Origin of the sequence: Candidatus Hecatella orcuttiae, from assembly GCF_002009985.1 — an archaeon.
Lineage (GTDB): Archaea > Thermoproteota > Bathyarchaeia > Hecatellales > Hecatellaceae > Hecatella > Hecatella orcuttiae.
The window spans coordinates 330255-387925 of the sequence record NZ_MTLX02000005.1; the positions used below are offsets into that span (position 1 = coordinate 330255).

Sequence of the window (57671 nt, forward strand, 5' to 3'; positions counted from 1 at the left end):
TGGGTTGAAGCAGAGCAGGAAAGGCTTTGAGTTCTTGGAGCATGCCAGCGACATCTACGTAGCCGCCTACGGGGAAACCTTGGAGGAGGCTTTTGAAAACGCTGCCAAGGCCATGTTCGAAGCTATGACAGAGTTGCAGCTTGTAGAGCCTAAAATGGAGGTTGAAGTCTCCGCGGAGGGAGGAGACCCGCAGGAGCTTCTCTACAACTGGCTGGAAGCCTTGCTGGTTAAATACGAGGTAGAAGGTTTGCTCTTCTCCCGGTTTAAAGTAGACAAGATAGTCGAGAGAGAAGACGCTCTGAGGCTGAGGGCTTCTGCCTTCGGTGAACCTCTAGACCTCGGGAGGCATCCCTCTAAAGTGGAGATTAAAGCTGTAACCTACCATATGATGGAGGTCAAAAAGGAAGACGGCTGGGTGGAGCTCAGGGTTCTTTTCGACATATAAACAATTAAGCTTAAGTTACTCCGGTGAGTCCTTATGGTAGAGCTGTTAACAGCCTGGACGCTGACGGCGTGAGAAAGCAGACGGATTGATTCAGAGGCTTTTGGGAGGAGTGAAAATGGCGGAGATTCCAATCCGCAAGATCGGAGAGTACGTTTGGGAAATACCCAAGTATAGGCCTGAAATGAGAGTTTCCGGAATCGTTTACGCAGACAGCTTCCTCTTAGAAAAAATGAAAACCGACAGAACTCTTCTCCAATGCGCCAATGTGGCTACGTTGCCTGGGATTTACAAGTACGCCATAACCATGCCCGACGGCCATGAAGGCTACGGCTTCCCCATAGGAGGGGTGGCGGCCGCTGACTACGAGGAAGGTGTCATCAGCCCCGGAGGCGTCGGATACGACATCAACTGCGGAGTACGTCTTCTGAAGACCAACTTGACGGAGAAAGAGCTGAGGCCTAAACTTCCCCAGCTTCTTGAACTGATCTTCAGGAAAGTTCCCTCAGGCTTGGGAAGCAAGGGCAAAATCAGACTTTCAACCCATGAGCTTGATGAAGTTGCCAGAGAAGGCATCGAGTGGGCTGTGGAAAAAGGCTACGGATGGGAGGACGACCTGAAACGCTGCGAAGAAAGCGGACGCATGCCAGGGGCAGACCCCTCTAAGGTCTCCAACACCGCCAAAAGTCGCGGAGCCCCAGAACTGGGGACGCTGGGCAGCGGAAACCACTTCCTCGAAATTCAGCGCATCGACAGGGTTTTCAACCCTGAGGCTGCGAAGACTTTAGGCCTCCAAGATGAAGGCTGGGTCACCGTCATGATCCACACGGGCTCCAGGGGCTTCGGTCACCAAGTGTGCTCCGACTACCTCCGCATCATGGACAGGGCTGTCCGAAAATACGGCATCCAGCTGCCGGATCGGGAGCTAGCTTGCACCCCTGGGCAGAGCCCTGAGGCTGAAGACTACTTCAAGGCTATGGCCTCCGCGGTGAACTACGCCTTCACCAACCGCCAATGCATAACTCACTGGGTTCGCCAAGCTTTTGAGGAGGCTTTCGGCCGGTCTGCGGAGGAGTTAGGCTTAGAAGTCATCTACGATGTAGCCCACAACATCTGCAAGAAAGAGGAACACATGGTGGAGGAAGGAAAGGTGCGGACTGTGTGGGTTCATAGGAAAGGCGCCACCCGGGCTTTTCCACCAGACCACCCGGCTCTACCCGCCGGATATAGGGCGATGGGTCAGCCTGTCCTCATCGCGGGGACTATGGGAACCAGTTCCTGGCTGCTTCTGGGAACCAAGAAGGCTATGGAGCTGAGCTTCGGCTCCACTGCCCACGGAGCCGGGAGGTTCATGAGCAGGTCTGCGGCTACCCGAAAGTTTGGAGGCCCGCAGGTGAAGGAAGCCTTGGAAAGGCGAAGCATCCTCATCCGAGCGGCCAGCATGAGGGTGATAGCGGAGGAGGCTCCTGAAGCCTACAAGGACGTGGACAGGGTGGCTGAAGTTTCCCATCAGCTGGGAATAGCCACTAAGGTTGTGAGGCTGACGCCCTTAGGCGTCGTGAAGGGCTGAGGCTTCCAACCCGCGCTACCGTTTCTTTTCCTCAACTAAGACATTTTTCACTTAAATGACGGAGAAGGAGGAAGAATGCCGAAAGGCGGGTGCAAACCGTTCTCCCTCCTCATTTTGACAGTCCTTTCCACTGCTTTTTTGGCGAATATGCCAAACTTCGGGGAGTTGAATGGGGCTCCGCCCTTAACCGACGTGGAATATCGACAGAAGGTGGAGGAGTTGTTGAAGGCGGTTCTGGGGGGAATCGAAGAAGTGAGAGGTCTATCTCCACCTGAGGAAGTTAGTTTGAGAATCATCAGCGCAGAATGGGCTCGGGAAAACTGGGGCCGAAGATACGTGGAGGCAAACCTTGAGAAGATAAAAGTGGAGGAAAACATATACAAGGCGCTGTTTCTCCTCCCCGAAGACGCCGGCCTAGCTGAGGTTCTCGTCGAATGGTCAGGAGACTACGCTGCCGGAGTCATAGAAAACGACATTTTCGTGGTGAGGGAGAACTTCGACCCTAAGGGAGCTTGGGCTGAGAGAACCCTCGCCCACGAAGTCACCCACATAATACAGGGTGAACACTTTGAAATTCTCGAAAAAGAGAAACACGACGAGAAGCAGGCCTGGGCTGCTCTCATCGAAGGAGATGCTGAACTCACTGCTGGAAAGTATATGGAAAGAATCGAAAGCTTGCCAGCGTCTGAAACCGCTGTTTTGCTTCCCGCGGGCTTCCTAGCCTCCGCCTCAGCATCCAACTCCGGAGATCTTCCCTTCATGAGGATATTGCGCTTTCCCTACGACTACGGCGAAGATTTCGTGGAAACCTTGTTCGAGAGGGGAGGCTGGGAGTTGGTGAACAAAGCCTACAGCAGTCCACCTGTCACCACTGAGCAGGTGATGCATCCGGAGAAATATTTTTCAAAGGAACCTCCCGTTGAAGTTGATGGTTCCTCTCCTCCCCTGCCTCCGGAGTGGAAGCAGAAAAGAAGCGACAGGTTTGGAGAGCACTTCATCCTGGTGGTGTTGGGTACGTGGATCCCCTTGGAGGACGCTGCGGAGGCGGCTGAGGGGTGGGGAGGAGACCGTTTCACCTACTATGAGAAAGGAGAACGCTACCTCTTCGTGTGGGAGATTTCATGGGATTCGGAGGAAGACGCTGCGGAGTTCCATGACGCTTGGAGTCGGATGATGAAAACATTGGACTCCGAGGAAATCCGAGAAGACCTCTGGGCTGTACAGCAACGCTACTTTCAACTTACGACGGAGGGCTCTACAACCCTCATCCTAAGCTCCGATGACCTGTCCGCCCTGGAGCCTTCGAAATCCTCTGGCATCCTTTCGGTTTGGCTTGTAGTGGGGGTGACGTTCATTCTAGCAACGGCCCTCGCTTGGTGGGTGAAGAGAAAAAGTAAAGCGAGAGTAAGTCAAGCTTTTCCGCTCACTTAAAATGGAAACAGGCTTTTCTTGCATTTTTCCTAAGCCGAGAGCCATAAGACTACCTTGCTCGTTTTCGCCGATAACGTTGGGGAACGCCCTTGAAAGAAAACAGATTTATTGGGGAAGGAGCATTTCTCTGATAGTTTAAGGTGAGATTTATGGTTGAGGCGCTGGTGTTTTTAGCTCCAGGATTCGAGGAAATAGAAGCTTCAACGATCATCGATGTCCTCCGAAGAAGCAACGTGAAGGTAACTGTGGCAGGTTTGAAGCCGGAGGTAATCGAAGGCGCACATGGTATGAAAGTCGTCCCCGACAGCTCCATCGACGAGGTGTCTGTGAAAGACTTCGACGCGGTCATATGCCCCGGAGGAGCTCCAGGATACGAAAACTTGAGGAAAACCCCCAAAGTCCTTTCGATGGTTAAGGATGCCTTCCAATCCCGTAAGCTCGTCGCAGCCATCTGCGCAGGCCCCACCGTCCTCTCCGATGCAGGGGTCCTCAAAGGCAGGAAGTGCACGGTTTACCCTGGCTTGGAAGGGGAGCTTAAAAAAGGCGGAGGTAAACCTGTGCGGAGGGACCTAGTCGTCGTCGACGGGAACATCGTAACAAGCAAGGGCCCGGCTACAGCGCTTCCCTTCGCCTTAAAGCTGGCGGAGAAACTGGTGGGAAAAGAGACGGCTAAAAGGGTTAGGAAGGAAACGCTGGCGAACCTAGCTCTCAAGTAGCAGGTCCCACCCTTCCCAAGGAGGCATCCTACCGTGGAGGTGAAGGTAGGCAAGGCTAAGCTTCGCCTTCTCCGCGGAGACATAACCGAGCAGGAAACCGACGCCATTGTGAACGCGGCGAACCCCAGCCTCATGGGAGGCGGCGGAGTAGACGGAGCCATCCACCGGAAGGGCGGACCGAAGATACTGGAAGAATGCAAGAAAATTAGAGCCTCCCAGTGGCCTGAAGGCCTCCCCACAGGAAAGGCAGTCATCACCTCCGGAGGGAACCTTAAAGCTCGGTACGTCATCCACACCGTGGGGCCAATATGGCGTGGGGGAAACAGCGGGGAACCTCGCCTTTTGGCGGAGGCTTACCGCAACTCCTTGGCACTGGCAGTTTCCCGAGGTTTGAAAACGGTGGCTTTCCCCTCCATCAGCACAGGAGCCTACGGTTACCCCATTAAGGAAGCCAGCCGGGTTGCTTTGAAGACGGTTAAAGATTTTCTGGAAAAAGAAGATAAACTGGACGAGGTGGTTTTCACCCTCTTCAGCCAGAGCGACTTGACAATCTACGAGGAGGCCGCCAAGGAACTTTTCCGCGTCTAAGCCGGCTTAAGGAAAACAAATGGTTAAGGGTGTAATGGAGGAAATCCGGTTATGGCGGCCTTCAAGGTTGCTGTGGTCAGAGGAGAGCGCTCTATATCCACGGTGCTGAAGGCCCTTAAACTCTTGGGAGGAGTTCAGGAGATCTCCGGCAGGCCTGTTCTGATCAAAGTAAACTTCATCGCTGTAAAGACATGGGACACAGGCACAACCACTGATCCCCTTGTGGTGGAGGCCTTGATCAAGACTTTCCAGCAGACAGATGAGCAGGTTTATGTGGTGGAATCTGACGCTACAATCACAAACGCAGCGAAGGCCGCCAAAGTAACAGGGGTACTTAACCTCTGCGAGAAATACGGTGTTCCTTTTCTCAACCTCAGAAAACTCAAAGAGAAAGTCACTCTGCCGGTAGACTCGCCTGAGGTGCTCCCTCAGATAAAAGTTCCCAAGCTGGTGGCTGAAAGCCACATCGTCAATGCTGCTAAGCTGAAAACCCACTCTGAGACGGGGGTAACCCTCGGCTTGAAGAACATGTTCGGCTTGCTTCCGGACAAGCTTAAGTTCAAATACCACCTCAAAGGCATCGAAAAGGTGGTTGTAGACGTTAACACCGTCCTAAAGCCAGCGCTCACCGTAATAGACGGCTTCGTAGGCCTGAAGGACGGGGGCCCTGTCAAAGGGAAGCCTGTTAAGATGGATTTGATCATCGCCAGTAAAAACGTAACCGCCGCTGATGCCACAGCAGCCCGCATCATGGGCTTCGAGCCTGAGAGGATATACCACATTCGCCGCGCCGCGGAGAAAGGCCTCGGCAGCCTAACCGCCATTGAGGTGGTAGGTGAGCCCTTGGCTGAATTGGCTCAAGACTTTCAGAGGCTGTGAAAGATGAAACTCAGAGAAATAAAGTTTTTATCTTTTCTCAACTAAATATAGCTGGGATCATTGTTGGAAAAAACCATCATTGAAGCTGCGGAAAAATCTGGCCTCCGACGGGGAACGGTAACCTTGAAGCGGGGCTTCGCCCACATGCAAAAGGGCGGCGTTATCATGGACGTCACCAACGTGGAGCAGGCTCAAGTGGCGGAAGAGACTGGGGCTGTGGCGGTTATGGTTTTGGATAAGCTCCCGGCTGACGTTCGGAAGGCAGGAGGAGTCGCTCGAATGTGCGATGTGAAAACCATTGAGGAAGTTATGGACCACGTTACCATTCCCGTCATGGCCAAATGCCGGATAGGCCACTACATGGAGGCTGAAATCCTCGAAGCCATAGGCGTCGACATGATCGACGAAAGCGAGGTTTTAACCCCGGCTGATGAGCACCACCACATTGACAAGTGGCCGTTCACTGTGCCCTTCGTCAACGGAGCCAGAGACCTAGGGGAAGCCCTCCGAAGGATAGCGGAAGGCGCTTCCATGATCAGAACCAAAGGGGAGGCTGGAACGGGAAACGTGGCTGAAGCGGTGAGACACGTAAAGGCAGTGATGGGACGGATAAGGGAGATCCAGAAGGCAGGAGACGAACAGCTTCTCGATGTAGCTCGAGCCTACCAAGTTCCCTTTGACCTCGTCAAAGAAACCGCTTCGCTGGGCAGGTTGCCTGTGGTGAACTTTGCAGCCGGAGGCATAGCCACCCCCGCAGATGCAGCTTTGATGATGGCTCTGGGATGCGACGGGGTTTTCGTGGGTTCCGGCATCTTCAAGTCTGAGGACCCTTTGGAGAGGGCTAGGTCCATCGTTCTAGCTACAACCTTCTGGGAAGACCCTGAAGTAGTCGCTGAAGCTTCCAGGATGGTGGTGGAGAGAAAATCCATGCCGGGCTTGGACATCAAGGCCTTGAAGCCCGAAGAGTTGATGCAGACGAGAGGGCGCTAAGATGGCTTCCGTCCCTGAGCTGAAGATAGGAGTCATAGGGCTTCAGGGCGCTGTCGCGGAGCATGTGGAAGCTCTCAACTCCACCTTGAAAGAAATGAAGCTCAAAGGAGCGGCCTACCCCATAAAACGCCAAGCCCAGATAGAAGACGTCCACGGCTTGGTGATCCCCGGAGGGGAAAGCACAACCATCGGAAGACTCCTCCAGCAGAGAGGTATGGCGGAAAAAATCGTCAAAGCAGCGGAGAAAGGAACTCCCATCCTCGGCACCTGCGCCGGACTCATCCTTATGGCTAAAGAGGTCTACGACGCCAAAGTCAGCCTTCTCCCTCAACCCCTCTTGGGGTTGATGGATATGAAGGTGGTGAGGAATGCCTTCGGGCGGCAGAGGGAATCTTTCGAGGACCTTGTTGACATTCCGCTGCTGGGAAGAGACCCTTATCCCGGTGTCTTCATCAGGTCCCCGCTGGTGGAGAGAGTTTGGGGGGAAAATGAAGCCATAGGAAGGTGGAGGGAAAAGATCGTGGCTGTTCAGCAGGGAAACCTCCTAGCCACAGCCTTCCATCCCGAGCTTTCCCGCGACCGAAGGTTTCTTCAATATTTTGTTAAGCACATTCTAGATGCACTTTAGTCGCTGTTGAAGCTTCATGGCTTGGCTTAAGTTTTTAAATATTAAAACCACCATTAGCTTAACAGTGTCTATGGGTGGTTTCAGTGGGGATCATCTACATTCTAGTTGTAACTGAAATCGGGAAAGAAGGCGACGTAAGCGCCGCTTTGGAGAAGATCAAAGGAGTAACCGAGGCTAAAACCGTCTACGGAGAATTTGACGTGGTGGTGAGGTTGGAGACGTCGACGTTGAAAGAGTTAGACGAAATCGTAACGGCTCTCCGGAAGGTCCCCGGAATAATCCGCACCGTAACCCTGATTTCATCCTAATCTAAATCCAGAAACTTCCTCGCAGCGCCCAACAGCTTCTTCAAGCTTTCAAAGTTTTTCTCAGGGATTTTTTCGAGAAGAACACTTAGGGGAACCTGCTCGCCTCGTTTAGTCTCCACCAGCCTCCAGCCCACCGTCTCCGATAGTTTCCTCCTGGTTATCGGGTATCTGATTTTTTCCACCAGCTTTTCGAAGGCTTCCAAGCCGAAGCAGTCCATGAGGGGAGGAAACTGCCCTGTCTTCAGAAAAGCCTGAAAGCGGTGAGCGTCCACGTACATGGAGAGGTTGTTGAACAAAACGTAGACGGGGGCTGTTTTAGCTGTTTTCTCAACAGCTTCAGCTAGCTTTCTCAACTCCTCGTTGGAGTACTGGTAGTAGTAGAGTCGCTCCCCCAAGCCGTGAAGGCGGAAGTAGGCCTTGTCCGCGATGTAAAAAGGGGGGTGGCCCAGAAGAGGGTCAACGCAGTGAACCAATTGTAGCTTCTCGAAGAGGGCTGCAAGCCCAGCTTGGAGTTCGGGGTTAAACCATTCTCCGCCTCGGGTTTCCCATACCAAGTTAAGACCGTCTCTTTTAGCCTTCCTGAAGAAGATTTCAGCTTTTTTCAAGTTTTCCGGAGTAGGACGGAAAGAGCCGGGAGTTTGGATGAGGAGAACACGGCTGCCTAGGATCCGGCAGGTTTCCACCATGCGCTGGAAGGCTTCAGCGCTTTCAGGTTTCCATTCTAGGCGGTGGGTGTGGCTTAGGTCTCTGTGGGCCTTCACCGTGAACTCGAAGCCTGAGGGGGCCTCCCTTCTCCACTTGGAGAGCAGGGTGGGGCTGTGGTAACGGTAGAAGGTAGAGTTGATTTCCACCAAGCTTAGGGCTTCATAATACCTGGGTTTGGAGACGGGAAACCCGCAGCATCCTACCTTGACAGGCATTCCCTTCCCCCATAGAAAAATGCTCGGATTAGTCTTAAATGCAACTTCCCTTTCAAGTTTAATAGGAGAAGATTTTCTTGAAGGGGCCGAAGCCGCCTGTGGCCGTGAGGGTTAAGAGTCTAGACGACTTCACGAGGCTTGCTCTAGCCTTAACCGACTCCCCGCCTTTGCTGTGGCAGTTCAAGTACGAGAAAAAATACATCCTGAGCGCCTTCACCGTGTACATGTCTTGGAAGGGGGATATTCCCCTTCTGGCCTATATCCCTCTGAGGAAGAAACCCAGCTCCTTCCTTGCCTACCGGAGCAATGGGGAAGGGGAAGAATGCCTCTTCACCGACAACATCGAAGACACTCGGTACGTTTACGCTCCCATAATCAAACTGCGGGAGGCCCCCCAGTTTTTTAAGGCCTCCCTCCAAGGAAAGTTCCCTCATCCTCCCCAGCCCTTGGGTGTCGAGCTGGACAGTCTTTACTCTCTCATGCGCCTTCTCTATCTTGTCTCCTCCAAGGAGTACATGGCTTTCCCCATCTGGCATTTTCGACGGCATGGAAGACGCATTCTAGGAGTATGCATTCCTTTCGAGCATTATTATGAAAGCAACGCTCTACCCGTCTTCTTCTACATCCGGGTGGGAAGAGCATCCCATGAGCCCTTCCTCCGCTACCTGACATCCCGAAGCGGAGGGGAATCCATCAGCTACAGCCGAAGCACAGGGGACCCCAAATTTTTCTACGCCAAAATCATAGACGTGGAGGACATGCCCCTCTTTCCCGGGTGATCCGCTGTTGTTCCGAGACCAGATTCAAACCTCCGCCAAGAGGAAACAGTCCAACATCGTTTTAGCCCTCGACCTCACCGGTCTAAGCCCTGAAAGGTTGCTGGCGGAAAGCTTGAACTTAGTGAAGAGGCTTTCCAGCCTCATCTGCGCTGTGAAAGTCAACAGGCATCTGACACTTCCCCTAGGCCTCCGGGGAGGAGTTGAGAAGATTGTGCAGCAGGCTCACAGGTTCGACCTCCCCGCTATCATGGACTGCAAGCTCAACGACATAGGCTCCACCAACCGGGTGATAGCTGAAAACTTTTTCCAAATAGGCTTCGACGCCCTCACGGTAAGCCCCCACACGGGATGGGAAAAAGGACTGGAGCCCGTTTTCACCCTAGCCCGGGAGATGGGGAAAGGGATCATAACTCTCGTCTACATGAGCCACCCCGGAGCTGAAGAGGTCTTCGGCTTAAAAACGCAAGACCCTGAAACAGGCGAAATGCAGCCTGCCTACAAGCTTTTCGCCAAGTGGTCCCGGAGGTGGAAGGCAGACGGAGCTGTCGTAGGAGCCACTAGGCCTAAGATAATCTCAGAAGTCGACGGCCTCTTAGGGAAAGAGGTTCCCATATACTCTCCGGGAGTAGGATTTCAAGGCGGCATGGTTGAGGAGGCCATGAAAAGTGGAACCCGGTACCTGATAGTGGGGAGGACTATCTTCACGGCAAAGGAGCCGGAGGCCGTTGCAGAGCAGATTCGTGGCACTGTGCTAAAAGTGGCTCCTCAACTCTTCTAGCCGCTGGCGGAAGCCCCTTTTCCAAGGTTTAGCGTGCCTGTTTTTGCCAAAGCTCGTTTTTCAGCAGGTCTCTCACAGCAGCTCTCATTACTGCGCTACGGCTGGAGTACATGCCGGCTTTGATGAGTTCATCCATCCCCTCAACCAAGGCCTCGGGGAGTTTGACGGTGAGAAGCTTCATGGTGGCGGACAAGGGACAACGCCGTTGGTAGATAACGCGTGGAAAATTATAAAGATTTTGCTAGCCCAGCCGAAAGGACGGCGGGAAGAGTTTACGGAGATTATTTAAGGGGAGAGTGTTCCTATTCTTCTGGACTTGAGGAGCGTTAAACCGGTTGAAGTTTGCCGTGGTGGGTCTAGGCCAGGCTGGGGGGAGAATCGCGGACCTCTTTGTTCATTATGACCTCCTGCATGAGAAAGCTCATGGAAGGAACATCCCCGTTTGCTTGGCCATCAACACTTCGCAGTCGGACTTAAGAGGATTGAAGGCTATCCCTCCTAGGGACAGAATTCTCATAGGTCAGAGTTATTCCAAAGCCCATGGAGCAGGAGCTAACATCGACGCGGGGGCGGAAATAGCCAAAAAAGAGCTGAGTTACATCAAGAAAGCCTTAGGAGAAAGAGGAGCCTTTAACACCGAGAACATCGACGCCTTCTTTCTGATAGCTGGACTTGGGGGCGGAACCGGGTCAGGGGGCACCCCCATCTTGGCTAAGGAATTAAAGATGTACAACATGCCTGTGATCGCTTTAGGCATCCTGCCCAGCAATGATGAAGGGGGCTTGATGGCCATAAACGCCTCCCGGAGTCTGATGTCGCTGCATGAAACAGTGGACGCTTTAATTCTATTTGACAACAACAGGTGGAAGACTCCGGGACTGCCCATTCATGAAAGCTACTCTCACATGAACCATATGATCGTCAGAATATTCCCGCTGGTTCTGGGGGCGGGAGAAGTTAAAACTCCGGCGATGGTAGGCAGCAAAGTAGTGGACGCCTCCGACATCCTGAACTCATTGAAAGGTTTCACTGTCTTCGGATATTCTGAGGCCTCGGCGCGAAGGGGTTTCTTGGCGTTCAAAAAGAAAGGCAAATTCGATCAGCTTAATCCGAAAGACAAATGCCGCTCCGTTTTGCAGGACGCCGTCACTCGACTGTCCACAGACTGTGTTCTAGGCAGCGCTGAAAAAGCCCTTCTGATGCTCGCAGGTCCTCCCAGCGAGCTGAGTAAGGACGGGTTTGATGAGGCTGTCCGCTGGTATGAAGCCAATTTGAAAGGAGCGGAGGTCAGAGGCGGCGACTTCCCTCTGCCTAAGTCAGATAAGGTCATGGGGATAGTCTTCCTCTCCGGGATTTATGACATCCCTAGAATAAGAGAACTCATGGATGCAGGGATCAGACACCGGAAGACCCTTGATGAAAAGAAAAGAGTTCACCCTCTCCTTCATTATAAGCTGAAATACGGAGAACATTTGAGGACGGTTGAGTTTCAGCCCTCCATCGCTGAGGAAACACCGATTTCAGGCTGTCCCACGTGTGGAAGCGGTGATTTGATGGTGCTCAAATCTTGGGAGGTGAAACCCAAAACCAAGAAAGGCCCAGCCATGCGGGTGACCATTTATTCATGCGAAAGCGGCCACAGGTTCAGAAAAACCACAAAAACTGAGGCGTAAACCCTTTTTTACTAGAGCCTGAAAACTGAAGGTCAAGGGGTTGGGTCCGCTGGAAAGCTGTGCGGAGATAACCTTATGCAGTAGAGGTGTTATATCAGAGTTTAACATATTATTGATGAGGGAGCCGAGATGGGCGGCGGCAAGAAGAAAGGATTATCCGCTATGGAGAAAGCCCAAAGGCTCAAGGAAGAAAAGGAAAAAGCTGGGAGGAAGAAAGGCAAGCCTGCCCCCTCCAAAAAGGTTTCCATAACCTATGGATTCCCTGAGGTAGACGACGAAACCCTGACCTCCGAGCTGGGGAAAATGAAAGCGGTGACACCTGCGGCTTTAGCCTCAGCCTTCAATATTAAGGTGAGTATGGCTGAGGACTACTTGGAAAGCCTCCAAAAAAGAGGCCTCGTCAGCCTTGTGAGAGGCTGCGAGCGTCTAAAAATCTACAAGCCCACTGCTGCCAGCTAAGTTAGTCTCCCAGCCTTTCCACTCGGATTATCTGGCCTTCCTTGGCAGACCTGAAAAGCTCCAAGTTTTCGGTGACTTTTCCCACCACGTTCACGGGGCTGTAGGGTTGAGATTCACCGTAGAAGATGCAGAGGGCGCTTCCCACAGGCCAGTAGGCTATGGCCCCTGTTTCCACCGTCTTCTTTTCCTTCTCCAGCCCCACTTTGATGGGAGTGGTGAAGTAGACCTCTTCCTTCCATACGGCCAGCTTACCCTCTAAAGGGAGCGCCTTGAGGATGGCTGCCACCGTCTGGGGGGCTAGAAACCTAGCCAGTTCTCCTCTGCTTTCCCCTAGGCCTTTGACGGTTATCTTTATCGGGATTCTACCCGTGTTCTCCAAGCGGTTTCACCTTCAACCAGCCAGTCTATGGCAGTTTACAGATTTAAAATTAACCTACCGGTCAGTGGTTTATGGCCTCGAAATTAACCAGTCATAGTTCTCGTGGAGTTTTATATGCCATAACATCTATTCTCCCTTCTATTTTCTTAAATTGGCTTGCTTTATGAATTTAAACACCTAGCCCGAGGTACCGAAGATGATCGACTCTACTGGAGAGGAGTAGCGCCACCAACACCCTCTAGGCGGTGGAATCTTGAGGAAAAATTTAAATATTTCATCCTAATTTCAAACCTCTCGCAAATAGAATAATATCACGGGAAGCGTTAAGGAGGATTGAAAAAATGGCAGCTCAAGCAATTCCAGCTGTAACTGAATCCGGTCAACCTGTACTGATCTTGAAAGAGGGAACAACCCAGACGAAGGGAAGGGAAGCCCAGAGGAACAACATCACCGCCGCCAAGGTTGTGGCTGAAATCATTAGGACATGCCTCGGCCCCCGGGGCATGGATAAAATGCTCATCTCCAGCTTCGGCGACGCCACCATAACCAACGACGGAGCCACCATTCTGAAGGAGATGGACATTCAACATCCAGCCGCCAAGATGATGGTGGAGACGGCTAAGGCCACCGACCAAGAGGTTGGCGACGGAACCACCAGCGTCGTGGTGCTGGCTGGGGCTTTGCTGGAGAAGGCGGAAGCTCTCATCGATAAAAACGTTCACCCCACCCTCATCGTCGACGGCTACAGCAAGGCTGAAGAGAAAGCCTTGGAATTCGGCCGGAAGATAGCCATACCAGTGGACCCAAAGGATAAGGGGATGTTGAAGAAGGTGGCGATAACCTCCATGGCCAGTAAGCTGGTTTCAGAGAATCGGGATTACCTCGCAGACTTGGCTGTGGAAGCCATTCTGCAAGTCGCCCAGAAAACTGACGAAGGATACAAAGTGGACATCGGAGACGTGAAGGTGGAGAAGAAGGCGGGAGCCTCCATCACCGACACCCAGCTTATTCGAGGGGTAGCTGTGGATAAGGAAGTGGTTCACAGCGGTATGCCTAGGAGGGTGGAAAAGGCGAAAATAGCCCTCTTGGAAAGCCCCTTGGAGATCGAGAAGACAGAGTTTGACGCCAAGATCAACATAGAGACTCCGGAGCAGATGAAGAGCTTCATGGACGAGGAGACCAGAATTTTCAAGGAGATGGTGGATAAGATTGCTGCCACTGGGGCCAACGTGGTCTTCTGCCAGAAAGGCATCGACGACATGGCTCAGCATTTCTTGGCCAAACGGAGTATCCTAGCCATCAGGAGGGTTAAGCAGTCTGACATGGAGAAGCTTTCCAAAGCCACGGGTGGAAGAATCGTCACCAGCGTAGACGCCTTAACGTCGGCAGACTTAGGCTCCGCTGAGCTAGTGGAGGAGAGGAAGCTGGGAGAAGACAAGTGGACCTTCGTGGAAGGCTGCAAGAACCCCAAGTCCCTCACCATCCTAGTGAGAGGCGGAACTGAGAGAGTTACCGACGAGGCTGAGAGGTCTATCCACGACGCTCTTTCTGTGGTGAGAGACGTAGTGGAGAACCCCAAGATCGTCGTGGGAGGAGGCGCCTTTGAAGCAGAGGTTTCCACCCAGCTGAGAAACTGGGCTCAAACTCTCACAGGCAGGGAGCAGCTGGCTGCTTTAGATTTCGCCGACGCGCTTGAAAGTATCCCGCTGACTTTGGCTGAGAACGCAGGCGCAGACCCCTTGGACATCCAAGTGGAGCTCAGGTCGAGGCATGAGAAAGGTGAAAAATGGTACGGCGTCGACGTCTTCGCAGGGAAGGTGGCAGACTTGGAGAAGCAAGAGGTGTTGGAGCCTTTGAGGGTGAAGGAGCAGATAATAACTTCAGCCCACGAAGCTGCAGCCATGATCCTCCGTATCGACGATGTTATTGCCGCTTCTAAGATGAAGGAGTCAACCCCGCCTAAAGGCGGAGGCGCCGGAGGGGAAGAAAGCTCCGAATTTGATTAAGGTTTCCAAGATGGAGGTGTAAAAAGATGGCAAGCGCAGGAAGTGTTCCGGTACTGATCCTGAAAGAAGGAACCGGGAGAACCCGGGGTAGAAACGCTCAGAGAAACAACATCATGGCAGCGAGAATCATCGGAGAAGTTCTAAAGAGCACCCTCGGGCCCAGAGGCATGGATAAGATGTTGGTGGACAGTCTCGGCGACGTGACGGTAACCAACGACGGAGCCACCGTCCTCAAGGAAATCGACGTCCAACATCCAGCCGCCAAGATGATGGTGGAGGCGGCTAAGACCCAAGATACCATCGCCGGCGACGGAACCACCACCGTAGTGGTTCTGGCAAGCGAACTGCTCAAAAAGGCTGAAGAGCTGCTGGACCAGAACATTCATCCAACCGTGGTGGTCGGAGGCTACAGGAAAGCGGCCGCTCAGGCCTTGGAGGAGTTGGGCGGCATCGCCAAAGGCGTGGACATCAAAGATAAAGAAGCCTTGAAGAAGGTGGCGTCCACTGCCATCCGAAGCAAGTCAGTGGCCTTGTCTAAGGAGCTGGTGACTAACCTAGCCATCGAGGCAGTGGATCTCATCGCCGAACGTCGAGGAGACAAGTGGGTTGCCGATGTTGAGCAAATCCAGATAACCAAAAAGCACGGTGGAAGCTTCACTGACACCCGGCTTATCAAAGGGATCATCGTGGATAAGGAAGTGGTTCACAGCGGTATGCCTAGGAGGGTGGAAAAGGCGAAAATAGCCCTCTTGGAAAGCCCCTTGGAGATCGAGAAGACAGAGTTTGACGCCAAGATCAACATAGAGACTCCGGAGCAGATGAAGAGCTTCATGGACGAGGAGACCAGAATTTTCAAGGAGATGGTGGATAAGATTGCTGCCACTGGGGCCAACGTGGTCTTCTGCCAGAAAGGCATCGACGAGATCGCCCAGCATTTCCTAGCCAAACAGGGCATCCTAGCTGTGAGGAGGGTTAAAAAGTCTGACATGGAGAAGCTTTCAAGAGCCACAGGAGCCCGCATCGTCACCAACTTTGACGACCTGAAAAAGGAAGACTTGGGTACAGCTGAACTGGTGGAAGAGAGGAAGTTCGGAGACGACAAGATGGTCTTCGTGGAAGGCTGCAAGAACCCCAAGTCGGTAGGCGTCCTGATCCGCGGAGGCCTAGAGCGATTCGTCGACGAGGCTGAAAGAGCCGTTCACGACGCTCTTTCCGTGGTGGCCGATGTTTACGAGAACCCCAGGATCGTGGCGGGCGGAGGCTCTCTGGAGATGGAGTTGGCTAAACGTCTCAGGAGCTACGCAAGCAAAGTTGGCGGCCGGGAGCAGTTGGCTGTGGAAGCCTTCGCTGACTCCTTAGAGGCTATCCCCCGAACTCTGGCTGAAAACGCGGGAATGGACCCAATAGACATCCTAGTGGACCTAAGAGCCCAACACGACAAGCCTGAGGGCCTCTCCGTGGGAGTAGATGTGTTCTCTGGGAAAGCAGCTGACATGGAGAAGCTAAACGTCCTCGAGCCGGCGAAGGTTAAGGAGCAAGCCATCAAGAGCGCCGTGGAAGCAGCCTGCATGATCCTCCGCATCGACGACGTCATCGCAGCGGCTAAGACGAAGCCTCCTGAAACGAAAGGCGGCGGTCCAGGCGGTGGACCAGGAGGACTGGGAGGCGGCGGAATGCCTCCGATGTGACAAGGTAAGTCGCTGCTCTAAGTTCCCTTCACTTTCTTCATTTTTTATGAATATTCTAACCGGTTTTTTCCCTGTGAAGGTTTATAATTTCCAGCCGTCTTAGATAAGGAAGTCTTTTAGCCGGGGTCACTGCCGGGGTTCCGAGGCTGTGGGAAGACAGCCGTCGGGCCGAAGGCTGAGTGGACTAACCTGAAGGAGGGTAAGGGTTCAAAAGCGCGGGCCTTGAGTTGAACCGCTGGCAAAAGATAGCCCGTGAGCCTCCTGAGGCTCGCAAGGGTTCAAATCCCTTCCCCGGCGCCATTTCTTATGTGCAGCGCCCATTTTTCTTCCCCGCGGCGGGAGAGGCAATGCCTAAAATAGGCAGGGAGGAGAAATTAACCAAGCTAGGCTGAGGTGAGTTTGGGGTGGCGAGGGTCGACTGCTCAAACGTTGAGGTGAACTTGAAGAACTGCACATGCACCTACGAGCCTTGCGGTAGGAAGGGAGTTTGCTGCCAGTGTCTCCTCTATCATCGAGAAAAGGGCGAGTTACCGGGCTGTTTCTTTCCTCCTGAGGTTGAAAAAATCTACGACAGGTCGATTCAAAGATTCCTATCCATCCACAAGTGAGGGCTTCACACTTAGGACTTAACGAGTCAATGCTGAGGAGGTTTCGCGGCGTGGAGGAAAGGATTTATCTACTCCCACCACCTCTTCTGTTTTGAGCTTGGCTAGCCGCGAAGAAAACAGTGAGGGTGTGAAAGGTGGAAAGCCGAAAGCGTCTATGCCCGGACTACGGAAAACAGCGATGTCCCCTCTACAAGACGGATGGCATGATATACGACATGTGCATCATCTGCCGGTAGGGACTGGCTGAGCTGCGGCGAGACAGAGCCTATTTTAGGCTTAATTCAGCCTTTTTTGGCCTCCCGGTCAACTGGATTTTAATGCCACGGTTTCAACCCTGATGGTGTTGGTGGTGCCCACTCTGCTTTTGGGATCTCCGGAAACTAGGATAATGCGGCTAAGCCTTTTCGCATCACCCTTTTTCGCCAAGATTCTTTTAGCCTCCCGGAGGATGAGGTCGCTGTTCATGGGTTCCTCCGCTAAATAGGGTTCTACCCCCCAAGATAGGAGGAGCCTCCGCTGTAGCGAAGGGTCTGCGGTGAAGACTAACAAAGGGTTGGGCGGTCTGTAGCGGGATATTCTGTAGGCGGTTGAGCCGGACCGGGTGGGGACCACGATGGCCGCAGCCTCCAAGCCTATTGCCAGCCGGCATGCGGTGTAGCTGATCACATCTTCCGGTGTCCGTTTGGCCGAGGATTCGCGTTGGGCTAGGATCTCCCTGTAGGGAAGTTTTTTCTCCACGGTCTCAGCCACCCGGGCCATGACCTTAACAGCCTCCACCGGATAGTTTCCCACAGCGGTTTCCTCCGAAAGCATCAAAGCGTCGGTGCCATCGAAAACAGCGTTGGCTATATCGCTTACTTCCGCCCTTGTAGGCCGAGGATTCTGCACCATGGACATGAGCATTTGGGTTGCCGTTATAACCGGTCTACCGTGGAGGTTGCAGTCTCGGATCAACTGCTTCTGCAAGATGGGTATGTTTTCCACATCCATCTCCACCCCCAAGTCGCCGCGCGCAATCATGATGCCGTCAGATTCCCTAATGATCCTGCGGATATCTCTGAAGGCGGAGGCTCGCTCGATCTTGGCGATAACCCCTGCTTTACTCTTCCTCCGTTTGATAAGCTCTTTCGCGGCGATGATGTCCTTGGAGCTTTGAATAAATGAAAAGGCAACAAAATCCACTTCTTTTTCAAGCCCAAATTCCAGATGCTCCGCATCTTTCTCCGTAATAGGCGGCATCTTCACCATGAAACCGGGAATGTTCATCCCCTTACCTGAGTGCAAAGTCCCGCCTGTTGCAACTTTGCACGCTACATTTTTTTCGTCGGTGTCCACCACCTCCAACCTGATGGTTCCGTCAGCTAGGTAGATTTTATCTCCCTTCTTCACCTCCTGAGGGAGAGAGCTGTAATTCACGGAGACCCTATGGGAGTCCCCTTCAACCATCTCGGTGGTTAAGGTGAACGTTGCCCCCTCCGTCAACCGGACGGAGCCTTCCTTGAAACGCCCAATCCTCAGCCTCGGGCCCGGTAGGTCTTGGATTATTCCTATGGGCGTATGTAACTCGTGGGATATCCCCCTGATCAGCTCAATAACTCTTCCATGCTCCCGGTGGGTTCCGTGGGAGAAGTTTAGGCGGGCCAGCTTCATTCCTGCCTTAACAAGCTGCTTCAAAACCTTGTAGGAGGAGCTAGCCGGACCGATGGTGCACACGATCTTCGTCCGCACCCTTCAGCCCCCTTCAGAGGACACCCGCACAGCTACGATGAGGTCGTTTACATTCGTCCCCGTAGGCCCCGTCATAATGGTATCTCCGAGTTTATCCAGAAAGCTGTGAGAATCATTGTTTTGCAGGTAAAAGTCCGCATCCAATCCAGCCTCCCTCGCCTGGCTTAGGGTGTAGCCGTCAACGATTCCTCCAGCAGCCTCAGTGTAGCCGTCAACGCCGTCGGTGTCCACGGCTGCGATGGCCAGACCCTTGACTCCTTCTATAAGTCTGCAAGCCGAAAGTACCAGCTCTTGGTTTCTCCCGCCTTTGCCCTCGCCTTTAACCTTCACGGTAGTTTCTCCTCCCAAAATTATTGACCTGTCTTTTGCCTCCGGCTTAGGCTTCAAATACTTTGCCATGGCAGCTATCACCCTGCCAGCTTCCCGTGCCTCGCCTTCGAGGAAAACGGTTAGAACCGAAGCTTCCACTCCTCTGGAGTTCAGGTATTCCGAAGCAGACCGGCATGCCAACTCATTGTTTCCGAGGATGAAATTGTGAACTTTCCGGAAGACCTCTTCACTTGGTTTGGGCGATTCAGGGATCAGGCCTCCGACCCCTTCTTCAAGAGTCTTGCGGACGGCTTCTGGGGCATTGTCCCAAAGCCTATACTTTTTTAACACGGCAACGGCGTCCCTGAAGGTGGTGGGATCAGGGGCGGTGGGCCCTGAGGCTATGGTTTCAAGGGAATCGCCCACCACGTCGGAGATGATGAGCCCCACGGTTTCAGCCGGATAGATCCTCCCAGCCAGCCGGCCTCCCTTCACCTGGGAGAGATGTTTTCTCACGGTGTTAATCTCATGGATGGTGGCTCCGGATTTGAGGAGAGCTCGGGTGATGTCCTGTTTCTCTTCAAGGCTTACTCCTCCCGTGGGCGAAGCCATGAGCGCAGATCCCCCTCCGGAAATCAAGCAGAAGGCCAAGTCCCTTTCACCGAGCCTGTCCGCGAGCTCCAACATTTTAGACACAGCGTTCGGCGCCTCAACCGTGGGAATGGGATGCCCGGCTTTCACCAGCCAGATGGGGCCTGTGCGGAACGCTCGCTCCTGATATTTTGGTGCCACGATAATTCCCTCGGTGAGCCTATCGCCTAAAACCTCATACAACGCTTCAGCCATGGCAGCTGAAGCCTTACCGCCGCCGAACACGTAGATCCCTTCAACCTCTTTCAAGTCGACGGAAAGATGGTCTATCCTGAGGAAGTCTCCTTCCAATTTCAGACGACCTCTGAGCAGATGTTGAGGGTTTACGGAAGCTAAAGCTGCCTCCATGGCTTCCAAAGCTAAACGGCGGGCTTCCGATTCCACTTTTTCCCTTTCAATGAGCTGTTTTTTGTTTCGTATGAAATCTGTCAATACGCCTCACCCGATAACTTTCTCCGCAGCCATGCGGCCTTTGAAAGGCTCAGACGGACTGCCTTCAAACTGGTGGTGTGCGTGGAAATCTTTTCACCAGCGACGTTTGAAGGCTTCCAATTTCCCTCCATGAGTCCACCATTGAAGGGGAAGATAGAGGGTTGACTCCCTAGCGTAAACGTCTATCTGGGTTGTGCCACAGGAAGGACAGCGGTGCAGGTAGCCTCTGAAAGTTTTTTGACATAGCCCGCAGTAGGTGAGAGGGAAATCGTAGGCGAAAAAGCTGAGGCCGAAGCTCTCGCAGAGGTTAACCGTTTGTTTAAGAAGCTTCTGAGGGGATCTTTCCTCTTCTAAGGTGACGGCGGTGAAATGGCCGCCTTTTAACAGCGGATGAAATCTCCCCTCAATCCTCAGCCTTTCATCTTGGGGGAGAGCTGATTCTTCTGGAAGGAGAGGAACATAGGTGTAGTAGGGGTGTTCTTTTCCACCTTGAACATTAACCATTTCCCAGCCGTACTTTTTCCCATCCAACTCTGCTAGGCGTGAGGAAGCTTCACTGCCTACGATCTGCGAAACAGCTAACCTTATCCCTTTTTCTTCGGAGATGGCGGCTGCGAGGTTGGCTATGTTTTCCACCAGCCGAACGGCGAAATGTTGAGGCATAAGCTCCTCGTAGATGTCGTAGCCTACATGAACCCTCACAGCTTCGTTGAGACCTACTATGCCAATGGTCTTCACTGAATTATTCAGCCTGTAATAGGCTTCGCCGCTTTCCACATGGGTTAGACTGGGCAGCAGTCCTTGCTTCATCCGGTCCTCTATTTCCTTTCCTTTTATCTCCAAAGCCTTAACTGCTGTTTTAACTGCTTTTTCCAAGTAGCTGAAAAACTTGGAGTCGTTTCCCTTAGCCTCATAAGCTATCCGGGGTAGGTTTAAGGCTACCGTGTTCAGGCATCCCGTCCGAAGCGTATCTACCTCCCAGTCGCCTGTCCACTCTCCTCCAATCCTCTCCCCGCTGGCCAGATAGCTGGAGTTTTCTTCTGGCTCCTTGGTTAAATTGGCTATGTAAATGGCGCCGTATTTGGCGGCTAGCTCATGGGCCTTAACCAAAATTTCCTCGCATTTTTTGCTGAAACTTCCAGCCCTGAGCTTTAACACCAGCCGAGGATTGAAGAGAGGTTTTCTTGAACTCAAATCCAAGGCTGCCTCCAGCAGGAGGCTCGCAAGAGTCTGAGCTTCTTCTTCGAAGCTTTGATATTCCTCCTTTCCGCCGCTTCGTCTGACAGCTGTCAGCGCCCTAAGACGTTTAGGGATGAAAACCTCTAAACCGAGAGTCACCCCTCCGCTTCCAAAGCTTTTGAATGCTACCCGGGTGAGAAAGCCCTTCAAAGCCGCTTGAGCTTCCGCCTTAGGGATTCCTCGAAGATGAGGTGCTAAGAATATGTTGAAATAGTCGAAGGCTTGCTGTCCTGAAATTTCTCCCCCGAAGGCGTCTATCAACCCCTCAACCATCAGCAGGGAATCCGAGAAACTATCAGGAGGCGCAAGCGAAGGGGCAGCGTGACTTGTAGCTTTGAAGCCCCCGGCAAGAAAAGGTCTGAGGTCGTGGTAGATGCTCTGAGGCCTCAGCACCCAATAACCGGAATCGCTTAAGTGGATCTGGCCTGAAAGATGGGCGTCGGCTAGGTCCCTAGGAAGGACGTTGAGAAGCATGAACTCCGTCATAACTTGGCTCCCAGCCGCGGCATGGGCGTGTTCCACGGTCAATCCTCTTTCAGCTGCCTTGGCAACGGTTTTCTCCACATCCCGCACAGGCATTCCCAACCGGGTAAGCTTGTGACGGTAGTCTTCCAGGCCCTTTTCCAAGAGGATGGCGTTGACAAACTCTCTGATGAGGGGCGCTGTAAGGTAGGTAATGGGAAGTTTCAGCATACGCTCCTCAGCTTCGGCGGAGATCTTATCAGCCACCTCAGGGAGAGCCCCTGCCTCCTCAACGAGGGAGAGGGCAATCTTGCTCCGGTCAAATTCTTCCATGGTATACCGGGAGGTCCGAACAAACAACCGCCCTGCTTTTCTCAAGGCGTATTCGGCCAGCTCTTGGGAGAAACTGTTAACCCTCAAGCCCAGCTCGGTTATCTGGTACCGCCTCGTCCCTTTCTCCAAGCCCACGAGGCCTGTGGAGAGAAGGTTTTTAAGATGGTAAACGAATTTCCCCGCATCCTTAGTGGGCGCAAGTTTTAGGAATTCCATGATCTCACTGTAAGTCATAGGTCCACGGGTTGCAAGGAGTTTAAGGATCTGAAGCCTGATGGGCGCTGCCACGGCGCTGAAAACGTCGACTCCTGTCCTAGGCTTTTTAACCATGGGGTCTCAGATCCTTTAACATCGAAAGATAGCTGTTCAGTCTTAAGTTATACTTTGTCTATTATTTTAGACTTCCACCTAAAAAGTCTTCTTCCACATTTAAAAAGCCTTTCACCTAGGTTAAACCGTTGAAGGCTGAGATACCCTTGAAACCGGTTTCTGGAAAACGGTTTTATACGGTTACAGGGGGAGGTAGTATCATGGTTAAACCCTCTCTGGGAAAGGTATTCCTCGGAATTTTACTTCTCTTGCTAACGCTACCTATGGTGGCGTATTCAACTCCTCAAGCTCCCACTGTTCAAACCGACAAAGAAACCTATGGAAGCGGCGACTACCTCAACGTCACAGGCACGGCTGAGCCGAATTCGCTGGTTTCTCTGCAAGTTCTTGACCCTGAAGGAAACCTGAAAGGTGTTGCTCAAGCCCGTGTTTCTTCCCAAGGAACCTACGCTGTGGCGAAGGTGTACAGGTTTCAAGAGGACGATCCGGAAGGAGAATGGAGGGTGATAGTGTACCAAGGAGGCATTTTCTCCGAGGCCAAGTTTCAGTTCACACTCCCAGCGCCGACACCTACACCTACACCAACCCCGACCCTTACACCCACGCCTACTCCAACTCCGACGCCTACGCCAACCCCTACGCCTACTCCCACCCCCTCCCCCACCCCCACGCCAACACCCACACCCACAGCCACCCCCACACCGACTCCCTCTGCTGAAGGGAAAAAATGCATCATCGCCACCACCACTTATGGCTCAGAGCTGGCTCCGGAAGTGCAATTTCTGAGGGGTTTCAGGGAAAACGTCGCCCTCAAAACCTTCGCCGGAGCCCAGTTCATGAGGGTTTTCAACGCTTGGTACTATTCCTTCAGTCCTTCAGTGGCCGGCTTCATAGAGGCCCACCCGTCTGTTAAAGGAGTGGTGAAAGTTTTTCTCTACCCCCTCATCGGAATCCTTCACTTGGCCGTGGCGGCCAACACCGTCTTCAGCTTTAACGGTGAACTTGGTATCACCGTAGCCGGGCTTGTAGCCGGCGCCCTGATAGGAGTTGTATACTTTGCCCCCCCAACCGCTCTGGTTCTCTACGCTGCGAGGAGGAAGAAGGAAACCCTGGCCCTAGGAAGCCTGTTGAAGCCTGTCTCAATGCTTTGGCTTCTGGGTGCCTCCCTGATCCTTGTAGGTGAACTGGTTGCCTCCGAGTTTCTCATGATGGCTGCGACAGGATTGTTTGTCAGCTCAACGGTAGCCATCACCGCAACCGCGGTGGCATTAAAAATTTTGAATGTCCAACGAAAAGCTACCGCTAGTCTCCTTTCCAAAGGAAGGGCCTCAAACAGGCGAGGCTGAAGGTTTTTCCAGCGCCTGCAGTCTCCTTTAAGGGACGAAAACCTTTAAATTGAATTGTGCAGATCAAAAATGGCAAATTTGGGGTTGACTTCCTTTTGGAGGAGAAACCTTCGTCTAAGTCTGTGGACCGAATCTTGGTCGCTGTGGACGGTTCGGAGCATTCCAAAAAGGCTGCGGATTTGGCGGTAGACTTGGCTAAAAAATGGGAGGCTGAACTTTATCTGATCCATGTGTTAGAAGAGAAGGGTGTGCCTAAGGAGTTTAAAGAGTTCGCTCGGATTGAAAAGGTGCCTGTCTCTGAGTATTTCAACCTAGTCTGCCAGACAGGAGGTTTTCTGGGGGAGGCTGAAGTCAAGGCTAAAGCTGCGGGGATAAAAAAAGTTGAACGTATCTGCGCCCAAGGAAACCCTGCTGACGAGATCATCAACGCAGCGGAGAGATTAGGCGTGGACATGGTGGTTTTGGGAAGTAGGGGTTTGGGAGGATTTTCCCGGGCTATCATGGGAAGCGTCTCCACCAAGGTGTGCACCCACGTCAATTGCGCCTGCGTAACTGTGAAGTGAAATCGGGAAACCGACTGAACTTTTTTCTTATAAAGTTTTCAGCTTTAGGCTAAATTGAACTCCACCAAAAGCTTCGAAAATGAAGACTATCCAGAAATAAGGTTATTAGGAAGAAGTTTTGCTGGTTTATGGGATATAGCATCTTCTTAAAAGGGGTTTAACTTGGTGAAAAGCTCCATCCTGCCAGGGTTTTACAAGCTCTCCGTCCAAGAAAGAATTCAAACTGTGGGCGAGTTCGCAGGTCTCAGTGAGGATGAAAGGAGGCTTCTCTCCGCGGAGGGAGCCCTAACTCTTGAGCAGGCTGGGAGGATGATCGAGAACGTAGTAGGCTTCATGCCTGTGCCTCTGGGAGTTGCCGTCAACTTCATCATCAACGGTAAACCTTACCTAGTGCCCATGGCCATCGAAGAACCCTCCGTGGTCGCTGCGGCCAGCCACGCAGCTAAGCTGGCAGCCGTCAGAGGCGGCTTCCAAACCTCCAGCACCGACCCTGTGATGATAGGGCAGATTCAGTTGATGGGAGTGAAGGACCCGCTGAAGGCTAAAGAGGCGGTGGAGGCTGAAAAGGAAAAAATCCTCGAACTGGCCAACAGCCAAGACCCGGTTCTAGTCCGCATGGGTGGAGGAGCCAAGGACTTGGGAGTTCGAATGGTTGAAACTTTCAGAGGGCCTATGGTAGTGGTGGAACTCTACGTGGACTGTCGGGATGCCATGGGAGCTAACACCGTTAACACCATGGCTGAAGCCGTGGCTCCCTTGGTGGAGCGGCTTACCCAAGGCCGGGTGAGGCTGAGAATAGTCTCCAACCTTGCAACTAAGAGACTGGCCAGGGCGAGAGTGGTCATGGACCGAGAGGCTGTGGGGGGAGAGGAGGTGGTGGAAGCCATCTTAGACGCCTATGCCTTCGCCGCCTCAGACCCCTATCGTTGCGCCACCCACAACAAGGGAATCATGAACGGTGTGGCTGCTGTAGCCTTGGCCACAGGCAACGACACTCGGGCGTTGGAGGCAGGCGCCCACGCTTACGCTGCCAGAACCGGCCGCTACAGCCCACTAACCAGATGGGAGAAAAATTCGGCAGGCCACTTGGAAGGGTTTATCGAACTGCCCATGGCGGTAGGCTTGGTAGGCGGAGCAACGGTGTCCAACCCCATAGCCCGCATCTCCAAGAAGATCCTAAGAGTCCAAACAGCTCGGGAGCTGGGTGAAGTCGTGGCCGCCGTGGGACTCGCCCAAAACTTCGCAGCCCTCAGGGCCCTAGCCACCGAGGGCATTCAGAGAGGTCACATGTCTCTCCACGCGAGAAACTTGGCCATCGCTGCGGGGGCCCAAGGGAAGCTGGTGGACTTGGTGGCTGAAAGAATGGTGGCGGAGCGGCAGATAAGAATGGACAGGGCTCAGCAAATCCTCCAAGAGCTGAGGGAAAAGGAAAACGCAGCCTGACCGAGGGAAAGGCTCATAGGGAGTAATTTTCCCTTCACCCGGAGAATGTTGAAAGATTTCTTTCCGAGGACCTCAGCTTCTTTAACTTCGCTGGAAAGATGGAAGGGTAGAAGCTAAGAATATATGAGGAAAAAGTTGTAAAGACTTTTGAGGGGTGGTGGTCCAGCATGGTCTACGATTCCCGGCTCGGGCCCGGGAGGTCGGGAGTTCAAATCTCCCCCACCCCACCAAGCTCTCGCCTTGCAATACTTCTCCAAGTGTTCGTTTTTGTTTTTAACGCCTTGACGGGCTTATGCTGGGGTTCAGCTGTATTACAACGTAATATTTAAATCCCTTCACGAGTATAGAGTAGGAAGGCGAGTTTGATGAATGGAAAAATACTTTCGTCGATTTTGATGGTGACCATGCTAATGCTGGCCGGCCTTCTGGTTGTGGGAACGGGCGTTGCAGCGAAGACGAACCCCGCGGAGAAAATACAGGTTATAGTCGTCTTTAAAGACCGACCAGATCCGGCTTTTATTAGGCAGCATGGTGGAAACATAAAATACACCTACGACGTAATCCCCGGAATAGCGGCTCTGCTGCCTCAGAAAGCCGTGGACGCTTTGGAGAAGAACCCGAAAATCGCATACGTGGAGAGAGATATCGTCGTTGGCAGGCCGCCGTGGGCTGGCGGAGGCGAAAAGGAACAGCCTCCGGAAACCTTAGAATGGGGCGTTGACCGAATAGACGCTGACCTAGTTTGGGATACGGACGGCGACCTAGTTGCAGACGAAGGGGCGAACATGGGTTCAGGGATCAAAGTTGCAGTTCTTGACACAGGCATCGACAAAGATCATCCTGATTTGCAGGAAAATATCAAGGGCGGAGTTAACTTCGTCTCCAAACCTTGGTGGAAAGACCCGGACCCAAACAAGTGGGACGATGACAACGGTCACGGAACCTACGTCGCAGGCATAATCGCTGCGGTGGAGAATGAAATAGGCGTTATAGGCTCTGCGCCGAAAGCTTGGCTTTACGGTGTAAAGGTCTTGGATAGGACTGGAAGCGGATACGTCAGCGATGTCATCGCAGGGATAGACTGGTCTGTCGATAACGGTATGCATGTGATTTCCATGAGTCTGGGGTCAAGTTCCGATTCGCAGGCACTTCATGATGCGTGTGATAACGCCTATGCGGCGGGCTTGGTCTTAGTCGCGGCTGCAGGGAACTCGGGTGACGGTGACGGTAGCACAAACGAAGTGCTCTATCCGGCTAAATATTCCAGCGTAATCGCTGTGGCGGCCACAGATAAAGATGACAGCACACCCACATGGAGCTCAGAAGGCGAGGAGGTTGAACTTGCAGCCCCCGGCGTCGACGTGCGTTCCACTTGGAAAGACGGATCCTATGAAACACATAGCGGGACCTCTGCGGCTACACCTCATGTATCAGGCACGATAGCCCTAGTCCTGTATCAAACCGAACTGCTGACAGCCTACGATTCAAACGGGGACGGAGCTCTTCAGCCCAGTGAGCTTCGAACTCTGCTAAGGGACACTGCAGACGACCTTGGCAGCTCCGGATTCGACAACTTCTACGGTTACGGCTTAGTGGACGCTGAAGAAAGCGTAACAGGTACGCAGACAAACCCATAAACAACTTTTTTTTTTAAAAAATCTTGTACTGGTACAGAATACAGAATAGAGTGCTCTGTTCGATGCTATTAGACGAAACGGCCACAAAAATGGGTGGCCGTATTAAAGTTGCGCGTTAAGTTTAGTTCATGAGCCCGCCAACTCCTCATCTTCGCTATTCGTTGAGGCGCAAACGTGTCTCTTATATCTGGTTTTTAGAAAGGCAGTAATCCAGATATGTCGTTCTCTTAATATTTAAAAGCATGTTTGCCCAAATTGGGCAAAACGGACGCCTGTCCTCGGCGAGTGTGGTTTGGGAAGAGATGATACTCTTGACTGGTAACGTGAGGTGAAGTGAATCGTTAAGAGAATAATATCTGTGAGGTTGAATGAAAATCTGGTAAGGCAAGTTGAGGATGTAGTTTCATCCGGTTATGTCGACTCCCTGACGAATCTTGTCAGCAAATGTCTCGAATTAGGGTTGAAATATTCCTTTTACATGTGGGACAGGGGTGTCTGGCACTTTCATGGCATTAGGGTAGGGGCCTTATCCAAAAAAAGCTTTGAAATTATATTTAAGCACGCAGATGACCCATATAAAGCTGGGAGGGAAGTAGGGAAAGGCTTCAAAAATTACATCAAATACTCTTTCAAAAAAGACTCTATTAAAAGAAAGGATTGGAATGCAATGCTTAGGGAGGTTGAACCCATTACGGGGTGGGGTAACTACGTTCTAACTAATGACATCATCACCGTTGCCTCCCCGCTACCGCCTCGGGATTTCCTGAGAGGATTCCTCGAGAGTCTTCTGGGCGTTAGATTAAAAATGGCTTCGGATGAGCCTCTTCAATTTCAGATTCTCGGAGGATAGGAGACCTAGAACAATGGCTTCAGACGCTATATCCGCATGGTAGGTTTTAAATAGATATGTTATACGATGTATTACAAAAAAAGTCGTGAGAACATCATTGGACCGAAAACTGGTGTGGGTGGTCCCCGTCTTTCTCATGCTACTCAGTTTGTCAGCTTTTCCCTTTGCTTTGGCTCAACAAGCCTACACGCCTTCCACGCTGGTTTTGAGAGTTTACGGAGATGGTGTTGTTCAAGTCGAGTACGGCATCGAAACGGATGTAACCTATCCACGGATAAGCGTAAGCCTCTTCGGCAATGTCTTCGAAGAAGTCATAATTGTGAATCAGGACGGAGTTCCCCTGGACTATGAAGGAATCGATGGGGAAGTGATAATCGATACGCTTGGAGCTGAAGCTGCGGAGATCACCTACTTCACCTCCGACCTGACAAGCAAGTCGGGGAGAATATGGGTCCTCGAGTTCGAGCCGCCCATTCTCACCAACATAATTCTGCCAAGGGGAGCAACAATCATCAGCCTAAGTCAGACACCTGTGGCCATCAGGAGTGTCGACGGACAGACCCTGTTAACCATGCCGGCTGGACGTTTAGAGATAACCTACGTTGTCGGAGTCACCGGAACTAGAGAGCACGCCCTCATCCTCATCAATGAAGCTGAAAACAAGATTGAAGAAATAAAGGCTCAAAACATCATCGTCGCCGACGCGGAAACCAAACTCCAAGAGGCAAAGGAAGCTTTCAGCCGTGAGCAATACGTTGAAGCTGAGCAGCTGGCCTCCCAAGCTGAAAACCTAGCTGTCCAAATTGAGGCCGCGGCGAAAAAAGCCAAAGCAGCTATAGTTGAGGGTGAATCGTCTGTTGAAAATGCACGGCAAGAGGGAAGAACCTCTGGTTTAGCCGAAGCTCAAATCCTCCTGCAGCAAGCAAAAGATGAATACTCTGCAGGTAACTACGAGAAGGCTGAGCAGTTGGCCTCCAAGGCGGGGATCACAGCTGAAAGCGCCAAGCCTCCACCTCCCTCCACACCCACTCCTACGCCTCTCCCCACACTAGCAGGGGGAAGGATCCTTTACTGGTGGATCGGGATCTCTGCGCTAGGAGTGGCTCTCGCTATGTTGGCTTTCAGACTTGTGAAGAAACCTAAGCCGGCAGAAGTCTCGCGGGAAAGGAGAACTATAGATGTTGAGAAGTTGTTCAGGCTTAATCCCCAGCTTAGAGATGAGGACCGTGAGGCTGTTCAATTCATAGCCGAATGCGGCGGTGAAGCCTTCGAGGGGGAGATTCGTAAAAGGTTCAAGCTGCCCAAAACCACCGTATGGAGAATGATGCAACGCTTGGAAAGGGAGGGTGTGGCGGAAATTCTCAAAATCGGCGGCCGAAACCTCATTCGGATTAAATCAAAGTATGAGGTTAAAGGTGAAACGAGGTGAAACAGTGTCTTCACTCCGTTTCAGAGCATCCCTATTTAGTGAGTAAGACCTAAACTAATTTAGGTGATTTGAGAATGGTGCTCGCAAAGTATAGGGTAACCTTCCTCATCCTAGCAGTTTTAATGTCCTCTTCGCTGCCGAGCCTTCTTCCCGTTGGATTGGCGCAGACTGAAGAAGACCAGCGTATCGCTGTTGATGAGCTTTTAGAAATCCTCGAAGCGAGCAAGAGTTATGTGGAAGCGGCTTTCAGCAGGCTTGAAGACCTAGGAATACCGATACCGGATGTTGCTAAAGATAAATATGAAGAGGGGCTTTCGCTGGCTGCTACAGCCGTTCAACTGAGGGATGAAGCCCGCTATGAGGAAGCTAAAGAAGTAGCCCTTCAAGCTATGCAAATATTCAAAGAAGTGTCGTTGGAAATAGCGCCGGATGTAGAGGAAGCTGAGACCCCAGAGGAAAGAGAAGCCTACGAAGCCATAGGGTTGACGGCGGCCAGAGAGCGGGCTGAAGCCTTCATCAACAAGCTGGACAGCTTGGCGGACAAGGCTGAAGAACTCGGATACGACGTTTCAGCCATCTGGGAAATCATAGATGAGGCGAGGGACATCTTAAGCACGGGAGCAAGTCTTGTGGAAGCAGGGGATGTTGACGAGGCAGGGAGGCATATCGGTATGGCCATCAGTACAGCTGCAAAAGCCATGGGAGAGGTTCGACCTATAATAAAAGCTAACAAGGCAGTTCAAGCTCAGAGGTTTCTTGAAAAAGCCGAAGAACGATTGGCAAGGCTGGAAGAGAGAATAGATGTGCTCAGCAGGCTGCCGGCTGTCCTTCCACCGCAGGCAGAGCAGGGCATAAGACAGGCTCAAGCGGCTTTAGAGAATGCTAGAAGCCGGGTAGCGGAAGTCAGAGCTCTTCTGCAGGCGGGGAATATCGAAGATGCTATAGAAGGACTCGAAGATGTGAGGAGGAACGCTGAGAGAAGCCTCGAGGAGTTCGGAGGAGCGAAACCGGAAGTTGCAGAGAACCTAGTCGCCATCGAAAGAATCAACGCGACGCTCGATTTCTTAAAGGAAAGGCTGGAAGACGCCAGAGCCAAAGACATAAACGTCGACCAAATTGAAGAGACTTTAAGGAGGGCTGAGGATCTCCTATCCCAAGCCGTGGAGCACCTGCAAGAAGAAGAAATTGAGGATGCGTCCCAAGCTATAGATCAAGCTGAGGACCTTGCAGATGATGCAGAAGACCTGTTGGAGCAAGTCGTAGAGCTGGTGGAGAGGGAAGAAGGAGAGGAGGCGAGAGAAGAAGCCCGAGAACTGGTTGAGGAGATTATGAGAAACAGGGCTGCCCTTAAGCAGCTTAATGCAACCATCTCCCTTCTCTGGGAGAAGTTAACGGATTTGGAAGGCAGAGGCGTGGATGTTGCAGGAATCGAAAACACCCTCAGAACAGCTTATGACTTTCTCCAAGAAGCTTTGAAGCATATAGATGAAGGGGACGTCGATGCGGCCTCGGACCTCATGGCGCAGGCTGAGGTGATAATGGAGGAGGCGGAAGAACTTATAGAGCAAGCTAGAAAACAGGCAGAAGAAAGGCAGCCGGAGGGCGCTGGAGAGCAGTCTCAAGGCAGAGGTCCGCCTAGCGAAGCAGGCAAGCCCCAAGTCCCTTTTTTTAATCAAATAGAAAAATAATAATAAATGAAAATCAGGAATAATTAGCGAAGGTGACGTGTTTGCCTAGCTTGATGAGGAAAAGTGTTTCCTTAACTATCCTCCTGATCTTGGTGTTATCCGTCCAGACTCTTCCGTCCGCTCAGGCTCAAGAGCCTTACAGTCCCGTCGACCTAACGTTGACGGTGTACAGCGATGGATTCGTCCATGTGGAATACCTTCTCGAGGTAGACGTGGCTTATCCGAGGATCACCGTTACGCTATTCGGGCGCACTTTTGAAAACCTACTCATTACCGACGAAGATGGGCTGCCGTTAGATTACTTCCTCTCTGAAGGCGAGGTCACAGTCGACACGTTGGGAGCGAGGAGGGTGAAGATCACCTATGACACATTGGATTTAACAAGCCGCGTAGGTAGAACATGGACTCTGACCGTAAACACCCCTGTAGAGGCCGTCATAACATTCCCAAGGGACTTCACCTTGATCAGCCTAAACCAAGTGCCCGTGGCCTTGGAAAAGACTGAGGGGCAACTTCAGCTTACCATGCCTTCGGGGCTGCAGGAGATAGTCTACGCCCTCACCATATCTGCACCGGCGCCACCGAAAGAGTTTCAGGTTGGTAACCTCAAAATCAGCCCAGTCGACGTAGTGGTAGGCGAGGAAATAACCGTCACGGTGGATGTGGTGAATATAGGAGAAGAAACAGGCACGGCTACTGTGACACTTAAGGTCAACGGAGTGGTTGAAGCTGAAAAAGAAGTTACGCTGGCTGGGGGTGCATCGCAGACTGTATCCTTCACTCTAACTTGGGACACAGCAGGAGTATACGAAGTTCAGGTTGACAGCCTCGTTGAGACGATCACTGTCACCAAGGCTGCAAGTGTAATCACCGTTTCAGTTTCCCCGACGCAGATCGATAAAGGCGAATCGGTTACCGTGTCAGGGTTGATTTCGCCCCCAGTCCCGGGTGTGGAGGTTTACTTGGCTTATATGAAAGCTGGAGACGTGGTCGTGGAGAGAACAGTGACCACGGCTTCCGACGGGTCTTTCACCGATGTCTATGTCCCGGATGCCGGCGGCTCTTGGAGCATCACAGCTCGGTGGGAAGGCAACGAGCAGTATCAGGGAGCGATGAGTTCCCCGGCTGGTTTTGAAGTAGTGGATAAAGGCTGCGTCATCGCCACCGCCACCTACGGGTCGGAGTTGGCAGCTGAGGTTCAGTTTCTCCGCGGCTTCAGGGAGAACACGGTCTATTCAACGTTCGCCGGAAGCCGTTTCATGGAGGTCTTCAACGCTTTCTATTATAGCTGGAGTCCTACGGTGGCCGGCGTGATCTGGAGCCACAGCGCCCTGCAAACGGTGGGAAGGATGCTGATCACACCGCTTCTAGGGATTCTCCACGTTTCAACAGCGGTCAATTCGGTTTTCAGCTTCAACCCTGAACTGGGAATAGTGGCAACTGGACTGGTTGCAAGCTCCCTAATAGGCCTCGTATACTTCTTCCCGGTAGGTTGGGTGCTGGTGAAGGCTGTGAGGAGGCGTTGGGGTGCCGTTCCGAAAACCGGATGCCTTAAATCTTTACTGATCCCTTGGGCTGCCAGTCTGGGTTTGATCGGCCTCGCGGAGGCTCTGGCCTCCTCGGTTTTAATGATGGTAGGCGCAGGGATGCTGGTGGTCTTCACCGTAGGACTAACAGCGGGAACCCTCGCTCTAGGAACAGTGAACCTTCTCAAAAAATAGGCTGATCCAAGGCGTCGTAGGCTTCCTCAACCTTTCTTTTCCTTGAATTTATTCGACTTCTGAATGGAGACATATTTTTATGTTTATTTTTTCTTTCTTTTATGAGGCATGTTGAGTACTTATGAAAAAGGAGCCGAACTCGAGAAGTCGGTAGCTCGTTTATTTGCTCATAAAGGTTATGAGGTTAAGCATGATGTGAAATTTCAAGGTAGATCAGGAGTTGAACATCAGATAGATGTTTATGCTGAATACAAAGCTCCTTTACACATTTCGAAGATAATTGTTGAATGTAAGGCTCATGATAGGCCGATAGATAAAAGACAGAGTTATTAAACTCCTTCAGGAGGTACAGGACATAGGAGTTGACAATGGCTGTCGACGACCTCCCAGTCGATGACGACGGTCTTATTCACGTCAGGAAAACTCTTTCTAGGGGCAGCTTATTTACCTTTCCGCTGGAGGGATGAGGCTAGCACCTATACTGGTGTGGCGCAAGTCCCTAACAAGTCATACAATTAGCTTTCCCGTCTATGGATCTGCAAAAATGGTTCTTGAAAAACAGCAACAAGAAGCTTCCAGTCGCAACAGGTTCTCAAGCTCAGCATAATAATTTTCGATTTTTGTAAAGTTTTTAAACACAAAAGGGAAAAGATAAATTTCACATCTAAACTGAAGGTTGCCTGAATTGATTTAACGTTAAAAATACTCCGTGAAAGAAAACTTTTTTCACGGTAGATATCTGCCCCAAAAGGTTGATTATCGACGTTTAAAGCCAAAAACATAGTTTTCTTGGTGAGGATGGACTGTTGAGACGGCCAATGATGGATGTTTTAGTTTCAGGTTTCTTCGGAATGTTTGGACGCATTACATTTTTTGTCTTAGTCTTGTTAACTGCAAGGCTTCTCGGTCCCGAAGATTACATGCCTAGGTACGCAGAAGATGCATGAGAAAAGGGCAGCCTCATGAAGTCCACATTTGTGGGCAGGAAGAGCCGACGACTTCAAAATCATGATACTTATCGACGGGAAAATCATCTCTGTCTGGAAAAGGTAAATAGTCAAGATTTTCCAGAAGTTTTCTTCTGTTTACTGTAACGGTATCGTTAGCCCTGAACGCTAGGCCGTCTATCTCCTTAAGCCGATTTACACCGTCCTTGCTTAAGGTCTCTACGAGTTCTTTTAAGGTAACTTCATATTCTCCTATCAAGCAAAAATCTATGTGGTTATATCTTTCTAGGATTTCACGTGGGAAGACCGAGGAGTGTGTGCCCGTAAGTACGATATAGCATCCTACCTATTCCTTAATTTCTCGAGCAAGTTCAACATCATAGGGAAAACTTATCGTCGGTGTTTCGATTAAAACTCGGTCAGGGTTATGTTTTTTTACAACGTTAACAAGTTCTTTACGTGTTAAATCCATTGCTACACCATCGATACCCTTGACATCGGCGTCCGTATCACGTTTAAGCAAAGCTGTTGCATAACCAAGATAGAAAGAATATGGACAGTAATGGCCCGTTTCACATTTTTCATCCGAGAAGATACTGAAGCTCCAACGGCTACCGACTTTAATAAAGTGTCTAGAGGAATTCTCCTCGTCGAAAGCGGCGGGGATTTAAAAGCAGAACCTTCAAATTTATCACGAACCTAACAGAACTTAAAAGTAGAGAGATAATTTAAGCCTTACTTATTTCTAAGCATTGATAGTCGTGGTGGTTACTGGTTAAAAAGCTTAAATTTTTAATTAAATAGAGGTAAAGGGAGCATGGGTAAGAATTTAGTCCTTGACGTGGGTTGTGGTAGAAGTAAGCAGGGGGACGTTAACGTTGACATAGACCCAACGGTTAAACCTGACGTCGTTGCCGACATGCACCACTTGCCGTTTCAAGATAAAAGTTTTAACAAGGTTTTTATTACTCATGCTTTTGAGCATAGCGGTAATCCTGAACTGTTACTGAGAGAACTCACGAGGGTTTCTAAAACGCAAGTGACGATAATCGTGCCAAACGCTTTAGCGCTTTTCTATTTTGCCATCTATTTAATAACTGCTCATAGATGGAATGCTGTGAGAAGTTGGCTTTATGGTGTTGGGCAATCTCCTTCAGCACGACATAGAAGGATTTACACTCCGTTTTCACTTTACAGGTTTATACAGAGGGAAGGGTTTAGATTAAGCGTAAAGACGAAGTCACGTTGGTATTACAGAAGGTGCATGAGGATGTTGATGGGAATTTTAAGTAAAATTTCAGTGGTTTTTGGCGACGAAGTCGAAGCGACGATATACTTAGAAGAAGCGGGAACTAACTGATCGTGAAGCATTCATAACTTAGTCTAATGTCTTCCCGGAGAAGTGATGGCGGGGAACCATGAACCTCTTCTGGTTAACACTGCACTATACACCTAAGAAGCCGCTGGGAGGCGTTAACAGATATAGCGTGGAAGTGGTGGAAAGGCTTAAACGATTTATCGACGTTAAAGTTATTCACGACGGAAAACCTTGGATTGGGACCTCCATCTGGGTTTTAAAAACAGCCCTAAAACTAAGAAAGTTAAAGAAGGATGAGCCTTCGATAATACATGCAGCAAATTTTAGAGCAGCGTTGCCACCGGCTTTGGCGGAGAAAAAATTTGTTTTAACCTTCCATGATGTAGCGCCCATGAGAATGTATAAGTTTAGAGGTTATCTCCAAAGGTTGGCGGCTAGAAAGGCTGCGGCCATAATAACCCCAACGAACGCCGTTAGAGAAGCCTTACTCAGGGAAGCACCCAACGTCGCCGATAAGGTTAGGGTGATTCCTAATGGCGTTGATTGTAGAAAATTTAAACCCATCCTAAAGGAAAAATCTGAAAAACCAACCATAGGTTATGTGGGTAGGAGGGCAGCTTATAAGGTTAGTCTTATTCCAAGGATAGTCAGATTACTTCCATCCTATTACAGGTTTAAATTTGCTGAAGGAGATCTTGACGACACTCAGCTTTGCATTTTTTATAACTCATGTCATTTAATTCTTGTTTCAAGCCCGCCATATGCTGAAGGTTTTTCGCTCGTAACGGTTGAAGCCTTAGCGTGCGGGACACCGGTTGTAGCGACCGATAATCCGGCCATCAGAGAAATCGTGAACGGTTATGCATTTTATAGCAGATATGAAGTCGAAGAGTTTGTTAAAAAAATTAGGTGGGTAATCGAAAACTATGATGATGCAAGGAAAAAGGCGTTAGAAGGAAGGAAGTATGTGGATGAAAACCTAGACTGGGATAAAACGGCGGCCATGAACCTCAAATTATATAAAGAACTACTCTAGACGGTAAAACCCTCTCTACCTGAAGAAGACTACGAACTGGTAACTAGTTAAAAATAAAAGATTAGATCCGAATATTTTTTTAGTACGGCTAACAATATCCTTTAGATGTAGCGTTAAATAGCTTATAAAGCAACCTCGGTGGTAACAGGGCTACCCTTAGCCATGTTCGCCAACCAACGCTTAACCGAGTATCCTGAAAATAGGAATAATTTTTGGAAGTTTTTCCAGCTTCGAATGTTCCTAGAAGGGGCTGCCTTATACCAGAAATTCGCTTAGGGGTATAGATACGGCAGGTTTCTTTGAGGATGGACGGATTCTGCCAGATACTAGAAAAAGTAGCTTTCATCATAAAATTAATTCTTGTCGCTTGATTTTGAGTTGCGAATCTGCCTTTTTGGAATCCCTTGTGAAGTGAGATAATGTATTAAAGCGAGGTCTTAACCCTTAGGTGCTGGTGGGAATTGAAGCCAGGTCTGCCGTTGCTTTTGCTGCTGGGGACGATGAGGGTTCAGCGGACGCTGCCCAGCGCGGCCTCTTCAGCTGCCTCTCTTGTCTTGGTAGGGTTGACCTCGGAGCTGTGGAGGTTTCTCCTCTTCCCCCTGAGCATGGCCTTGTTCCACATGGCTTCCAGCGTGGTCAACGACCTCTCCGATTGCTCCGTGGACAGGGTGAACGTCCCTGGGAGGGCGCTGCCTTCCGGAAGGGTGTCGCGGGGATTCCTTCAGGCGCTGTTCGTTCTCCTCTTCGGAGGCGGGCTTCTTGCAGCTTTTGCGCTGGATTTCCTCTACTTCCTCGCCGCGGGGACTTTCGGCTTTATTTACGTTTTAGCCTACAGCTACGGTCCCTCTTTCAAAAATCGCCCCTTAGGCTCGTTTGCATACTATACTCTTTCAGGCTCTGCGGCTCCCTATGTCATGGCGTCGCTGATGGCGCGGAGCCTCGGCTTCGACAGCCTAGTCTTCGCTTCCCTCTTAGCCTTGCTGGCTACCTGCGCAGTGATGGGGTCGATGGGTGATTATGAGGGGGATCTCCGAGGGGGGAAGAAAACTCTCCCAGTGGCTTTGGGATTCGACAGAGCCAGACGGGTGCTCGCGGCCATGGTCTTGGGCGCTGCGGCAGCATATCCGGCTCTCTACCATGTCTTCAGTTTTTCACCCGCTTTTCCCATCTTCGCCGTGCTGCCCCTAAGCCTCAGAGCGGCTCTGTTCTATCTGGTTTTACGCTGCAATAATCCTCAAGCCTTCCGAAGGCTCAGCCCCTTGTACAGGGTTCTCATAGCCGCGGACATGACTGTCTTGGCTTTGACTTGGGAAGGTTGAAGGGTTGCCTTTTTCTCAAGGGAGGGGAAACACTAAAAGTAGGTTTCCTTCTATCTTAGGTGGAGGCTTCTCCGACCGTTGAGGGGGAATGAAACCTGGCCCGGTGGATGATCGGCTCCGCTTGGCCGTACATCAACTACATGCCTCACCTAGGGACCATCATAGGCTCCGTTCTCTCCGCGGATGTGGCGGCCAGATACCTGAGGATGAAGGGAGAGGACGTGGTCCTCGTCAGCGGCTCGGATGAGCATGGAACCCCCATCGAACTGGAGGCGGTCAGGCAGGGGATTCCCCCGAAAAAGCTCACCGACGAAAACCACCGGAAGGTTAAGAAGCTGTTTGAAAGGTGGGCGCTTTCCTTCGACAACTACACCCGAACGGAGAGCCCTGTCCACATCAGGTTCGTCCAGGATTTTTTCAGAAAAATCTACTCCAACGGCTACATCTTCACTGAGGAGGTGGTCTTCCCCCACTGCCCCCGCTGCCGCCGTTTTCTACCGGACAGGTTTATTCAGGGGAAATGCCCCCGCTGCGGCTTCGAAGCCGCCCGGGGAGACCAGTGTGACGCCTGCGGCTGGCCTTTGGATCCCTCCAAGCTTGTGGAGCCGGTTTGCGCCCTCTGCGGGGAAACCCCCAGCCCTAAGACGACCAAGCACTGGTATTTCGACCTGCCTCGCTTTACCCATCAACTGGAAAGCTATGTCAAGGAGAATCCCCGCCTGCCTGAGAACGCCCGGAACTTCTCCCTGAACCTGATCCGGGAGGGCTTGAAGCCTAGGCCTATAACCCGGGATACGGAGTGGGGTATCCCCGCTCCCTTCCCAGGCGCGGAGGGTAAGACTATCTACGTGTGGATGGAGGCGGTCTTGGGATATGTTTCCGCCACCTTGGAGCATTTCCAGCGGCTGGGGCAGGAGGACCGGTGGAGGGATTTCTGGCTTGACCCGGAGGCCAGAACCGTCTACTTCATCGGGAAGGACAACATTCCCTTCCACACCATCATCCTCCCTGCGCTCCTTCTGGCTTCGGGGGAAGGCTACAACCTTCCTTGGACGGTGAACTCCACGGAGTTCCTGATGTTCGAGGGGCAGAAGTTTTCCAAAAGCCGCCGGATAGGCATCTGGATCGATGAGGCGCTGCGGATGTTCCCAGCGGACTATTGGAGGTACACCCTCATTTCCATAAGGCCTGAGGTCAAGGACACCAGCTTCTCCTGGAGCACCTTCTTGGAGAAGGTTAACTCCGACCTCAACGACACCTTCGGAAACTTGGTCCACAGGACGCTGACCTTCATTGGCAGGCATTTTGAAGGAAAAATTCCTACCCCTGAAGCCTTGGACATCTACGACGGGGAAATGTTGAAGGTTGCCAAAGAAGCGCAGAAAGAGTTTGAAAGAAACTTGGAGCAGTTTAAGCTTCAAGCCGCCGTTCTAACCGTCATGGACCTCGCCCGGAAAGCCAACAAGTACGTCAACGACAAAGAACCTTGGAGAACCGTGAAAACAGAGCCCTCCAAGGCAGCGGCCACCCTCTACGTGGCTGCCAAGATTGTGAAAACCCTAGGCATCCTCCTACAGCCCTTCATTCCCTCCACGGCGGATGTGCTTCTGGAAAAATTCGGAGTAAAACCGGGGGAGTCCCGGAAACTTTGGGATGAACTCCGGAAAGAACTAGCCTCCGGGCAGAAGCTGGGCAAACCTAAAGTTCTCTTTAAGAAGACAAGTTTGGAGGAGGTGGAGAAAAAGCTGAAAGAACTGGAGCAGGCTGGGAAAAAGGAGGAAAGGATTTCAGCGGAGGAGCTTTCAAGGCTAAACTTGAGGGTAGGCCGGATCGTCGATGTTCAACCGGTAGCCGGGTCGAGGAAGCTTCTCCGGTTGAAGATAGACCTAGGAGAGGAGGGTGTGAAAGCAGCGGCAGCCGGCTTGGGCGAGTGCTACCAGCCTGAGGAGCTGAGGGATAGGCTGGTGGCGGTGGTGGCTAACATTCAGCCTGTCAAAATCTTAGGCGTCCACTCTGAGGTCATGGTGCTGGCCGCCGACGACGGCACGGGGAAGTTCGCCTTGCTGACTCCGGACAGGGCTGTGAAATCAGGGAGCAAGATACGCTGATGCAGCTTAAACTCGACCTCCACGTTCACACAGTCTACTCGGGGGACAGTGTCATCACCCTTAAAAAAGCCGTGGAGGCCGCTGAGAAGGCGGGACTGGACGGCATAGCCATAACCGACCACGACACCGTTGATGCTTTAAAGGAGATACCCTCCCACTCCTCCATTCTCATTCTCGAAGGCATAGAAGTCTCCAGTCTCCAAGGCCACATCCTAGGCCTAGGAGTCTCAGCGCGCATCCCACAAGGCCTCCCCGCATCCGACACCGTTGACAGAATCCGCCGTCTGGGAGGTGTGGCGGTGGTGGCCCATCCCTTCAACTTCCTGAAGAGAAGCCTAAACGGCGAGGCCATTAGGCGGCTGAAGCCTGACGCCGTGGAGGCTATCAACGCCTCATCCATTCTGCCCCTTACCATCCGGAAGGCTGTGCAGGCTGCGAGGGAACTGGGCCTCCCCCAGGTGGGGGGGAGCGACTCCCATATCCCCGAGACCATCGGGAAAGCCTACACGCTGGTGGAGGTGGAGGAAGCCAGCCGGGAGGCTGTTCTCCAAGCCCTCAAGGCTGGGAAAACCAGGGCGGAGGGGAGGAAGATCTCTCCCGTGGATTTTCTGCGCAAGATAGGCTGGCAGATGAAGATAAAAGGGGGATGCACGTTCCTCCCCTTCAGATGAAAGTTTTCCCTTCAGCCCTCGCGCAGCTCAACTTTTCCGGGATGAAACTTTTTTGAGAGGCTACTCTAAAAACAACTTGGGAAAGCGGCTGTTGAAAGTCTACACCGTGGGGCATTCCACTCGAAGCCTTCCAGAGTTTCTGAGGCTTCTCAAAGCCTACAGTGTCCGCGTCCTCGTTGACGTGCGCAGGTTTCCCGGCTCCAAGAAGTTTCCCCATTTCAACAGAGAAAACTTGGAGGCAGTGCTCCCCCGGAAAGGTATCCGCTATCTCTGGCTGGGAAAGTCTTTGGGGGGATTCAGGAAGGGAGGCTACCGTGAGCATCTGAAGACCCCGGAGTTCAAGACGGGACTTGAGAAGGTGACTGAGACAGCGGCTGAGGCCTCCGCAGCCATCATGTGCGCTGAAGCCCTATGGTTTCGATGCCATCGGAGGTTCATAGCCGACAGGCTGGCTCGCCGCGGATTCACGGTCCTCCACATCTTGGATGAGAAGAGGACGTATCTCCACCGCCTAGGCCGCCGAGTTCGGGGGGAGGCGGAGGCTAAAACCTAAGGCTTTTCGCCTAGGAATTCCTCCAAGACCGACTGGACGGTGCCTTCCCTCAGCTTCAGAACGTGGTAGGCTATGTCCTCCAGGCTTTTCAGCCTCAGCCTCCTAAGCCTTTCGAAGCCCCATCCCAAGCATTTCACGGCGGAGATGAGGCAGGCGGCCACCACCGCCTTGGTCCAGTCTCGGCTCAGCGCGTAGGCTGCCAGAAGGGTGCCGCACCAGGTGTCCCCGGCGCCGGTGGTATCCTTCAACGTCGCCTTCAACCCGCTGAGGGCGGGAATCATCTGCATCCGTCCCTCCTCCACGAGGATGGCTCCCATCTGGCCTAGGGTCACAGCGAGCCTTTTGGCTTTGAGGGCTGAGAGGGCGGAGGTGAGGCTGCCTGTTTCAGCCAAGGCTGAGGCCTCTTGGTCGTTGACCACCATGAGGTCTGCCTTTTCAGCCAGCTTCCTCAGGATTCGCCTATTTTCAGCCTTCCCCAAGTAATCGGGGGAGCTGTGGATGGAAACCCAGGTTTCAGGGCAGAGCTTCCTGATTCTCGCCGCAAATTTCTCCACCTTCTGAGGCCGCATGGGGGCTAGGTGGACGTAAACGTCCCGGCTGACCCAGTGGGCTGGGAGGTCCGCTACCTTGATGGCTGCTCCAGCCCCCAGTCTGACCGCGTCGTAGCGGGCTTGAAAGTTTTGGTCGTAGCTGATGTCGAAGGAGGTGGTGGGAGCGTTTACTCTTCTGATGAGGGAGCCGGGAAAGGTAGAGTGGAGGAAGCTGAGCTGTTTGAAGTCCTTCCCCACCGCGGAGATGAGCTTAACCCTGTCGTAGAGAACCTTAGCGCCCAGCGCCGCGTAGAGGGCAGCCCCGCCCAGCTGAAGCCTTTCCCCCCACGGATTCCTGACCCGGTCGAGGGAAACATGTCCGATGAAGAGGAGGGTAGGCCCGGCCAAAGGCAACCATCAAAAATAAGACCGCCCCTAAACTTTTAACAGTATCTCCTTCTTGGCGACGGAGGCCGTGAGGCGTTCTATGGCACAGCCATCCATGGCCATGGATTTTTTCAGCCGCCGGTTTTTTCCAGGCCGCTTACCACCAGGTCCAGCTGTTTGAGCCATTCTTCCACCTTGAGGTTGGGGAAGGACCAGGTGGCGTGGGGTTGATAGAAACGGTCGAGGGAGACGGTCTTAAGGCTGGGGGCGAAATGCTTCAACGCGGAGAGTATGACCCATTCCACATAATAATGGATGCCTCCCACCAAGACCAGATCGTACCGGCCGGCTCCGTCTAAGCCTTTCCACCCCGGGTCGCAGAGCCGGTTGGCTATGTCCATGGCCGGCATCCAAACAGCGCCTTGGAAGCCTTTTTTGAGGAATTCTCCCACCGTCTGAGCGGTGGCCACCACCCCCATCTTCCCAGCTTTGGCTATGAGGACCGCGTAGTCGATGAGGCGCCTGTCGCCTAAGCCGGCTTGGGAGGCTTCGGGGCCTACGATGAGCAGCGGCCTTCTCGCCCTTCTGACCATGGCCACCACCACCTCAGGCTTGGTGATGACTGAAGCCTTCAAAGGCCCGGGGACTTCTGCCTTCTGCCAGGGTTCCGCTCTCATCATTTACCGGGCCTCCTTAGGTTTCGCCAGCCTCTCCAGCAGGGTGGGGTCGGGGGTCTCTCTTTCCCGCCAGCCCTCGGCTTTCAGGATCTCCATGACCTCGTCTCTGAGGGTTATGGGGATGTCCGTCTCCTTCCGGACTAGCAGATGGAGGTCGTCGGGCATCACCCCGTAATACCGCTTGTGCAAGTCCACGTAGTGGGCCAGCTTTATCGCCCGCCCCTTGGCTGTGTCGTTCGCCCTCATGCAAAGCTTCACCAGCATCACCAACGCTTCCTCCTTGGTTTCAGCCGTGAAGAACAAGTGCTCGGGAACAGGGCCCACGTAGACCTTCTCCCCCGTGCGGGCGTCGTAGACATACCAGTTGCTTTCCACTTCCTTCCTACCCAAGAGCATGCGCCTGTACTTGGAGCCATGAGGGCCTACGACCACGGGAATCCCCAGCCTCCAGAAGCCGCTGGCGATGGAGGCCGCCTTCTGGGACATGGCCCCCCAGGCGATGCCCGCGGCGCCCACCCGGTTGTGGATGTAGTCGGCTATCTCCTCGTAGTTGCCCCTCAGGTTCCGTCTGGCGAAGATGCTGGCTATCTTGATGGCCGCTCCAGCTATGTGGGAATTAGCCACGCAGGAGCCCACGTTGACCAAGCCTCCAGCGTCGAACACCCCCGGGTAGGCTTCGTAGAGGCTTTGACCGTCCTCGTTCTTGTACATACCGATGGACATGGCGGCGCAGCCGGAGGCGACCACGATGAACCGGCGTTTCAGAAACTCCTCAGCCATCTCAGCCACCTCCCGCCCTCCACCCGGGTAGTTGGCGCAGCCCACCAAGGCTATGACGCCGGGTATCTCCCCTAAAACCAGAGGCCCTCCGACCTTCCGAATTTCCACATCTTGAATGGCGCCTCTTCCAACCCGAACCTTGTAGGCTTCTTCTCTGAGTTTCTCCTCCGAAGCTTTCACGATGCCGCTGTGGATGGGTATCTCCTGGGGGCAGGCGTCTTCGCAGCGGGCGCAGCCAATGCAGGCGGCGCAAAGGTCAGCCAGCCCGGTGAGAACCCCGGAAGCCGCTGCCTTCACAGCCTCAGGGATGGGCAGGTCGTTGGGGCACGCCCGCCGGCATTCCTCGCATTCTGTGCATTTTTTAGCCAACTCCACCAGTTCATCCTGCCCGGGAAGGGCTCCGAACTTTCTCCTTTTTGGGGCTACCTCTATGGCTGTTCTCACGGCCACCTCTCCCACCTTAGCGGGGTCGAGGATTAAGGCGCCCGGGGTCTTCCCTTCCACGAGGTCTTTCACGATTTCGTCGACAGGGTCGCCGGTTCTGTTGGGCAGGCCCGCGCACTGCTTTTCCGTGCTGGCGATGAAGGGGACCTTAGCCTTCTCCGCCTCGGAGAGGAGGTCGGTGCGGATGCACTGCTCGTCGACCACCGCCACGTCGGGGATGCCGCTTCGGATGAAGCGAAGCTGCCATGAGATGGGGCCGATGATTTTAGCTTTGGAATTGTACCGAGTGAGGTCGTGGGCGGTGCAGCATATTCCCGCTACTTCCACAGAGCCTTGGAGGCTGTTCTCAGAGAGATAGTCCATGATGTAGGCGGCGGGGGGCACGTTGTGGCCGACGACGAGGATGACGGGCTTAGAAGTGTCGACGCTTCCAAAACCTATATTTGCCAAGGGAGCCTCAGGGTCAGCCTTAGGGTAGGGGTAGGCGGAAACCTGAGCTATGTCAGCCACCTCCATAGCCACTTGGTCGACCATCCCTGCGTGGAAGACCTTGGACTCGAAGTCCAGCGCGTCGCCTTCTTGACCTGTGTGGGTGGCGGAGAGCAAGTGGGTTATCTGGGATTCAACATAGTCCAAAGCTTCATCCAAATCCCCTAAGGTTTTAGGCTTGATCCCGCAGACCAGCCGGAGAATGGGCGCCTCCACTTCCACCTCTCCGGTTCCCACTTGGATGGGATGGTCTCTCCCGTAGATTTTTGAAAGATGCTCCACCAAATGTCGGGCGTGGCTTGCATGGGTGGCCGCTCCCATGCAGCAGGCCAGCAGGACGATTCTAGACTGCTGAGCCGCCAGGTTCAGCCCGCAGGCGCCTTTCTTTCCCCGGGTTAGGTCGCATTTTCCCATGGTGCAAAGGCAGCAGAGGTCGCAGTAGGGCAGGTAGAAGGGCCTGTAGCGGCTCAGAAGCTTAAGGTCCCAATCTCGAAGGTCGACGGCGGAGGGAAAAGGGGTGGGGCCTTGAGGTTCCTCCCAAGGCTCTGTTATGGTTTTGCCTAAGACCAGTTCCAGGTCTCTGAAGACTCCTAGACCTGTCTTCAGCTCTTTAACCTTTAAGTGCAAGCTTTTCTTCATATTTTCCTTCACCATGTACTGATGAAAATATACAAAGGGAAAAAAGTCTTTAGGCTATATATGCCTACTGGCTCAGACCCCCCCTAAAGCACTAAACCGGCGAAGTAGAGGATCAGGGCTATCAGAACCCCCGCCGAAAGCATTTTGACTCCTTGAACAAAGATGTTCTCCTTGGAGATCTTCCCCAGAAACATACCTAAGGCGAAGAGGACGGCTAAGGCTGTGCCTAGCGAGAGAAAAACAGCGAATTGGAAACCGAGCAGACCTAACTTTACCAAGAAAAAGGGAGTAATGGCCGCCAAGGCTACAGCCACTGGAGAAATCCCGTTCACAAAAGCCAGCCAGACGGTCGCAACCCGGGAGGCTCTGCCCCACAAAGAGTTTTTAAGGTCTGTGAAGAGGGCGCTCTCCAGCTCTTTGAGAGCCTTGCTTCTTTCAGCCTTCTCCGCCATGTAGGCGCCCCAAACTCCGGAGAGGCTCATGGCCAAGCCGGCTCCTAGGCCGGCGCTGATGACGATGTGGGGGTCGGTGACCCCGGCCACATAGGTGCCCAGCACCACCCCCAGCACTATTAGGGCTCCGTCGAAGGCGTTCAACACGAAGTATCTTCGAGCAATCTCCCCCACTTTAGCCATCTGGAAATATTGCTTAAAGTTCCCGGAAAAATTCCTCAAAGCCTTAAGCTTCTGACGGATGGATAACATCTTCCCCAGAAGACGCCCCAATACATAAAAATAGCAAAGATATTAATTAACCTTCGAACATTTGCAGCTAAAACCGGCGTCCCAACCGGGATCCCAGCGAAATAAGCAGATGGGAGAATTGTTCAAGTCTTTTGAGTCTGCGGCTTCGGCTGGCAGGGAATGCAAATGGGAGCCTGGCTTCTAACCCTCAGCCAGTCTGTTTTGGGGCACTGGTATAGGTCTGGTTCTATTTCTTCCGCCTCCGGGCATGGTTTACCCACCGGAAGCTTGAAGGTTGACTCTTTTTCCTTCATCTTCCCAGCCATTCTCGCTCTGCTTTCAATGTACTGCTTGAGTTTCGGTAGCTCAGTCTCAGGGATAACCCAATGCCCCGTGCTGTTCTTAGACCCTTTGATGACTCCCTTGGACACCAGCTCCGTAACTCTTTCAGTGCGCACCTTCAGGATATCGGCCAGCTGGGAAGTAGTATAATACTGCACGTCCGGAAACCTCGAAATCTTTTGTAAAAGAAAAAGCAGCCGCCTTATTAAAATTAACCCGCCACGCCGGCGATAAAAAATCCTACCAGCCGGTTAAGAAGCCGTTAACACTATTCAGGGGGGAAATCCCCCATCTCATGCTAAAAAAATAAACCGGCGGGGAACACCGCTTTCTCCCGGTTTCCCCTTCGACAGCGGTTATTCTACCTTTATTTCTTTGGTCCCTTCCCACGTGCCGTGAAGGTTGCACCGTTCGAAGGCTCTCAGCGGGTGGGCGTGGGTTAGGCTGATGGGGATGGTTATTTTTGGAGCTGTTCTTTCGGGGATCAGGTCAACTCTGGTGAGGAAGGTGTCCCCCGCGTAGAGTTCTATAAATTCGATGTAGTGGCCGGCTTCGTTGGGATGCTTCATGAGTTTCCCTACTTCGACGGTTACGTTGAACATTTCCCCCTTCTTGACCACATCCGGAGCCTCGATTACCGGGGTATGCTTCTTTTCCAAGTCTGTCATCTGAGCTGGGTTTTTAGGCTTGTTGACTCCGCAGAAGAGGTCTCCTTCGCAGGATTTATCTTCTTTCAACAAAATTCCTCCTTTACTTTTAGAAAATCGTCCGCCAGTAGATAAAGCTTTATCCGGTGTGGGGTGTTGAATCCTTCAGGCCAAGGCAACCTATTTATAACAATCCGACCCTAATATTAGTTCTTAAAAAGGGGATTTGTATGGGTAAAACTTCAAGGGTCATAGCGGATTTAGACGTCGACGCCCTCATCGAGGAGTTGAACAGGGCTATAGCCGACGAATGGCTGGCCATCGCTCAGTACTGGTACGGTTCCCTAGCGCCTGAGCAGACCATGAACCCCGTGGTGAAGGAAGCCATCAAGAAAGCCTTGGACGACGAACGGGAGCACGTCAACGAGCTGGCGGAGAGGATACTGGAGCTGGGGGGAACCCCCCTGAAGAACCCGGACCAGTGGAACCAGCTGGCCCACTGCAAATATCTGGAACCTCCCAACAAGCTCACCGACTTGAGGAAGTTTCTCCAAGATGCCTTAAAGGGGGAAGAATGCGCCATGAAGGCCTACAACGAAATCGCCAAGCTGACCTTCGGCAAAGACCACATCACCTACCAGCTCATCGTGCACATCCTCAGCGAAGAAGCTGAGCATGAGGAAATGTTCGAAGACATGCTGGAAAACCTACCCTGCGACTTCAAATAAGCCAACTTTTTTTTTTGAAGACGGCGGAAGTCCACCGCTAGGAGGTGAAGGCTATGGGTGAAGAAACCACCCACGAGAAGGTCTTGGAGGCCATGGCCAAGCTGAGCCCCGAGGAATTGAAGGCGAAAATGGAGGAAAGCCGGAAGATGTGCGAAAGCTTCTGCGGCGAATGCCCCACCTACACCGGTACGGGGGAGAAGGAACTGCTGTTCTGCATCCTAGGCCGAAGCAGTGTGATAAAAGAGCAGAAGGGTTGCCTCTGCACAGCGGGATGCCCTGTTCAGAAGAACATGGGCCTCCGATGGGACTACTACTGCATCCGCGGCTCAGGCAAAGAGCAGATGGCTAAAGAAAAATAAGTCAGAATTTTTTCGTATCCGCTCCTCCAGTTCGGAGGTCTTACCTGCTGGGGTTCAGCGCCTCGTCCATGCTTCCCGTCCTGTAGCCTGTTAGGTCTAAGGCCACATAACGGTAGCCCAGCTTCCTTAAGCCTTCCGCCACCCTGTCCATGAGGGCTTCGTCGAAGAAGAGGCGCCTCTCCTCTTTTCCAACCTCGATGCGAGCTATGCCTTGGTGGTCTCGAACCCTCAGCTGCTTGACTCCCACGGTTTTTTTGATGAAAACTTCAGCCTCCGCCACTCTCCTGAGGCCTTCGGCTGTAATCCTCTCCCCGTAGGGAAACCTGGAAGAAAGACAGGCCATCGACGGTTTTCCCGCGGTGGGCAGCCTGAGCATTTCAGCCAGCAGATAGACTTCCCTCTTGGTGATGCCTGCCTCGGCTAAAGGGCTGCGTACGCCTTCCTCCCGGAGGGCCAGCGCCCCAGGCCTGTGCCCTTGAAGGTCCTCAGCGTTGGTGCCGTCCACCACGGCGTCGAGGCCTTCCTCCCGGGCGATTTTTTTCAGGGCCTCTAGGAGCTGCTTTTTGCAGTAGTAGCAGCGGTTGGGAGGGTTGGCTGCGAAGCGGGGGTCGTCCAGCTCGTCGACCTTCACCACCCTGTGCCTGATGCCCAAGGCCTCCGCCACCTTTCGGGCTTCCTCTAACTCACCCGGGGGAAGAGTTGAGGAGTCAGCGGTCACGGCCAGCACCCTGTCGCCCAAGGCTTTCTTAGCTGTAGCGGCCACGAGGGAGCTGTCCACACCGCCTGAGAAAGCGACCACCACCCCCTTTAAAGCTTGGAGGTTTTTGAGCATTCCTTCGAATTTTTCTTCCAGCTGCCGGCTTTCCTCCATGGCCCTTACCTTCGCAGCCGCCTGAGCATAGGTTAGAGGGGGTGTTGGCGGTTTAAAAACTAGGCCGAGCCTTTTAGAAGGCTCCTAAAACCAAGCCTAGGAGAGCCATTCGGGTGATGAGGCCGTAGCGTACCTGTTTAAAGTAGAGGGCATGCTTGGTTTCGTCCACCTCCGGCTGGATTTCATCCACCCTAGGGAGGGGATGCATGACGATGAGGTCTTCCTTAGCCTTTTCCAAAGCCGCCTTGTCGATGCGGTAGGCGCCTTTGATTCTCTCATACTCTCCTGGGTCGGGGAAACGTTCCCTCTGGATGCGGGTGACGTAGAGCACATCCAGCTCGGGCATAACGTCTTCAATCCGGCTGAACTCCTTCACCCTCAGCCTGTTTCGAACCGCCTGCAGGACTTCCTTCCGTATTCGAAGCTCCGGAGGAGAGACTAAGTAAAGGTTGACATCGTAGAGGGAGAGAGCGTAGGTGAGAGAATGCACCGTCCGACCGTAGCGGAGGTCTCCGAGGATGCCTATGTTCAACCCGTCGACGCTGCCCTTCTCCTTGAAGATGGTGTAGAGGTCTAGGAAAGCCTGGGTGGGATGCTCCTCAGCCCCGGAGCCGGCGTTGATGACGGGGATGGAGGCGAAGTCCGCTGCCAACTTGGCGGAGCCTTCCAGAGGATGGCGGATGACCAGTATGTCGGCGTAGTTTTCCACCGTCCTGACGGTGTCAGCGAGGGTTTCCCCTTTCTTGACAGAGCTCACCGCCGGCTCGCTGAACCCTATGACGCCTCCGCCCATTCTCTTCATGGCAGCCTCAAAGCTGAGCCTGGTTCGGGTGCTGGGTTCGAAGAAGAGAAGGCCCATGAACTTTCCTGAGAGGGGTCGGAGGTTCTCCCCTAGGATGTGGTCCACTTTCCCCGCTGTCTTCAGGATGTGGTCTACTTCCTCGCGGGTGAAGTCTTTGATGGAGATGATGTCCCGGCCTTTCAGCTCCACGGCTCTCTTCGCCCTCCTTCCCTATGCCGCGGGGACATACATTTATTAATTGATCGGTGGAGTCTATTTTAGCTTTGGAGTCCGTGTCCGCAGTGGTCAGCGAGGAGCTTCGGGTGGAAAAAATCAGGGACGGAACGGTCATCGACCACATCGACGCGGGAACCGCCTTGGCGGTGCTGAGGATTCTGGGCATCACAGGCCGGGAGGGCTACGTGGTAAGCCTTCTGATGAATGTCTCCAGCAAGAAACTGGGAAAGAAGGACATGGTGAAGGTGGAAGGCCGGGAGCTCAGCCCCACCGAAGTCCAAGAGATAGCCTTGGTCGCGCCTAACGCCACCATCAACATCATCAGAAACTTCAAAGTCCTGAGGAAGGAGAGGGTCAAGCCGCCTGACCTTGTCAAGGATTTGCTGAAATGCCCCAACCCTGCCTGCGTCACCAACAGCCCGGAGCCCGTTAAGGCCGTGTTCCACGTGGAGGTCTCCGACGGCGTCACCCTACGGTGCTACCACTGCGGCATCCTCATGGAAAAGGAGGACATCCTCAAACAGTTCTAAGCGGAGGGAGCAACGGGAAGTGGCAAAAATAGCCGTGGTAGCCGACCCCGACGTGGCCTCCTACTTCAGGGTCACTGGAGTCAAAAAAGCCTACGGCGTCAAAACAGCCAAGGAGGCCGCGGAGGCCCTCAGGAAGCTGGCTGGGGAGAAGGAGGTAGCCGTCATCATCGTCACCGAAAAAATCGCCGAAGAAATAAAACCCGTCATCGAAGAGGTGGGCAAGAGGGTTTACCCCACGGTGATAACCATCCCCGGAAAAGAAGGCCCCATCCCCGGGAAGGTTCCCTCAGTCATGGACTTGGTCAAAAGAACCGTAGGAGTAGAAATAAAACTCTAACCGATCCGAGACAACTCTTCCTTGGTTTTTTGGATGTAGCGCTGGTAGAGGTTGGTTTTGCTGTAGCATTTTTTGCAGAGGCAGTAGGTGGGAATGTCCCGGCTGGGACAGGTGGCTGCGTACTCGCAGACACCGCAGGGGAAAACAGCGCCGCAGAGGTAGCAGGTCTGAGCGAACTCCACCTCCTCCCCCAGCAGCGGAACGAGCAAAGCCTTGATCCTATCGAAGTTTTCCAAGTCTTCAATGTAGAAAGTCCGGGTTGCCCGGTCGTAGCCTAGGCCGGCTCTCATCAACTCAATGAACTTGTCCTTCCCCATGAAGGCCAGTTTAATGCCTGTTCGGGTTATCCTCTTCACCATCGACGCTTCCCCCTCACCGCCGGGCTCCCCGCCTCCCAGCAGGTTTCCTCCCCCTAGCCGGCGCGGAGCTGGGCTTAGCGGCTTCCCCCTTCAAGTAGGCCACAGCAGCCTCGTCGAGGCCCAGCCAGGAAGCCAGCTGAGCGGCGGCGGCTTCTTTGCTGTGCTGGAACATCACCCTCAGGTAGGGGAGGAAGTCAGCGGCGGCCCTCCGGCGGGAAACATGGCACTTCACTCCTATCTTGGCGCTTATTTCCTTGATAAGCTCCCTCTGAGCCTTGGTCCTGCCGAGGATGAGAATCCGGCTGGGGGGAAACCGGTAGCCGGCTGGGGTGTATTTTCCCCTCCGCGCAGCGGCGACGCCCATGCTCATCTGCTCCAGCGCGTAGCTGAGAAGCCCCCAGTTTTGAGTCCGCTTAACCCTGCCGAAGAAGACGTCGGCGCGGGACAGCGCATCGTAGCCGGCTGCCAGGTCTTCAGGGTCGGTGAACTGGTAGGGGAGGTTCTCATGCACCGAGAGGTGGAGGAGGTCGCGGTCCACCTCCGCCTCCGCCTGAGCTCTTTTAGCGTAGAGGGGGTTGTTGGTCAGGAAGATTTCCCCCAAAACCTCTTGAACGGAGAGCTGCCGGTCTCTGGCGGTCAGCTTCTCCACGTCGACAGCCCGGAGGCTTCGGGTTTTCTCCGCCAAGGCTTGAAGGTCGTTGACAGCCGACCGAACGTCCCCCCGGCTTCGGGCTGCGATGAGCTTGAGGGCTTCCTCCTCCGCCTCCAAACCCTCCCTCCGGCAGATTTCCTCCAGCCAAGCCACCATGACCGGAGGCCTGACCTTTTGAAACCTGATGGTGAGGCAGGCGTTCTTCAGCTCCCTCAGCCGCATGTCCGAAATGTCATTGGCCGTCAGGGCGACGGGAACCTTTGACTCCTCCAGCAGTTTGAGGATCGCCCCCAAGCCCCCTTGGTCTTCGCGGCCGTAGATGCCGTCCACCTCGTCCAGCAGGATGAGGACGCCCTTGGAGTCTGAGAAAAACTGGAAGATGGAGGACTCCGACGCCGCATGGCCTGCGGTGCGCATGATCTTCTCCGCTGTTCTAGCGTCGCTGGCGTTCATCTCAATTAGGTCGTAGGCAGCTGCCTTGGCCGCCGCGTGGACGAGGGCGGTCTTCCCCACTCCTGGAGGCCCGTGGAGGAGAGCCGCCTTACCTCCCGGCTTCCATTTTTTCAGCCAAGACAGAAATTTGAGTTTAGCCTCCTCGTTGCCCACGACCTCCTCGGGGGTTTGAGGCCGGTGTTTCTCCACCCACATCATCTGAGGCTCGGCGGGCTTCAGGCCTTCTCCCCCAGCTGAGAGCCGTATTTGACCAGCTGGGCCAGCAGTGCGCTCAGCTGGATGTCGTCGTTGGCTCCTTCGACCAGGCGGAAGTCGTATTCGCCGATGATGTCCGCCAGTTCGATCTGAGCCTTGGGGGGAAGCTTCAGGTTGAAGATTTCCCGGTGAACCTGCCGGATGATGTCGCTTCCCGACATCCCATAGGTGGCCATGAGCGTGTAGAGGGTGTTCCGAGCCTCCAGGAAGTCTCCTTTCAAAGCCTTTCCCAGCATGTCCCTTATCTCCTCGGAGCCGGCTTTCCCCATCACCTGCAGGACGGTTTTCCTGTCCACAGTCCTGCCTACGGTGGCGGCGGCTTGGAGGGTGTTCACAGCTCTCCTCAAGTCCCCACCGCAATGCTCGATGAGAGCCTCAACACCGCTGTCTTGGAGGTTCAGCTTCTCCTTCTTGGCTATGAAGCGGAGGTAGTTTTCCACATCCCCCCTCGCCAGGGGAGCGAACCTGAAGATGGCGCAGCGGCTTTGGATGGGCTCGATGATCTTGCCGGAGTAGTTGCAGATGAGGATAAACCGGGAAGTCCGACTGTTGGCTTCCATGATCCTCCGCAGGGCAGTTTGAGCCTCTGCAGTCATCTGGTCGCTTTCATCCAAGATGACCAAGCCGAAGGGAACCTTCGCCATAGTCCCGAGGACATGCCTAGTGAAGTTTTTTATCCTCTCCCTGACCATCTGGATGCCTCTCTCATCTGAGGCATTGAGTTCGAGGACGTAGTTTCTCCAGCCGGGGCCAAGAAGCTGCCTAGCTAGGCAAAGGGCCACGGAGGTCTTTCCGTTTCCGGGGGGCCCGGCGAAGAGGAGGTGAGGCATGGTGTTGGGGGACTTCAGAAAGCCCTTGAGGCTTTCGATAACCGACTTGTGGTCTACAACCTCATCCAGCATTTTAGGCCGGTATTTTTCCACCCACATAACGGCTTCTTCGCTCATAATCCTTCAACCAAACTACGTAGAGCTCCGATAATAAGATATATCTTTCAACCTTCGCCAATGTAACTTTTATTAAACTCCAATTTTTATTGATAGGGTTAAGAAGGGGTTGCCCTTTGATTCTCTCTGACTTCGACCTTTTGAATTATATCCGAGAAAGGCGGCTGGTGATCAGGCCTTTCAAGAAGGATACTCTCCGCGAGAACGGTGTCGACCTCCACTTGGGGGACACCATAGCCCGGCTGAGGCCTTCAAGCCGGATTCTGGACACTCGGGGAACACCGGGGATAGAAGGTTTCTACTCTGTGGAGAAAGCGAAGGCCTTCACCATTCAGCCCAACGAAAAAGTTCTGGTAAGCACCTTGGAGCATGTGGAAATACCCTCAGACCTCATGGGCTTCGTGGAGCTGCGCTCCACTTTCGCCCGGTGCGGAATCCTCCTGCCGCCTACCATTCTCGATGGAGGCTTTAAGGGAAACATCACCATCGAAATCCTAGGCTCCGCCTTCCCGGTTAGGCTTTACAGCGGAGACCGCTTCGCCCACGTGGTCTTCGCCAAGCTGACCTCCCCGCTGGGAAGACCTTACGACGGCAAGTATCAAGGCCAACAGGGCATCGCCCTCCCCCGCTTCGACTTAGCCTCCCAGCCGAAGTGAGTCTTCTATTTCAGGTAGATTTCGATGAGGTCGCCGTCTCGGAGAGGGAAGTCCAGCCCCACCTTTTCACCCGGATACTTGGCGGAGGGCCCCCAGAGCTTGGCGTATCGAAACCTTCTCCGCAGGTCGGTGTGGATTCTCGAAGCCGCGTCGGAAACCTTCTCACCCCTCCTGAGGATAAGCGGCTTATCCGGCTCCGGCTGGCCGGGTCTTCGAGGGTAAACCCTCATGATGCCGAGGAAGTCGAAGAGTCTTCGCTTCAGTTCCTCCAAGCCCCCTCCTTCTTTGGCTGAGACTTGGATGAGGGGAAGATTCTCCCCCTCAGATAGGGGGAGGTTTCCCGTATCCTCAGAGGAGGCCAAGTCCGCCTTGTTTACGGCTACCAGCATCGGCTTCTGCACGGTCTTCTGGGAGAGAGCCAGTTTGACGTCTTCCTCCGAAGCTTCGTCCAAGATTTTTATGACAGCGTTCCTGACGTCTTCCTCCGCAGCCAGCCGGGGGACATTCTCTAGGCTGCCGTGAAACTTGTTGGCGCAGAAAACTCTCACCCCGCCTGAGCTGGTGGGTTGCACATCTATCCTAGGCTGCTTCCCTTTGCGGGGGTGGATTCCGAAAGCCTTCAACTCGTCTAGGAGGATTTGAAGCTGCAAGCCGAGGTCTTGGTCCGCCGCCAGCACTAGGAGGATGCCGTCGGAGTTTCTGGCCAAACCTAGGACTTGGGGGCCCCATGCTTTTCCTTCGCTAGCGCCCTCCATGATGGCAGGGGCTTCCACCAAGCTGAGCTGAATGTCTTGGTAGGGCATCATCCCCACCACGGGGGCGAGCGTGGTGTAAGGCCGGTTTCCTATCTCCACCGCCGCGTTGGTCAGAGCTTTCAGCAGCTGACTTTTCCCAACCTGGGTTAGGCCTAGGATGAGGACTTGGGCAGCTCCTGTTTTCTTGATGTCGAAGGCCGTCCTCCCGCTGGCTCCAGCCTTGGAGCGCCTCCTGTTCTCCAGTTCTTCCCTGAGCTTCGCCAGCTTGGTTTTCAGATGGGACCGAAGCTTCATGGTTCCTTTATGCTCAGGAATAGACCCGATGTAGGCTTCGAGAGCTCTGATTTTCCCTTCCAGGCTTTTGGCCTCTCGATACTCTCGCTCCAGCTGGGTGCACTTGGCGGGAAGGTTGGTAGGCATGGTAGGCCAGAAGATAGGTAGCTAACTTTGGCTAATAAGCCTAGCTTCTAAGCAGACTAAGGTCTCAAAAAAGAACCGCTTCTCCTCCACCGTCCTCACGGAGAAACCGACCGCCTGCAGTCTCCGCACGGTTTCTTCAATTCCCCCAAGGGAGGACTGGACGAGGAGAACCCTTCCCCTGGGCTTGAGGAAGCAGCCTACCTCCCTGATAAACCTCTCCGTCACTTCCCAGCCTTTCTTACCTCCACACCAAGCCCTACTCAACCAGTCCTGAGGCTCCTTTCCATCAGAAGGTAAATAGGGAGGATTGAAAACTATCAAGTCGAATTTTTCCCCAAACCGAACCGGCTTGAAGAGGTCGCCCTGTCTAACTTCCACTCGGGCCTCCAAACCGTTGGCTTGGGCGTTTGCCTTGGTTGCCTCCACCGCAAAAGGGTTCAAGTCCGTGGCCACAACCCGAGCTGCCTTCCGGGCCGCTAGGAGGGCTATGAGGCCGCAGCCGCAGCCTACCTCCAAGACCGTTTCACCCCTCTGAAGGAGGAGGTTCTCAGCCAAGAGGAAGGTATCCTCCTTCGGCCTGTAGACTTGGCTTGGCACCATGAGGGTGAGGCCGCTGTAGGTGAAGGTCCACCGGCCTTCAGGCGAAGATGGCATCTGAGACCTCTCCCAGCTCTTCAGGGGTGAGGGTGAAAACCTTCCTTTCCAAGTAGGGGGCTTTCTCTAGGCTCAGAGGCCTCATCCTTGAAACCACCCGCAGGGCTTTGCTGAGCTTTCTGTTTTTCTGAGTGAACAAAAGCCTCACAGCTTCCTCAAAGGCGCCCCAGTTTTTCACTTGAAAGGGAGGCTTCTCCCTCGGCTTGATGCGCACCATCCAGGAGGACACTTGGGGCTTGGGGTAAAAGGCTTTAGGGGGCACAGGCTCCAGCAGCTCCACTTCCGCCTTGGTGTAGACCATGACGGAGAGCCTTCCGTAGGCTTTCTCCCCCGGCTTAGCCACCATTCTCTTGGCGAACTCTGTTTGAAAGGTGAAGACACCCAACTCGAAGCTTTCCTCCAGCAGTTTGAAAACCATGGGGGACGCTATGGAGTAGGGAGGGTTTGAAACAACCTTGTTATAGCAGCCCTTCAAGTTCATCTTCAGGAAATCTCCCCGTCTCAGATCGACTTTTCCCCAGTCCTTAAATTTCTCGGAGAGGTAACCGCAAAGCCTGGGGTCAGACTCCACAGCCATAACTTTTCCAGCTCTCTCAGCCAAGACTTCCGTGAGAAAACCGAATCCAGCCCCAACCTCCAAGACTACGTCGCCGCGTTGGAGCTCAGCATAATCAGCCAGCCGAGTCAGAGTTTCCCAGTCTACCATAAAGCTCTGGCCGAACTTCCTCCTCGGCCTGACCTTCCACTGCTGGAGAAGTCTCTTAACCTGCTGCGGGGAGAGCTGCCTCGCCTCCTCAGGGTTGACGGATGAACAGGCGGTACTTGGGAGTGGTGGTCAGCTCTTCCATAATCCTCTTCACCACCGCCTTCTGGGGGTCGGGCACAGAGGTTCGTTTCTGAAGGTCCGCAAAGCTTTCGAAGGGCTTTTTCTCCCTCTCGTTCACTATCTGCCACATGTATTTTTTCCCTATGCCTGGGAGCAGTTCGAAGGCATGCATCCTAGGGGTGACCGCTTGGGCTGTGTTGAAAAACTGGACGAATCTCTGCTCCTGCATTTTGACGATTTCCTCCACCACGTAGGGAAGCTCGCTTTTAGCCGTGGAGGTCAACTCCTCGTAGCTGATCCGGCCGAGGATGTGGTTGACTTTATCTCTTTTCTCCTTCCCTATGTGAAGGTATTCGTGGAGGTTGACAGTCACCCCCGGCTTGAGAGTAGCCTCTAGAAGGGTGAAATAGTCCTCCCCCACCAACTGAACCACCGGCTCCGCTACAAATTCGCGGCCGAACATTTTCCCTCGCGGGAGGAAATCTAGGACGAAAGCCATTTCCTCATAGCGGCGTTTTTCCATTAAAGCCCCTCAAATATGAAATCAGCCTATTGAAAATATATAAATTAACAGCCCCCCGTTCAGATAGGCAGGCAGCCTCCCCTCAGCAATAGCTGGAAACGGACGGGGAAGTGTTCTCCTATCGGCATTTCCGCGTAGCTATTTTCTGTACTTATCTAGGAGGCTGAGCATTTCTTGGAGTTTCTCGGTTGGAATGAGCTTATACCGGGGGAAGAAAACTCTCAGCTCCTCCACGCTCTCAGGCATACAGTTGACTATCTGAACAGCCTCCTTGACCTCGAGGTCAAAGGAGGACACCAACTCTTCAACCAGCTTTTCCGCATCCTCCGCGTTAACCTTAGAGAAGACATCCAAGTACTCCAAGGTTTTTTTCTGAAACTGGTTTAACTCCCGACCTAGATTTCGGAGTATCTCCCTCGCCTTTGCGTGGGTGAGAAGCTTGTTTTCCGAAATTTTCAGGGGCACCTAGCTTTCCCCCTAAACCTTGTTTTCGAAGGTTTTCAGGTGCTCAGGCCGAGCTATTATCTGTCTGGTTTTGCCTCCATCCTGAACTTGAACCACGTAGGCTCTCCCTCGCTGTTGGAGGATTACCCCAACCTTGCCGTGGTAGCGCCGGTGAGGCTGTCCCTTATGCACCGCAGGGTCGATGGAGAGCACAACCTTGTCTCCTGTCCTGTATTTTCTCAGCAGGTATCCCAGAGGTTTGAGTCCCCGGCTTCTCCGAGGCTTTCTCAGCAGGTTCCTCGTCCTAGACC

General features: G+C 53.1%; 58 protein-coding genes, 2 tRNA genes and 2 pseudogenes (1 of these 62 only partly in view). 38 read left to right on the forward strand and 24 right to left on the reverse strand.

All coding sequences use genetic code 11. The features are described from left to right. Positions 1–4: 4 nt before the first annotated feature. The 9 genes and pseudogenes from BWM17_RS04785 (at position 5) to BWM17_RS04825 (ending at position 7552) form a co-directional block, all read left to right on the forward strand. The gene (locus BWM17_RS04785; RefSeq protein ID WP_309492798.1) at positions 5–445 is read left to right on the forward strand and encodes an archease; all 441 of its coding nucleotides are present in this window, start codon (positions 5–7) and stop codon (positions 443–445) included. A gap of 115 nt (positions 446–560) precedes the next feature. After that, positions 561–2012: an RtcB family protein gene (locus BWM17_RS04790; RefSeq protein ID WP_309492799.1), complete on the forward strand. Its 1452-nt coding sequence runs from the start codon at positions 561–563 to the stop codon at positions 2010–2012. 75 nt (positions 2013–2087) lie between these two features. After that, positions 2088–3443, forward strand: a complete 1356-nt coding sequence (locus BWM17_RS04795) for a hypothetical protein (RefSeq protein ID WP_309492800.1) — start codon at positions 2088–2090, stop codon at positions 3441–3443. 149 nt (positions 3444–3592) lie between these two features. After that, positions 3593–4159, forward strand: a complete 567-nt coding sequence (locus BWM17_RS04800) for a DJ-1 family glyoxalase III (RefSeq protein WP_309492801.1) — start codon at positions 3593–3595, stop codon at positions 4157–4159. Positions 4160–4192: 33 nt separating this feature from the next. Further along, the gene (locus tag BWM17_RS04805; RefSeq protein WP_309492802.1) at positions 4193–4747 is read left to right on the forward strand and encodes an O-acetyl-ADP-ribose deacetylase; all 555 of its coding nucleotides are present in this window, start codon (positions 4193–4195) and stop codon (positions 4745–4747) included. Between the two features lie 51 nt (positions 4748–4798). Then, entirely contained in the window at positions 4799–5626 is an 828-nt protein-coding gene (locus BWM17_RS04810) for a DUF362 domain-containing protein (protein ID WP_309492803.1), read from the forward strand. A gap of 96 nt (positions 5627–5722) precedes the next feature. Beyond that, positions 5723–6616, forward strand: a pseudogene (gene pdxS / locus BWM17_RS04815) (pyridoxal 5'-phosphate synthase lyase subunit PdxS); the annotation flags it as partial. Position 6617: 1 nt separating this feature from the next. Continuing rightward, entirely contained in the window at positions 6618–7244 is a 627-nt protein-coding gene (gene pdxT / locus BWM17_RS04820; RefSeq protein ID WP_309492805.1) for a pyridoxal 5'-phosphate synthase glutaminase subunit PdxT, read from the forward strand. A gap of 74 nt (positions 7245–7318) precedes the next feature. Beyond that, positions 7319–7552: an Lrp/AsnC ligand binding domain-containing protein gene (locus BWM17_RS04825; protein WP_309492806.1), complete on the forward strand. Its 234-nt coding sequence runs from the start codon at positions 7319–7321 to the stop codon at positions 7550–7552. On the opposite strand, the gene BWM17_RS04830 is transcribed toward BWM17_RS04825, so the two are convergent. Beyond that, a complete protein-coding gene (locus tag BWM17_RS04830; RefSeq protein ID WP_309492807.1) occupies positions 7549–8472 on the reverse strand; it encodes a DUF72 domain-containing protein in 924 nt (307 codons plus the stop codon). The two genes, BWM17_RS04825 and BWM17_RS04830, sit on opposite strands and share 4 nt — an antisense overlap. 77 nt (positions 8473–8549) lie before the next feature. Between BWM17_RS04830 and BWM17_RS04835 the strand changes: the two genes are divergently transcribed. Further along, entirely contained in the window at positions 8550–9251 is a 702-nt protein-coding gene (locus BWM17_RS04835; protein ID WP_309492808.1) for a hypothetical protein, read from the forward strand. 7 nt (positions 9252–9258) lie between these two features. Further along, complete coding sequence (locus BWM17_RS04840) at positions 9259–10029, forward strand: orotidine 5'-phosphate decarboxylase (protein ID WP_309492809.1); 771 nt, start codon at positions 9259–9261, stop codon at positions 10027–10029. A gap of 28 nt (positions 10030–10057) precedes the next feature. Here the strand turns inward: BWM17_RS04840 and BWM17_RS04845 are convergent, their stop codons facing one another. Beyond that, positions 10058–10222 carry a ribbon-helix-helix domain-containing protein gene (locus BWM17_RS04845; protein ID WP_309492810.1) on the reverse strand — a complete coding sequence of 55 codons (165 nt, stop codon included), beginning with the start codon at positions 10220–10222 and terminating at the stop codon, positions 10058–10060. A 142-nt stretch (positions 10223–10364) separates the two neighbouring features. On the opposite strand from BWM17_RS04845, the gene BWM17_RS04850 reads away from it, so the two are divergent. Next, on the forward strand, positions 10365–11702 hold the full coding sequence (locus tag BWM17_RS04850; protein WP_309492811.1) for a tubulin/FtsZ family protein: 1338 nt from the start codon (positions 10365–10367) through the stop codon (positions 11700–11702). Between the two features lie 129 nt (positions 11703–11831). Then, positions 11832–12161, forward strand: coding sequence for a hypothetical protein (locus BWM17_RS04855; protein ID WP_309492812.1), 330 nt, complete (start codon positions 11832–11834; stop codon positions 12159–12161). A 1-nt stretch (position 12162) separates the two neighbouring features. Here the strand turns inward: BWM17_RS04855 and BWM17_RS04860 are convergent, their stop codons facing one another. Further along, positions 12163–12540, reverse strand: a complete 378-nt coding sequence (locus BWM17_RS04860) for a cyclophilin-like fold protein (protein ID WP_309492813.1) — start codon at positions 12538–12540, stop codon at positions 12163–12165. Positions 12541–12881: 341 nt separating this feature from the next. On the opposite strand from BWM17_RS04860, the gene thsB (BWM17_RS04865) reads away from it, so the two are divergent. The 4 genes from thsB (BWM17_RS04865) to BWM17_RS04880 all read left to right on the forward strand — a co-directional run bounded on the left by thsB (BWM17_RS04865) (position 12882) and on the right by BWM17_RS04880 (position 16842). Beyond that, positions 12882–14546: a thermosome subunit beta gene (gene thsB, locus BWM17_RS04865; RefSeq protein WP_309492814.1), complete on the forward strand. Its 1665-nt coding sequence runs from the start codon at positions 12882–12884 to the stop codon at positions 14544–14546. 26 nt (positions 14547–14572) lie between these two features. Continuing rightward, positions 14573–16234: a thermosome subunit beta gene (gene thsB, locus BWM17_RS04870; protein WP_309492815.1), complete on the forward strand. Its 1662-nt coding sequence runs from the start codon at positions 14573–14575 to the stop codon at positions 16232–16234. A gap of 167 nt (positions 16235–16401) precedes the next feature. Continuing rightward, positions 16402–16534, forward strand: a tRNA-Ser gene (locus BWM17_RS04875). Between the two features lie 104 nt (positions 16535–16638). Beyond that, entirely contained in the window at positions 16639–16842 is a 204-nt protein-coding gene (locus BWM17_RS04880) for a DUF6485 family protein (protein ID WP_309492816.1), read from the forward strand. A gap of 303 nt (positions 16843–17145) precedes the next feature. Here BWM17_RS04880 and pyk read toward each other — a convergent pair whose 3' ends face one another. The 3 genes from pyk to nrdD form a co-directional block, all read right to left on the reverse strand. Then, a complete protein-coding gene (pyk, locus tag BWM17_RS04885; RefSeq protein WP_309492817.1) occupies positions 17146–18570 on the reverse strand; it encodes a pyruvate kinase in 1425 nt (474 codons plus the stop codon). A 3-nt stretch (positions 18571–18573) separates the two neighbouring features. Then, positions 18574–19962, reverse strand: coding sequence for a glycerate kinase (locus BWM17_RS04890; protein WP_309492818.1), 1389 nt, complete (start codon positions 19960–19962; stop codon positions 18574–18576). 93 nt (positions 19963–20055) lie between these two features. Further along, the gene (gene nrdD, locus BWM17_RS04895; RefSeq protein WP_309492819.1) at positions 20056–22326 is read right to left on the reverse strand and encodes an anaerobic ribonucleoside-triphosphate reductase; all 2271 of its coding nucleotides are present in this window, start codon (positions 22324–22326) and stop codon (positions 20056–20058) included. A 200-nt stretch (positions 22327–22526) separates the two neighbouring features. Between nrdD and BWM17_RS04900 the strand changes: the two genes are divergently transcribed. The 10 genes from BWM17_RS04900 (at position 22527) to BWM17_RS09675 (ending at position 33336) form a co-directional block, all read left to right on the forward strand. Continuing rightward, the gene (locus BWM17_RS04900; RefSeq protein WP_309492820.1) at positions 22527–23672 is read left to right on the forward strand and encodes a CFI-box-CTERM domain-containing protein; all 1146 of its coding nucleotides are present in this window, start codon (positions 22527–22529) and stop codon (positions 23670–23672) included. Between the two features lie 56 nt (positions 23673–23728). Continuing rightward, positions 23729–24235 (forward strand): universal stress protein, encoded by a 507-nt coding sequence (locus BWM17_RS04905; protein ID WP_309492821.1) that lies wholly within the window; start codon positions 23729–23731, stop codon positions 24233–24235. A gap of 165 nt (positions 24236–24400) precedes the next feature. Beyond that, positions 24401–25678 carry a hydroxymethylglutaryl-CoA reductase, degradative gene (locus tag BWM17_RS04910; protein ID WP_309492822.1) on the forward strand — a complete coding sequence of 426 codons (1278 nt, stop codon included), beginning with the start codon at positions 24401–24403 and terminating at the stop codon, positions 25676–25678. 151 nt (positions 25679–25829) lie between these two features. After that, positions 25830–25908: transfer RNA gene (locus BWM17_RS04915), tRNA-Pro, on the forward strand. A 135-nt stretch (positions 25909–26043) separates the two neighbouring features. Then, complete coding sequence (locus BWM17_RS04920) at positions 26044–27315, forward strand: S8 family serine peptidase (protein WP_309492823.1); 1272 nt, start codon at positions 26044–26046, stop codon at positions 27313–27315. 364 nt (positions 27316–27679) lie between these two features. Continuing rightward, positions 27680–28165, forward strand: a complete 486-nt coding sequence (locus tag BWM17_RS04925) for a hypothetical protein (RefSeq protein ID WP_309492824.1) — start codon at positions 27680–27682, stop codon at positions 28163–28165. Between the two features lie 85 nt (positions 28166–28250). Next, positions 28251–29594: a hypothetical protein gene (locus BWM17_RS04930; RefSeq protein ID WP_309492825.1), complete on the forward strand. Its 1344-nt coding sequence runs from the start codon at positions 28251–28253 to the stop codon at positions 29592–29594. Positions 29595–29668: 74 nt separating this feature from the next. After that, positions 29669–31282: a hypothetical protein gene (locus BWM17_RS04935; RefSeq protein WP_309492826.1), complete on the forward strand. Its 1614-nt coding sequence runs from the start codon at positions 29669–29671 to the stop codon at positions 31280–31282. Positions 31283–31323: 41 nt separating this feature from the next. Then, a complete protein-coding gene (locus BWM17_RS04940) occupies positions 31324–33003 on the forward strand; it encodes a CFI-box-CTERM domain-containing protein (protein ID WP_309492827.1) in 1680 nt (559 codons plus the stop codon). Positions 33004–33111: 108 nt separating this feature from the next. After that, positions 33112–33336, forward strand: coding sequence for a restriction endonuclease (locus tag BWM17_RS09675; RefSeq protein ID WP_414641326.1), 225 nt, complete (start codon positions 33112–33114; stop codon positions 33334–33336). A gap of 627 nt (positions 33337–33963) precedes the next feature. Here BWM17_RS09675 and BWM17_RS04945 read toward each other — a convergent pair. Further along, positions 33964–34209 (reverse strand): hypothetical protein, encoded by a 246-nt coding sequence (locus tag BWM17_RS04945; RefSeq protein WP_309492828.1) that lies wholly within the window; start codon positions 34207–34209, stop codon positions 33964–33966. Between the two features lie 558 nt (positions 34210–34767). On the opposite strand from BWM17_RS04945, the gene BWM17_RS04950 reads away from it, so the two are divergent. From BWM17_RS04950 to BWM17_RS04975, 6 genes are all read left to right on the forward strand, one after another. Continuing rightward, positions 34768–35310, forward strand: coding sequence for a methyltransferase domain-containing protein (locus BWM17_RS04950; protein ID WP_309492829.1), 543 nt, complete (start codon positions 34768–34770; stop codon positions 35308–35310). A 127-nt stretch (positions 35311–35437) separates the two neighbouring features. Then, entirely contained in the window at positions 35438–36304 is an 867-nt protein-coding gene (locus tag BWM17_RS04955; RefSeq protein ID WP_309492830.1) for a glycosyltransferase family 4 protein, read from the forward strand. Between the two features lie 461 nt (positions 36305–36765). After that, positions 36766–37623 (forward strand): UbiA family prenyltransferase, encoded by an 858-nt coding sequence (locus BWM17_RS04960; protein ID WP_309492831.1) that lies wholly within the window; start codon positions 36766–36768, stop codon positions 37621–37623. Between the two features lie 107 nt (positions 37624–37730). After that, positions 37731–39731, forward strand: a complete 2001-nt coding sequence (metG, locus tag BWM17_RS04965; RefSeq protein WP_309492833.1) for a methionine--tRNA ligase — start codon at positions 37731–37733, stop codon at positions 39729–39731. Beyond that, the gene (locus tag BWM17_RS04970) at positions 39731–40402 is read left to right on the forward strand and encodes a PHP domain-containing protein (protein ID WP_309492834.1); all 672 of its coding nucleotides are present in this window, start codon (positions 39731–39733) and stop codon (positions 40400–40402) included. Before metG ends, BWM17_RS04970 begins: the two co-directional genes overlap by 1 nt. Before the next feature lie 76 nt (positions 40403–40478). After that, positions 40479–40955 (forward strand): DUF488 domain-containing protein, encoded by a 477-nt coding sequence (locus tag BWM17_RS04975; RefSeq protein WP_309492836.1) that lies wholly within the window; start codon positions 40479–40481, stop codon positions 40953–40955. Here the strand turns inward: BWM17_RS04975 and BWM17_RS04980 are convergent. From BWM17_RS04980 to BWM17_RS05005, 6 genes are all read right to left on the reverse strand, one after another. Next, positions 40952–41899, reverse strand: coding sequence for a carbohydrate kinase family protein (locus BWM17_RS04980; protein ID WP_309492837.1), 948 nt, complete (start codon positions 41897–41899; stop codon positions 40952–40954). The genes BWM17_RS04975 and BWM17_RS04980 overlap by 4 nt on opposite strands. Positions 41900–42003: 104 nt before the next feature. After that, positions 42004–42549, reverse strand: a complete 546-nt coding sequence (gene cdhB, locus BWM17_RS04985) for a CO dehydrogenase/acetyl-CoA synthase complex subunit epsilon (RefSeq protein ID WP_309492838.1) — start codon at positions 42547–42549, stop codon at positions 42004–42006. A gap of 3 nt (positions 42550–42552) precedes the next feature. After that, positions 42553–44916: a CO dehydrogenase/acetyl-CoA synthase complex subunit alpha gene (cdhA, locus tag BWM17_RS04990; RefSeq protein WP_309492839.1), complete on the reverse strand. Its 2364-nt coding sequence runs from the start codon at positions 44914–44916 to the stop codon at positions 42553–42555. A 68-nt stretch (positions 44917–44984) separates the two neighbouring features. Then, a complete protein-coding gene (locus BWM17_RS04995) occupies positions 44985–45626 on the reverse strand; it encodes a VIT1/CCC1 transporter family protein (protein WP_309492840.1) in 642 nt (213 codons plus the stop codon). 101 nt (positions 45627–45727) lie between these two features. Continuing rightward, entirely contained in the window at positions 45728–46084 is a 357-nt protein-coding gene (locus BWM17_RS05000; protein WP_309492842.1) for a helix-turn-helix domain-containing protein, read from the reverse strand. A gap of 198 nt (positions 46085–46282) precedes the next feature. Next, positions 46283–46663: a class II SORL domain-containing protein gene (locus BWM17_RS05005; RefSeq protein WP_309492843.1), complete on the reverse strand. Its 381-nt coding sequence runs from the start codon at positions 46661–46663 to the stop codon at positions 46283–46285. Between the two features lie 140 nt (positions 46664–46803). Here BWM17_RS05005 and BWM17_RS05010 point away from each other — a divergent pair, with 140 nt between their 5' ends. After that, positions 46804–47301 carry a ferritin-like domain-containing protein gene (locus tag BWM17_RS05010; RefSeq protein ID WP_309492844.1) on the forward strand — a complete coding sequence of 166 codons (498 nt, stop codon included), beginning with the start codon at positions 46804–46806 and terminating at the stop codon, positions 47299–47301. Positions 47302–47354: 53 nt separating this feature from the next. Then, a complete protein-coding gene (locus tag BWM17_RS05015) occupies positions 47355–47660 on the forward strand; it encodes a DUF2769 domain-containing protein (RefSeq protein WP_309492846.1) in 306 nt (101 codons plus the stop codon). Positions 47661–47700: 40 nt separating this feature from the next. On the opposite strand, the gene larE is transcribed toward BWM17_RS05015, so the two are convergent. Together larE and pyrB are read right to left on the reverse strand one after the other, a co-directional pair. Then, positions 47701–48531, reverse strand: a complete 831-nt coding sequence (larE, locus tag BWM17_RS05020) for an ATP-dependent sacrificial sulfur transferase LarE (protein ID WP_309492847.1) — start codon at positions 48529–48531, stop codon at positions 47701–47703. 73 nt (positions 48532–48604) lie between these two features. Beyond that, positions 48605–49522 (reverse strand): aspartate carbamoyltransferase, encoded by a 918-nt coding sequence (pyrB, locus tag BWM17_RS05025; RefSeq protein ID WP_309492849.1) that lies wholly within the window; start codon positions 49520–49522, stop codon positions 48605–48607. 83 nt (positions 49523–49605) lie between these two features. Here pyrB and pyrI point away from each other — a divergent pair, with 83 nt between their 5' ends. Next, complete coding sequence (pyrI, locus tag BWM17_RS05030; RefSeq protein ID WP_309493729.1) at positions 49606–50079, forward strand: aspartate carbamoyltransferase regulatory subunit; 474 nt, start codon at positions 49606–49608, stop codon at positions 50077–50079. A gap of 19 nt (positions 50080–50098) precedes the next feature. Continuing rightward, positions 50099–50416, forward strand: a complete 318-nt coding sequence (locus BWM17_RS05035) for a V-type ATP synthase subunit F (RefSeq protein ID WP_309492850.1) — start codon at positions 50099–50101, stop codon at positions 50414–50416. Here BWM17_RS05035 and BWM17_RS05040 read toward each other — a convergent pair. Genes BWM17_RS05040 through BWM17_RS05050 form a run of 3 tightly spaced genes read right to left on the reverse strand, consistent with a single transcriptional unit; the run spans position 50413 to position 53082 of the window. Then, a complete protein-coding gene (locus BWM17_RS05040; protein ID WP_309492851.1) occupies positions 50413–50775 on the reverse strand; it encodes a hypothetical protein in 363 nt (120 codons plus the stop codon). The two genes, BWM17_RS05035 and BWM17_RS05040, sit on opposite strands and share 4 nt — an antisense overlap. Positions 50776–50788: 13 nt before the next feature. Continuing rightward, positions 50789–52069, reverse strand: coding sequence for a replication factor C large subunit (locus tag BWM17_RS05045; RefSeq protein ID WP_309492852.1), 1281 nt, complete (start codon positions 52067–52069; stop codon positions 50789–50791). 26 nt (positions 52070–52095) lie between these two features. Further along, on the reverse strand, positions 52096–53082 hold the full coding sequence (locus BWM17_RS05050; protein WP_309492853.1) for a replication factor C small subunit: 987 nt from the start codon (positions 53080–53082) through the stop codon (positions 52096–52098). Positions 53083–53198: 116 nt separating this feature from the next. On the opposite strand from BWM17_RS05050, the gene dcd reads away from it, so the two are divergent. Continuing rightward, on the forward strand, positions 53199–53738 hold the full coding sequence (gene dcd, locus BWM17_RS05055) for a dCTP deaminase (RefSeq protein ID WP_309492854.1): 540 nt from the start codon (positions 53199–53201) through the stop codon (positions 53736–53738). Positions 53739–53743: 5 nt separating this feature from the next. Here dcd and BWM17_RS05060 read toward each other — a convergent pair whose 3' ends face one another. The 6 genes and pseudogenes from BWM17_RS05060 to BWM17_RS05085 all read right to left on the reverse strand — a co-directional run. Beyond that, positions 53744–54913 (reverse strand): GTPase, encoded by a 1170-nt coding sequence (locus BWM17_RS05060; RefSeq protein WP_309492856.1) that lies wholly within the window; start codon positions 54911–54913, stop codon positions 53744–53746. Positions 54914–54934: 21 nt separating this feature from the next. After that, complete coding sequence (locus tag BWM17_RS05065; protein ID WP_309492857.1) at positions 54935–55567, reverse strand: HemK2/MTQ2 family protein methyltransferase; 633 nt, start codon at positions 55565–55567, stop codon at positions 54935–54937. Next, a pseudogene (gene rsmA / locus BWM17_RS05070) lies at positions 55551–56294 on the reverse strand (16S rRNA (adenine(1518)-N(6)/adenine(1519)-N(6))-dimethyltransferase RsmA); the annotation flags it as partial. The pseudogene rsmA and the gene BWM17_RS05065, both read right to left, overlap by 17 nt. A 67-nt stretch (positions 56295–56361) precedes the next feature. Beyond that, entirely contained in the window at positions 56362–56916 is a 555-nt protein-coding gene (locus tag BWM17_RS05075) for a DUF655 domain-containing protein (RefSeq protein WP_309492858.1), read from the reverse strand. A 138-nt stretch (positions 56917–57054) separates the two neighbouring features. Continuing rightward, positions 57055–57381: an RNA polymerase Rpb4 family protein gene (locus BWM17_RS05080; RefSeq protein ID WP_309492859.1), complete on the reverse strand. Its 327-nt coding sequence runs from the start codon at positions 57379–57381 to the stop codon at positions 57055–57057. 12 nt (positions 57382–57393) lie between these two features. Beyond that, positions 57394–57671, reverse strand: the 3' portion of a protein-coding gene (locus tag BWM17_RS05085) for a 50S ribosomal protein L21e (RefSeq protein WP_309492860.1). The gene runs 19 nt beyond the window's last position; the window shows 278 of its 297 coding nt (coding positions 20–297); the start codon falls outside the window, past its right edge; the stop codon is at positions 57394–57396.

Excerpts from the sequence above, each read along its gene's own strand:
- BWM17_RS04790 (WP_309492799.1), top strand. The coding sequence starts at position 561 with ATGGCGGAGATTCCAATCCGCAAGATCGGAGAGTACGTTTGGGAAATA.
- BWM17_RS04795 (WP_309492800.1), top strand. The coding sequence starts at position 2,088 with ATGCCGAAAGGCGGGTGCAAACCGTTCTCCCTCCTCATTTTGACAGTC.
- BWM17_RS04800 (WP_309492801.1), top strand. The coding sequence starts at position 3,593 with ATGGTTGAGGCGCTGGTGTTTTTAGCTCCAGGATTCGAGGAAATAGAA.
- BWM17_RS04810 (WP_309492803.1), top strand. The coding sequence starts at position 4,799 with ATGGCGGCCTTCAAGGTTGCTGTGGTCAGAGGAGAGCGCTCTATATCC.
- pdxT (WP_309492805.1), top strand. The coding sequence starts at position 6,618 with ATGGCTTCCGTCCCTGAGCTGAAGATAGGAGTCATAGGGCTTCAGGGC.
- BWM17_RS04830 (WP_309492807.1), bottom strand. The coding sequence starts at position 8,472 with ATGCCTGTCAAGGTAGGATGCTGCGGGTTTCCCGTCTCCAAACCCAGG.
- BWM17_RS04855 (WP_309492812.1), top strand. The coding sequence starts at position 11,832 with ATGGGCGGCGGCAAGAAGAAAGGATTATCCGCTATGGAGAAAGCCCAA.
- thsB (WP_309492814.1), top strand. The coding sequence starts at position 12,882 with ATGGCAGCTCAAGCAATTCCAGCTGTAACTGAATCCGGTCAACCTGTA.
- thsB (WP_309492815.1), top strand. The coding sequence starts at position 14,573 with ATGGCAAGCGCAGGAAGTGTTCCGGTACTGATCCTGAAAGAAGGAACC.
- nrdD (WP_309492819.1), bottom strand. The coding sequence starts at position 22,326 with ATGGTTAAAAAGCCTAGGACAGGAGTCGACGTTTTCAGCGCCGTGGCA.
- BWM17_RS04900 (WP_309492820.1), top strand. The coding sequence starts at position 22,527 with ATGGTTAAACCCTCTCTGGGAAAGGTATTCCTCGGAATTTTACTTCTC.
- BWM17_RS04920 (WP_309492823.1), top strand. The coding sequence starts at position 26,044 with ATGAATGGAAAAATACTTTCGTCGATTTTGATGGTGACCATGCTAATG.
- BWM17_RS04935 (WP_309492826.1), top strand. The coding sequence starts at position 29,669 with ATGGTGCTCGCAAAGTATAGGGTAACCTTCCTCATCCTAGCAGTTTTA.
- BWM17_RS09675 (WP_414641326.1), top strand. The coding sequence starts at position 33,112 with ATGTTGAGTACTTATGAAAAAGGAGCCGAACTCGAGAAGTCGGTAGCT.
- BWM17_RS04950 (WP_309492829.1), top strand. The coding sequence starts at position 34,768 with ATGGGTAAGAATTTAGTCCTTGACGTGGGTTGTGGTAGAAGTAAGCAG.
- metG (WP_309492833.1), top strand. The coding sequence starts at position 37,731 with ATGATCGGCTCCGCTTGGCCGTACATCAACTACATGCCTCACCTAGGG.
- BWM17_RS04970 (WP_309492834.1), top strand. The coding sequence starts at position 39,731 with ATGCAGCTTAAACTCGACCTCCACGTTCACACAGTCTACTCGGGGGAC.
- cdhB (WP_309492838.1), bottom strand. The coding sequence starts at position 42,549 with ATGAGAGCGGAACCCTGGCAGAAGGCAGAAGTCCCCGGGCCTTTGAAG.
- cdhA (WP_309492839.1), bottom strand. The coding sequence starts at position 44,916 with ATGGTGAAGGAAAATATGAAGAAAAGCTTGCACTTAAAGGTTAAAGAG.
- BWM17_RS05010 (WP_309492844.1), top strand. The coding sequence starts at position 46,804 with ATGGGTAAAACTTCAAGGGTCATAGCGGATTTAGACGTCGACGCCCTC.
- BWM17_RS05015 (WP_309492846.1), top strand. The coding sequence starts at position 47,355 with ATGGGTGAAGAAACCACCCACGAGAAGGTCTTGGAGGCCATGGCCAAG.
- larE (WP_309492847.1), bottom strand. The coding sequence starts at position 48,531 with ATGGAGGAAAGCCGGCAGCTGGAAGAAAAATTCGAAGGAATGCTCAAA.
- BWM17_RS05040 (WP_309492851.1), bottom strand. The coding sequence starts at position 50,775 with ATGGTGAAGAGGATAACCCGAACAGGCATTAAACTGGCCTTCATGGGG.
- BWM17_RS05050 (WP_309492853.1), bottom strand. The coding sequence starts at position 53,082 with ATGAGCGAAGAAGCCGTTATGTGGGTGGAAAAATACCGGCCTAAAATG.
- BWM17_RS05060 (WP_309492856.1), bottom strand. The coding sequence starts at position 54,913 with ATGCCTACCAACCTTCCCGCCAAGTGCACCCAGCTGGAGCGAGAGTAT.
- BWM17_RS05065 (WP_309492857.1), bottom strand. The coding sequence starts at position 55,567 with ATGCCATCTTCGCCTGAAGGCCGGTGGACCTTCACCTACAGCGGCCTC.
- BWM17_RS05075 (WP_309492858.1), bottom strand. The coding sequence starts at position 56,916 with ATGGAAAAACGCCGCTATGAGGAAATGGCTTTCGTCCTAGATTTCCTC.